This window comes from Streptomyces sp. NPDC014891, assembly GCF_043081085.1.
Lineage (GTDB): Bacteria > Actinomycetota > Actinomycetes > Streptomycetales > Streptomycetaceae > Streptomyces.
The window spans coordinates 1-50103 of record NZ_JBIBWF010000019.1 but is presented as its reverse complement, the minus strand read 5'-3'; the positions used below and the strand labels follow the sequence as shown (position 1 = coordinate 50103).

The following is a 50103-nucleotide window of genomic DNA, read 5'->3' as shown; positions in this document are numbered from 1 at the left end:
CCGAGTTCACCAGCACCTACCGCATGATCGTGTGGGGCCGGCTCGTCGAAGAACGCCCGCGCAGTCAGGGAAAGCCGAAAGCGCTCGTAGGCTGACGGGCGGCGGAATCCCACTGGACGCTTCGGCGCCACCCCGCTACCCCGAGGCCCTGCTACCCCGCCGCCCCTCAGACCGACGCCTGCGGGGCCTCCAGTTTGATGCCCGCGTTGCGGACCGTGTGCAGATAGCGCGGCTGGACCGCCGACTCGCCCAACTTCCGCCGCAACCAGGAGAGATGCACGTCCACCGTGCGCTCCCCGCGGTGCTCCTGCAGCCACACCCGGCGGAACAGCTCATGCCGGGGCACCACGACGCCTGGGCGCCAGGCCAGGAACTCCAGGAGGTCGAACTCCTTGCGGGTCAGGTCCAGGGGAGCGCCGTCGAGGACGGCCAGGCGGCGCGCCGCGTCGACCGTGAGTCCGCCGACCTGCGCGACGTCCGGGCGCAGGCTCCCGGTGCCGGACGCCGTCCGCCGCAGCACCGCGGTCATCCGGGCGACGAGGTGCTCCACGGAGAAGGGTTCGACGAGGCAGTCGTCGGCGCCGCTGCCCAGCACACGTACGGTTTCCCGCTCTTCCCGGCGAGTGGCCACGACGACCACGGGGAGGGCCGAGACGGTACGGAGCATCTTGAGCATCTCCAGACCGTCGAGATCGGGCAGTCTCAGGTCGAGCACCATCACGTCGAAGGGCTCGTTCAGGACGGCGCGGAGCGCGCCCAGGGCCGTCCCGCACTCCCGCACGGTGTACGAGGCTTCCGAGAGACCCCGGTGGAGGGCGGAGCGAACGGACGGGTCGTCGTCGACGAGGAGCACTTTCGGCATGGGCGGCACCGTACGTGACACACATATGTGTGGCGATGCCGGGGGCCGCTGTCGTACATGCGGCGCTGCATGGCATATTCTTTCGAACCGACCGGGGGTGAGACCAGACCGCCGGGCGCCGACTCGCGTATCTGCTCGCTCGGGATCGCACGCCTGCGCGGTTAAGGATCTTTAAGGCATCGGAAAGCCGACGTTAACGCCCCGCGGGCGCACGGTCTCCTACGATGTCCTGTGTGTCGACAGTGCGGCCGGGGGCTTCGTCGGCGCGAAAAGCCCTGCGGTGCCTGTCAGGACGGCTGGAAACGGCAGGGAGAGGCGGGGGAGGAACCGAGCCGCTACGACGCCGGATCGGTCGCGGTGTAGAAGACCGAGGACCCGCGCTTGGTGCGGCGTGCCTGCCCCTTGGCGACGAGGTTCTCCAAGGAGGTCCGGACGACGGTGGTCTGGATGCGACGGTCCTGGTGCTGCTCGCTGAGGACGGTCGTCACCTCGGACGCGGAACAGGGAGCACTGCTCGCGGTCAGGTGATTGCGGATGAGTTCGACGAGTGTGGTCTTGCCGGCGCCGGAACTCCTCCCGGCCTTCGCGGCCTTCTGCCGCGGGATCCGCGAGCCGGACTCGGGAGAACCCGCCTGGAGGGCCTGCTGGAGATTGAGGAGAACGCCGTGGTCGTGCATCAACTCGTCGAGTTCGGCCGTCAGCCGGGCGACCTCGGAGCGGACGCGCTCCTGCTCCGCCACATTGCGCTTGAGGTCGTCGGCGACCTTGCTGCTGTACGCGGACGTGAGTTCCGTTTCTCCCGGCATGACTCTCTCTCCGTCGAATCGGGTGCGACGTGCGTGGCGTCGTCCCGTCGTCTTCCTCTTTCACCTGGGCGGGCCCACCGACCGCCCCATGCCGAACGCATGTTGCGTCCCCCGATGTCCCGACGAGTCCCGCCTCAGTGGTGCAGGGGGACGGCCTCGTGCGGGGCTCAGCCGGGCGGCGTGGACGTGAGAGCGCGGGGCCGGGACACGTCGTCGTGTCTGCTGATGGAACGCGCTCCTTTCGCACTCGCGGTCGCGCCTCGGACGCCACGGTGAAGTGGCGGAATCCGGGTGCACCGGGCGGCGCATGGCGCATAGCCGACTGTGTAAGCCGACGCCCACTGTAAGCCATCGACCACACATACTCGGCTTTGGGTAGCGACATGGCATGGGCAATCTCTATTGGCCGAGTGACCAATTTCTGTGCAGGAATGGTGAAGTAAACAAGAGTCCCCGAATCGAACCATGAAGCGACCGCTGGCGGACCCTCTCCGCTCGCGGTGTGGAGCTCCCCGACCGTCGCCACCCGTGCGACGTCGGGAGCCCGCACCGATCATGCGCCGGCGGGTTGTAGTCCTTGAGTCGCGAGGGTGAGACGGTCACGCCCGCGCAGCGAGTGTGTCGGCTGCGCTCGGGACGGCGCGAACGTCGAGTGTCCGGCAGAGCGACATGTGAGGCGTGCCCCCGTGCGGGGATCAATCCTTCCGATCCGTGAAGACGTCGCCCCCGGCGGACGCGCCAGGGGCGACGTACAGGCCGGCTCGGTCGGAATTCGATTCCGTACCTCGAATTCGATCACCCGAAGAAATGCGCATCCGCTCCGTGCGTACGATGAATACGTGATGCATAGAGCCTCGTCTCGGCATTCTCTGAAGAGCGATGGGACTGCCGGGCGTGCCTCCCGCCACGGATCCCCGCAGCCGGGTCCGGCTTGGTGCGATGGCGTACCGAGCAACTCCCTTGAAGAACTCCTAAGCCCAGGTACGAACACATGGGACACCGTTCCGGCCGTGTTTACATGACGCAGAGGCGCAGGGCGCATGACCGGCGGTGGCCGGGCCACGGCACGGGCCGGGCGGGGTCGCGGCTCACGGGGCACGCCCCGCGGCCTCACCGCGAAGTGTGGGACCTCCTTCCCGACGCGGTGCTGATCGTCGACGACCACGGAACCGTGGTCCGGGCCAACCCGGCGGCCGCCGCACTCCTCGGACGCGAGCGGCACATGGTCGAGGGTCGGGAGTACTGGACTTCCTGCCGGCCTTCGACTGGAACCTGACCCATCCGCCGACGGGCCCCGGGGACACCGAGACCCTGTACACGGCTCGGCTCGGGACCACGGCCCGGACGGCCGACAGGGAGACCTTCGCGGTCGAGATCGGCACCGCCGACGTACTCCTCCGGCCGGCCGGTCGCCACCGTTCGGCCACGATGCAGTCGTAGGAGAGGCGCGGGGGAGCGGGAAGGAGCACGGCGCGGACGACCGGACGGGGGAGACCGTGACATCCGCGCCGTGCGGAGTGCGCGCCGGTGACGCCCTGTCCTCAAGCGGGGGACGCGGGGCAGGGCGGAGGTGTCCGGGCGGTGCCGGATGTCCTCTGGCGCGCAGCAGAAGTATGGCACATGCCTGTGGCTCATGTGCCATGTGTGACACGGGACATGACACATCGACCTGAGTTCGGCCGACACCGCGTCAGGAGCGCTGCGGCCAGGGGACGCGAGCCGGAGTCGGACGACGCGTGCGCCTCCCCGCGGAGGGGGGGCGGAGCGCCTTCGACCGGGCGTCATCCCCGCCTCATCCCCGCCTGATCATGACCTGAAGGAACCCTTAAAGATCACTGCCCGGCCTTCTCACGCGGCACAGATGCCATCACCTGATGGTTAGGTCTGCAGTGGCCCACCCCACGCGCGGCGGGCCGCACCCCCATCACCGAGCAGGTTCGGGCGTCTCGGTCGCCCGGCACCCTGACGCCCTGCCCGGTTCCAAGGCCCGGAAAGGAATCGTCCCCATGGTCCTGCCCCTTCCGCGAAGCGCTGCTCGCCTCGCGGCCGTTCTCGACGCCCTCCCCGACGGTGTCGTGCTCGTCCGGCGCGACGGCACGGTCGCCCACGCCAACGCCAGTGCCCTAGGGATGTTCGGGGCGCCGGGCACCGGGCTGGTCGGGCGCAGGCTCCCGGATCTGCTCCCCGCCCTCGACCCGCGGCTGGATCCGGGCAGGGCGTGCCGGGGGCCGGAGGCCGAACCGGTCCCGACCGTGCCGCTGCGGACGACCGCCCGGCGCACGGACGGACGCAGGATCCCCGTCGAGGTGACCGGAACGGCCCTGGAAGACGGGCACGAGATGTACGCGGAGGGGAGCGGGCGCAGCGGAGACGGGACACTCATGCTGGTCGTCCGCGACCTCACCGGCACCCTCGACACCGAAGCCGAGCTGGCCCGATCGCGACGGCAGACCGAGATGATCCTGCGGGCCGCCTCCGAGGGCGTGGTCGGCACGGACCTCGAAGGCCGAGTCGTCCTCCTGAACCCCGCCTGCGCCGAGATACTCGGCTACCGCACCGACGAACTGGACGGCGCCGAGCTGCATCCGCTGATCCTCGCCCGGCGCGCGGACGGCACGCCGTTCCCGTACGAGGAGTCCCCGCTCGCGGACACCCTCAGGTCGGGCCGGAAGCACCGGGTGCGGGGCCAGGTCCTGTGGTCCAAGGGCGGCGACCGCGTCCCCGTCGACCTCACCACCGCGCCGGTACGGGACGGGGACCGGCTCGTCGGCGCCGTCATGACGTTCACCGACCGCAGACCCTACGAGGAGCTGGTCGCGCGCCACACTGCCGAGCGCGAGGAACAGGCCGAGCGGTACGCCGCCCTCGCCTCCCGCCACGCCGAACTGACCGCCGTACTCGCCGAGGCAGGCCTGCCCTACGGCTCTCGACCGCACCCCGCCGACGCGAGCCCCGAACCCGGTGCGCGCTCCCGGATCGCGGAACTGTCGGCGACCACGGTCACCCGGCACCCCACCACCCTGGGGACCCTCGTGACCGTCGGCATCGACAAGGCCGCCACGCTCACCGGCCCGCACCGGACCCAGTTCGCCGTGCACGCCCCGCCCGTCGTCGTCACCCTCGATCCGGCACGGGCGTCGACCGCCCTGGCGCACCTGATCGCCGACGCCTCCGGGGCCACCTCCGCGGGGGCGGCCCGCCCGTCGGCCCTCGCCGCGTCCCGGGCCGACACCACCGTCATCATCACGGCCGCGCTCCGCAGCGATCACCTGCGTATCGAGATCTCCGGCCCCCGGGCCGTGAACGACCCCGCACACGTCCTCGTCGCGCGCAGGATCATCGACGCCCACGGCGGATACCTCACGTCACGGGAGCATCCCCGGGGCCCCGGTCTCACGTACGTCATCCAGATCCCGCACACCCCAACGCCCCCGACCGCACAGGCGACCCCGTATCTCGCCCTCGCCCACCCCGCAGAGACCGAGCGGGCCCCGGTGGCCGGGTCCTGGATCATCGGCGCGGCGGTCGGCGCGCACCGCGACCGCACGGCAGCCCGCACCCGCCCGTACGCCCTGCCGGCCGAGCCCGCCCCTAGCCTCCGGAACGGAGCCGACGGAGCCGACGAAGTCGAGGAACAGCGGATCGTCCGACTCCTCGACCGGATCAGACGCCAGTCGGCTTGACCCGGGTCGACGAAGGCTCGGCTGCTCGCGGGAGCGGGGCCCGCCGCTCGGCCCGCGTGACCTGCCGCCCCGTGTGGTTGTGCAGGGCGGGACTGGACTGCCAGATGGACCCCGCGGCTGAACGCGTGCGGGGTCCGCGCTATCGATGACGACGAGGGCAGACGGCTGCTGTGCACCCTCCGCCGGTTGCACCAGGACGGCGCAGAACCTGGCGGCGGGTCCAGACGGTGCGGCTGTCTGGCTGGAGCATGCCCGGAGGAGAGTTCCCATAGATCGGCCGGCGAGGCGAACACGACCCGTGGAGGATGGTGTTCCAGCAGAGTGGGCTTGGTCATCTCAGGCTCCAAGCCGACGAGCAGCATGACTGGCCGGACAGGTCCTAATGCCCCGTCGTGCCGTCGAGCAGCTCGCGCAGGATGTCCAAGTGGCCGTTGTGGCGGGCCGTTTCCTCGATGAGGTGGTGCAGGATCCACCGCAGGTCGACATGCAGCCCGTTGCGGATGGTTCCCCGGGCCTTCGTGTCGAGGTCGGTCTCGGCGACCAGTTCGCGGTAGCGGGCGCTCTGTTCGGCGTACTCGTCGAGCAGCTGCGTGAGCGGGAAGTCGACGGCGATCCGCATCTCGCGGTCGGGATCCTCGTCGGTCATGGGTGCCAGGTCTTCCTCGCCGAGGAGGATCACCTGGAACCAGTAGTACTCGACCCAGCGGAGGTGGTTGATCACCCCGCTCATCGTCATCAGCGGTGAGCCCGGAAGGAGCGCCTTGCGGGCGTTCTCCGCGGAGAGGCCTTCGCACTTGGCGAGAGCGGTGCCACGTGTGTAGTCGAGAAACGTGGTGAGCTGGGTGCGCTCGTCCCACGCGGGCGGTGTGTCGTTGATCCTTGTCATCGTGCGAAGCGTCCCTGATCACCGTCACCATGTCGAGCGATTTACCGACGACCGTTCCTCCGGCCCTCGTCCTGCTTCCGCTCATGGTCGACGACACGCCTACCGAGGTCGTGGGCGTCGGCGGGGTGGCCGTGGCCGCCGATCTCCGTGGCCGCGGCCTCGCCCGTCAGGTCGTCTCCGCGGCCCTGGACCACGCCCGCACGATGGGCCCGCGGCACGCTCTGCTGTTCTGCCGACCGGCTCTGGAAGTGCTGTACCGCCGTGCGGCGAAGACGGCCAGCCGTTGAAGGCCGGGCTGCGCGGCCAGGTCGCTGTGCTGGATCCCGTAGACGGCGTACCAATCGGCTACGAGGTCGGTCACCATGATGGCGCAGGCGAGGTCGAGCCCCCGGCGATGGCCCCTGAGCAGGAGCACGGCCGCGAGGGTGTCGAACAGCGCCAGTGACGACCAGTAGAGGTTGAGCCAGCGCGGAGCCCAGTCGTAGGGGTGCAGTCCGTGGCCGAGGAGGTCCGTGACGTGCGCGACGGCGCCGACGAGGAGCAGGACGGCCGCGATGCCGCAGGCCGATGCCACTGCCCAGCGCGGAGTGTGGTGCGTCCATCCGGTCATGTCGTGGATCGTCCCACCTGCGGGCGTCGCCCGTCGGACTCACACCTGTCCGGCTGTGCCTTGTGCGGGATGCAGCCACCACCACGTCTCGAGATCCTCGGCGTCGGCGTACGTCACCGGTGCCGCGTAGGGAGAGCGGCTCGCGAGGGACAGGGTGTCCGTGCGGCGGACGACCGCGTGCAGGTCTTTCACCGAAGGCATGGCGGCCAGCTCGTCGATGTCGAACGGGCAGCCCGCAGGGCCGCCGAGAAGGGTCTCGCAGCCGAACGAGTACCACAGGGCGACGAGGTCGCGGTCCTGCTCCTTCTCCGCGGCGACGGCGATGTCGCGGACCACGTCGATCAGGGGGACGGGACGGAGCGGGGAGGCGCCGGGCCCGCGCAGTTCACCCGTGTCGACCATGCGTCGCCACAGGTCGGTGCCGGCGTCGCAGTACAGGAGAGGCGGCTGAACGTAACCGTCCTCCAGCCACGAGTCGTAGCCGGCGAAGTCGGGAGACTCCTCGTCGAACGCGCGCAGACCGGTGAACTCCGTCAAGGCGTCGAAGTACGCGGCCCGTCTTCCGTAGTCGGGGTGCCGGTCCAGCGGAAACCGGTACGTGGACCCGCAGCGCAGCAGGATGTCCATCACGCGGAACTTGGTGAACGCGCAGTCGAAACCGCTCTCGAAGTCGTACAGGACGGCGATCTGGTCGCGGAGACGGGACGCGTCGCCCCGGTTGTGCCGGTCGAGGACCCTGACCGAGTCCGCGACCAGGTCCTCGATGACGTGCTCGGACATTCCCGGGTCCCTTCCTGAGCATCCATGGGGCGTGCTGTCCCACCGGTCGGCCGTCGAAGGGGCGGAGCGGCTGTGGGGGAGCGTTCCACCCTCCCCGGAAAGCCGAACGGCCCGCCCCACACTCTGCCAGGCGTCGAAGAGGGCCTGGGCCTGAGGGGGCGGGCGATTCGGGAGTCGGATGGGGTCTCAGGGTGTGCCGGTCGTTCGGCGCGGTTCGGGGGGTCAGCGGCTCAGGTCGAGAGTGTCGGCGACCAGGGTGGGTTCCGGCTCGTGCGCCGCCGCTTCGAGGTCCCAGGGCGCGGGCGTGATCTGGTCGGTCCACGCGGCCAGCGCCTCGCCGTCGACGCAGATGATCCCGCACGTGGCGGCGTAGTCGACGGCCGGTGCGGTGAAGGAACTCGTCGTCACCATCACCGCCACGTCGGCCTCGTGAATGGTGAAGCAGGTGCCGCCGAAGCGCTGCAGGTCCTGGGAACCCACCCGGTTGTCCGGTCCGTAGTGCTTGCACTGGAGGACGACACGGCGTCCGTCCGTGGTGACCGCGATGACGTCAGCGCCCAGATCACCGGCGCCTCCCACCACTTCCACGGGGGTGCAGCCGTCCCTGGCGCACAGAGCGGCCACCGTGTGCTCGAAGCCGTCCGCGTCGACGGCGGTGTGGTCCAGGACCTCCCCGTCGATGTCGGGAGAGGCCGGTGCGATGTCCGGAGCGTGCCGCGGATGCATGCGCTCCTGACCGCGGACCCAGAAGGACGCCAGGCTCCGCTTGGCGGCCGAGAAACCCACCGACAGCACCGCGAGGGCGCCGAGCGCCACGAGGACGGCGGCGACGACTCCCGAACCACGGCTGCCGGCGGTCTGCGCCGCCTTGAAGAACAGCATCAGACCGGCGACACATATCCCCACGAGCCCGACGGCGAGCACCAGGTCGCGCCAGACGATCCCCTGGCTCCTTCTGGCCGGATCTCTGTCCCAGCTGGTCGCGTTCATTGGAACCCCTCCCTCGATCACACGTCGACCGACCGTTTGTCCCTGCACGGGGGACCGAAACATGTGAGGTGAGGGGCAGGAGGATCGGCGGGGTCTGGGGCCCGATACAGCGGCACCGGACCCGGGGAACACTCGAAGCAGTGACGCCGCCGAGCCGCCCCGCCTCGGGCCGGAGCCCACCGCGCGTGTCAAGTACGCACGATGGTGTCGTCCGACGTGTGAGCGGGTGAGCAGGTCTCAGGGCGCGCGGCGGGCGGGCGAGGCCTTCGGATACGGCGGTCTCCCCCGCGGCGCGAGGCGTCAGCCGCGTGGCATGATCGCCGTATGACGAAGCTCCGAAAGGCCCATGCCGCGTAGACGGCCCAGCGCGCTCCGCGCGCAGAACTCGGCACTCCGGGACCTGTGGGGTCCGGACAGCCCGCGCTCGACCACCCTGGCTCGGCGCGCCCTTCGCAGGCACGGGCTCTCGGGAGCGTCGGTCGCCGCGGTCCTGCGAGCGGAGGCGAGCCGTTCACCTGACGAAGGCCTCCGCCCCGGCGACACCGCCGCCGCCCTGCTGTGCATCCGGAGGTTCCTGGCACGCCCGGGCCGCTACCTGTACCCGGAGAAGACCGTGTGTGGGTGCGCTGAGTGCGAGCGGGGATCGAACCCGGCCGCCGCACGGGACGTCCTCGGCCTCACTCTGTCGAGAGTTCCGCGCCACGTCCGCCGGGAGCTCTCGGTCCTGGTGGCCGGACTGGACGCGGAGCTACGCCGCAGAACCCTCCCCGACCCCTTCGCACACCGCCAGCCGTGGCACCGGGGCGGTGCCTGGTGGCACGCACGGATGTACCACGAGAGCCACCACCTCTGAAGCGTGTCGCAGAAGGTCGCGTCCGGCCGGGGCAGGGCCGGTCTCGGGCCGGCCTGGTCACGCTGCCAGGGGCCCGTCCTCCGGTGACGAGTCCCCCGGCGACCCGGAGGACCTCGTCGGGCGCTCCCGCGAGCGATCGCACGTGGCGGCAGGGTTGCGACGCGGGCCATCGGGGAAGTCTCCGTGCCGCGGACCATCGACCCGTCCGTCGACCGCCGTCCGTTGTCCCTCGTCCGGGAACAGCTGAAACTTCAGAGATGGAGTCGATGCACATGGAACGACGCACGTCCATGGCGACACACTGGGGCACGTACGACGCGGTCGTCGACTCCGGTCGGCTGGTGCGCATCGAGCCGCGGTCCGACGATCCCGCGCCGTCGCCCATCGGTCCCGGAATGCTCCAGGCCGCCGACGACAGCGCCCGTGTGCTGCGGCCCGCGGTGCGCAGAGGCTGGCTGAACGGTCTGCCGCGCGTCGACGACACGGCCCGCGGCGCGGACGCCTTCGTCGAGGTGAGCTGGGACGACGCGATCACCCTGGTGAGCGACGAACTGCATCGCGTGCGCACGCGGTACGGCGACAGCGCGGTGTTCGGCGGCTCCTACGGCTGGGCGAGCGCTGGCGGATTCCACAACGCGCAGGCCCAGTTACAGCGGTTCCTCGCCCTGGGCGGCGGATACACCGACTCCCGCAACACCTACAGCACCGCGGCCCTGGAGGTCGTCCTTCCCCATGTGATCGGTGGAGCTCCGTGGAGTTACCAGTCCCGGATGCCGATGTGGGACGAGATCGCCGAGCACTGCGAGCTCGTCGTGGCGTTCGGCGGGCTCGCCCTCAAGAACAGCCAGATCAATCCCGGCGGGCTGGCCCGGCATCAGACGCGGGACCTGCAGCGCCGCTGCCGGGAGGCGGGGGTCCGCTTCGTCAACGTCAGCCCCCTCCGCAGCGACGTCGCCGGCTTCCTCGACGCCGAGTGGCTGCCCGTCGTCCCCAACACCGACACCGCCGCGATGCTCGGCATCGCCCACACCCTGCTGGTGAACGGATGGCACGACGAGGACTTCCTCCGCCGGTGCTGCGTCGGCTTCGACCGCTTCGCCTCCTACCTCCGCGGCGACGCGGACGGCGTCCCCAAAGACGCCGCCTGGGCCGCGGAGATCACCGGCATCGGCCGCGACACGATCACCGACCTGGCCCATGCTCTGGCCACCCGGCGTTCGCTCGTCATGGTCAACTACGCGGTGCAGCGCGCGGACCACGGCGAACAGCCGATCTGGATGTCCGTCGTCCTGGCCGCCATGACGGGCTCGATGGGCCGCCCCGGCGGCGGCTGGGGCGCGGGGTACGCGACGATGGACGCGACCGGCGTCGCCCCGGGCCGGCCCTCCGTGGCGGCCCTGCCCAAGGTGCCCAACGCCGTCGCGGACTTCATCCCCGTCGCGCGGATCGCCGACACCCTGCTGCACCCGGGGAAGACGATCGACTACGACGGCCGGCGCCTCACCCTGCCCGAGCTCCACCTGGTCTACTGGTGCGGAGGCAACCCGTTCCACCACCACCAGGACCTGCACCGGTTGAGCCGCGCCTGGCAGACGCCTGACACGGTGGTGGTCCACGAAGCCTGGTGGAACACCACGGCCAAGTTCGCCGACATCGTCCTGCCCGTCGCCACCACCCTGGAGCGCGACGACTTCGCCGCCGGCTTCTCCGATCCGCACCTCGTCGCCATGCCGAAGGTCCGGGAGCCGGAGGGCGAGTCGCGCACCGACCACGCGATCTTCGCCGCCCTCGCCGCCCGGCTGGGCTACGGCAAGGACTTCACGCAGTCGCGCACCGAACTCGCATGGGTCCGGCACCTCTACGAGCAGACCAGGGCGGAGCTGGGCGAGGCCGCAGGCCTGCCGGACTTCGACGCCTTCTGGCGGAACTCCACCGCCGAGCTGCCGAGGCTGACCGGACCGTTCCCCGGGAGCTTCGAGGCACTCCGCTCGGATCCGCGACGCTTCCCGCTGCCGACCCCTTCGGGACGGATCGAGATCTTCTCCGAGACCATCGACTCCTTCGGCTACGACGACTGCGCCGGGCACCCGACCTGGTACGAGCCCGTGGAGTGGCTGCACGCCGGCCTGGCGGAGCGGTTCCCGCTGCACCTGATCTCGAACCAGCCCGCCGCACGCCTGCACAGTCAGTACGACAACGGGGGCCACAGCCTTCGTTCGAAGATCCGCGACCGTGAGCCCGTGACGCTCAACCCCTCGGACGCGGCGGCCCGCGGCATCGAGAACGGCATGGTGGTACGCCTCCACAACGATCGCGGCAGCTGTCTGGCGGGCGCGATCCTGTCGGACGACGTCATGCCGGGCGTCGTGCAGCTGTCCACGGGGGCGTGGTGGGACCCCGTCCGGGCGGGCCTCAGCGGAACACTGGACCGGCACGGCAATCCGAACGCCCTCACGGCGGACCGCCCCTGCTCGCGCCTGTCCCAGGGACCGAGCGCGCTCAGCGCGCTGGTCGAGGTCGAGCGCTACGACGCACCTCTCCCCGAGGTACAGGCGTTCGCACCGCCGCCCATCGAGGAGGGAACCTGCAGCGCGGCGGCCCTCCGAGGGCGGACGGGGGACGGGACGCCGCAGTGATCCGAGCGGCAGGCGCCCCCGCGCGGCACACGCCCCCGGTCGGCAGGCGCCCTTCCACGAGCGCGTTTGCGCCTGGGTGACGGCCTGAATACCGTACGTGGTCGTGACTGCACTTCAAGACCTCAAGTACGGCCAGTGGTTCAGGGGCGCCGACGTCGACGGCGACGGGTTCATCACCCACCGGGACGTGCGCATGATGAGCGAGCGCTACATCGGCGCCCGCGGCGCCGCGCCCGACTCGACGACCGCCCGGATGCTCGTCGAAAGGATGGACGGCTTCTGGACCCAGGTCATCGCCCCCATGGACCAGGACGGCGACGGGAAGGTCGACCTGCGGGAGATGACCGAGGGGTTCAAGCGGGCCCTGACCGACGCCGCCCTGTACCCGCAGCAGATCGAGCCCGTGACCGACTGCTTCTTCGACCTGGTCGACCTCGACGGCGACGGCAGGATCGACCGGGCCGAGTTCCAGCTGATGTTCGACGCGGTCGCCGGAGTCCCCGGCGAGGACAGCGCCGCGGTCTTCACCGCTCTGGACCTGGACGGATCCGGTGCGCTGGACCGGGCCGAGTTCCACCGGGCGGTCACGGAGTTCTTCTACGGCGACGATCCGCACGCTCCCGCCACCCACCTGTTCGGCAGGGTCACCGGCTGACGATCCGGCCCGCCCGCGGGGACCGTGGGCGGGCAGCGGGTCGGACGTACGGGCGGGCATGTCGGCGGGCGCGCATCTTGCACGTCGTATCGACGTACCTTCGTCGGTCGTCCCGTCGACCTGGGGAGGCCGCCGAAGCCGGGAAACCAGTCGTCCGCGCCGGGCGACGTCCCTATCCTGAGCGGCAGTGGGGCTGCGCGTGGTCCCACAGGTTGCGTGCCGTGGCAGAGCGGTCCAATGCGATCGCCGTGGGGGAGGGCCCCTCCACGGCGACTGACGGAGACGGGGCGGCCTTGCCCCTGTCTGTCTCGCGGGTTCGAATCCCGTCGGCACCGCAACCGCCCTGAGACGTGGAGGCCTCCCTTCGGGACGCCGCTCGTCCCCCAGGGGCCGCGGGCCACCCCCTGCCGGTCACAGGGCGACCGGAGGCATCCCCACGGGCAGCAGCTCCGGCCGCCGCGCGGAGCGACCGTCGCCGGAGGATCGGCCGCGCAGGCGGCGGGCCAGCCAGGGGCCCAGGAACCCCCCGGCCCAGCGCAGCTCGGCGGCCGCCGCCCGTACCCCGCCGGCCGTCGCGGCGGCGTCGGGCGCCAGGTCCAGCGTCCACGAGTCGTCGCTGCCGGGGAGGCCCAGCGCCTGGGCGAGGGCGGCGGAGATCCGGTCGTGCCCGAGCGGGCTCGCGTGCAGCCGGTCGGCGGCCCAGAAGCGCGGATCCGTGGCGGCGGAGTGCGCGGCGGCCTCGGCGACGGCGACACCGTGCCGGGCCGCGGCCACGCGTATCCGTTCGTTGAGGGCGGCGATGCGGGGTGCGACGGGGCGGGCGATGGGCACGATGCGGGTGATGTCGGGAATCGTGACGGTCGCGACGCGTGCGCCCGCGCCGGTGAGCGCGGCGAACATCGCCTCGACGTGGGCGGCCGTCTCGTCCGGGTCGAAGCGGGGCCGCAGCAGGTCGTTGACCCCGGCGAGCACCGTGGCGACGTCGGGTCGCAGGGCGAGTGCGGGGCCGAGCTGCTCCGCGCGCACCTGGCCGGCGAGCCGGCCGCGGACGGCCAGGTTGGCGTACCGGACCTCGGGGCTCACCGCTGCGATCCGCTCCGCGAGACGGTCCGCGAAGCCGCGCAGCCCGGTGACGTCGTTCCCGTCGCCGACCCCCTCCGTCTGGCTGTCGCCCAGCGCGACGTATCGCACGTACTGCCCGTCGTCCATGCTCCACCCGCTCCTCCCGCGGCGACAGCCCGCCGCACCCGCAAGCGCATGATACTCAATAAATTGAGTAGTCATTCCGGTTGCTAGGGGGCCGGGTGGAGCTGGGAGGAGCCGGAGGAGCTGGGAGGATCCCGAGGAGCCCGGCGGAGCCTTGTAAAGGTGTGGACACTTGCGGGGGCGGCAGGAGCCGACGTCACCGGTGGTCCCCGTGGATCAGACCGGGATGCGCGCGCCCGCCCCGCTGACCCGGATCCGCCGGTCACCCGCCCGCAGCTCCACCGTGAGCACCCCGGGACGTCCCATGTCCTCCCCCTGATGCAGGGTGAGGACGGTCGCCTCCGGCACGAGCCCCAGCTCGCGGAGGTACCCGCCCAGCGCGGCGGCCGCGGCCCCGGTCGCCGGGTCCTCCACCACCCCGCCCACGGGGAACGGGTCGCGCACGTGGAAGGTCTCCGCGTCGGCCCGCCAGACCAACTGCACCGTCGTCAGGTCGAGCCGGTGCATCAGGGCCTCCAGGCGTGCGAAGTCGTACGCCAGGTCGGCCAGCCGTTCCCGGGACGCGGCGGCCAGCACGAGATGACGCGCGCCGGCGAAGGCGACCCGGGGAGGGAACGCGGGATCGAGGTCGCCGGCCGGCCAGTCCAGGGCGGCGAGCGCCTCGGCCAGGTCCCCGGGCGCGATCTCCTCGACGTGCGGCTCGACGCTGGTGAGCGTGGCCCGCAGTGCGCCGTCCTGTTGTGTCACGGTGACCGGCACGATCCCGGCGCGCGTGGTGAACACCAGGTTCCCCGGACCGAGGCGCTCCCCGAGGGCGACGGCCGTCGCGACGGTGGCGTGCCCGCAGAAGGGCACCTCCGCCTTCGGGCTGAAGTAGCGGATGGTGTACGCACGCCCGGCTTCCGCCGCGTCACCGGACTCCGCGCCAGCAGCGCCCGGACCGTCGGACGGAGTAGACGGAGTGGACGGAGTGGACGGAGTGGACGGACCAGTCAGAGCAGTCGGACCGGCTGGAGACGAGGAAGCGGCCGGAGTGGACGGAGGCGAGGGGGACGACGCGGCGGCGGGCGGAGTCTGCGTCAGGAACGCGCTCTCGCTGTAACCGACGTCGGCCGCGATCGCCAGCATCTCCTCGTCGCCGAGTCCCGCGGCGTCGAGGACGATCCCGGCGGGATTCCCTCCCGCGGGATCGTCGGAGAAGGCGGTGTAGTGCAGGACCTCGGGGGTTTCCGGTACGGAGTTCACGCAGGGGCAACGGCCCGCGCGCCCGTGCGATTCCCCCTCTCCGCGTCGGCCTGGTCGTCGGCCGAAAAACACCTTCCGACCGCCGCTGATGGACCGCGGGGATCGGGGTACACGGTCGCTCATGCCGACGAAGACAGAACGCCTCAAGTCCCTGCGGGCCGTCCGTCAACTGCGCCGGGTCCGCGACTTCTACTCGGCCGGCGTGCTCCTGTGGGCGGCAGCCGCGGTCTGGACCGGATGGACCCATCCCGGCACCCGCCAGATGTGGGTCGCACTCCTCCTCCTGGGAGTGTTCGCCGGACTGCTCGTCACGGCCGCCGTCTGGCTGCGAAGCCTCCAGGCCGCCCCGGGCCGCAGGCCCGCGCACCACGCGGCGTCCGGCCGCTCACGTACGCGGCCCACCGCGGCCCTGGGGAAGGCACGCACCCATCACGCCGCCTCATGACACCCGGTCGGCCCGTGCCGGGTCGGCCCTGAGACCCGCACCACGACGAACCCCGTCTTCACCGGGCCCGGATGCCATGTCAGAGGCCTTCCGGAGCACGCCCATCACGGAGGATGAGGGAAGCACCGCGACGCTCACACTCCGTCCTACGCGAGGAGCCCCCATGACCACCTTCGTCATCACCGTTCCCGGCACCTTCACGTCGGCCATCACCGACACCGAGCGCGCCGCCCTCGAACGGCAGCTCTCCCCCCAGCACACGGACGTGAGCGAGAGCGAGGGCGTGAACCTGTTGACGGTGAACGAGGACGGCACGTTCGCCGTCCGGCTCGAAGTCGATTCCGCCGACCGGTACGAGGCGAAACTGGACGCGACGAGGATCGTCTCGGCCGCGCTCCGGGAGGTGGGCATCGCCGAGTCCGACGCCGCGCTCGCGCCTCCGGCCGTCACCGGGATGGACAGCGACCTCTGACGCGTCGAAGGACGACGGCCTGGGAAACCCCGCCAGGAAGGGCGAGCGCACGGTGACCATGCGTCAGGGGCGGCGACGGCCAGCGGACTTGTCGTGTGTCACTCATCGGATCCGCCCGTGAATCGTTGCGCGGAATCATGAAACATCCTCGGTGGGTCGGCGCGTCAAAGAGGTGAGAGCACCTACGCCATCCGACTCCCTGCGAGGAATCACCTCATGAACCTCTCCCTGCCCCGTGCGGCCACCGCCGTCGCCGTCGGCCTCGCCTCCTTCGTCGCCGTCTCCGCGGCCCCCGCCGCCGCGGAGACGCACCACTGGCGGAACGTCAGCCCCTCCGACAGCGACGGCAGCGTGCTGTTCGACGTCGAGACCGCCGGCGGCGCGACCTGGGCCGTCGGCAGCCGCAGCGACGCGACCACCCGCCCCTTCGCCCCCGTCGCGCTGCGCTGGACCGGCACCCGCTGGCAGGCGCCCCCGCAGCCCGCCGAGCACGGCCGCCTGGAGGACCTCGCGGTGGGCGCTCCCGACCAGGTGTGGGCCGTGGGCACCCGGAACGAAGAGGTCGGGGAGGACGACTGGGACCGGGGGCGCGCACTGCTCCAGCACTGGAACGGCAAGGCCTGGCGTGCCGTCGAGCTGCCCTTCCCGGAGGGAGCACAGTGGACGTCGCTGTCCGCCGTGGACGTGGACGCGCGCGGCGCGGTCTGGGTGCACGGCGGGTACACCGACGCGTCGGGCGAGTACCTCCCGGCTCTCTTCCGCGGCAGGGCCGACGGCAGCGGCGGCTGGACCATGCTGCCCGCCGACACCGGGCTCACCTGGGTCTCCCAGCTCGAGGCGGGACCCGGCGGCGTCGTCCTCGCCATCGGAGACGGCGTCTCCCGGTTCGACGGCGGGGCGTGGACGAAGCAGAAGCTGCCGAGCGAGCTCGACGGCGCGATGTACGACGGGATCGAGCGGCGGTCGGGGAACGAGATCTGGGCCGTCGGTCACATCCGGGACGAGAACCTGTGGCGCCGTCCCGTCGTCATCCGCTTCGACGGCCGGGCCTGGTCCGTCGTCCGCACGCCCGCCGAGACGGGCCAGCTGTTCGACCTCGCCTTCGACGGCTCCGGCCGCCCCGTGATCGTGGGGGAGACCTTGAACCCCGAGGTCAACCCGGCCGGGAACTACGTGCTGACGCTCGGGCCGGACGGCCTCCTGAAGCGTGCGGAGAACCCGCGCGGAGCCGGGTTCCTCTACGGTGCCGCGACCGACGAGGCAGGACGGGTCTGGACTGTCGGCGGTGCCGCGGGAGCGGACGGCGGCGTCTCCCCCTCGCCGTACGCGGGCATCCGGCGCTGACCGGACGCGGATCGGGCAGCCGGGCGGAGCCGCTTCGGGCCCGTGGACGGCGGCGACGGCGTGCGGAGGCGCCGTCTGCCGGCCGTCCACGAGCCCGAACGGCTCCCGGTCGGGGCGATCTGCGCCTGTGCGGCTGGGACGGGCAACCCTCCGGGGTACGGTCGGGTCGGCCCGTCCCGCTCGTGCTCCCGTCGGCGGTGCCCGCCCCGCGGCGATCCTGAGCCTCGGTGTGCCCGGGCGGGAGCGCATCGATCCGATCGAGGGGGAGGGCCATGACCACCGGCAGTTCCTACGGGAGTCGTCCGGACTACCTGCCCGCGTTCATGAACGACCCCCGTGACGAGGACGGGCGGCAGGTGGTGAGACTGGATCTCGCCGAGAACCGCATCCTGGCGGCCAGGACGCTGAGCAGGTTTCCGGCCGCTTCCGGCGACGTGATCGACTTCGGGTCCGTCCCGTTCGACGAGCGTCGCTGGTGGGACGACGAGGAGGGCTGGACGAGGACGGCCGCGGACCTGCTCGCCCCGTACGTACGCCGGGGTGGGCGGGTCGCCGTCGTCTGGGGCAACCACCTCATGCCGGCCGTGATCCTCCCGGCCGAGGTCGCGGTGCGGCGCGCGCGGGACATCCTGGACGCGGGGCCGCACTTCTGGATCCATCCGTGGGGCGGATCGACGCTCATCGAATGCCTCATGGACGGACAGGTGACGGTCGCGACGATCCCGTCGGGTCGAGGCGAGGACGTGTGACGGCACGCGGCCGCCGGACCTGGGCGCCGCCATCGACCTCTGCGTCGTCGGTGTGCCCTGCACGCTTCCGCCGGGGGTCGTGAGCCAGGATCTCCAGGGTGAGACCGACTCGAGCAGGGGACGACGCCCGCGGGGCGGGCAGCGGCGGGCGTGACGGCGGCGGAACCGGCCTGGCCTGGGCCGTCCTCGTCACGGGATTCACCCTGGGGGTGCTGGCACCGACCCTGCACAACGCCACCCTGCCCCGCGCCGCCGCGGACCTCGGCATCGACGTCCAGGGACAGGACCTCGCCCAGGTCCTCGTCGTCTGCGCCTCCCTGGCAGGCCTGTTCTGGGCGGGCCGGGCCGTCGACGTGCACGGCGCACGCCGCGTCGTGCTGTGGTCCCTGCCCAGTGCCTGCGGCGGCGGCCTGCTGCTGGTGACGGCGGCGAGCCCCGTCGCGTACGGCGTCGGGCTGGTCGTGGAGAGCGCCGCGATCATGGGCGTGGTGGCCGGATACGTGGCCTGGGTCCCCGTACTCCACCTGACGGGGCGCCTCGGACGGGTCGTCGGTGTCTCCTTCGCGGCCCTGGCGCTCGCGCTCGCCTCGGGCGTCGCCCTGGTGCTCGCCGCCAACGCGGCCGGGAACTGGCGCATGGCGGAGGCGCTCCCGCCCCTGATCGCGGCGGGTCTCTTCCTTCCGGCGCTCCGGAGCATGGTGGACGAACGGCTGCCGACGCGGCCCCCGCCGCGGGTCTCCACCGCCTTCAAGGTCGGCTGCCCCGTCGTCGTACTCCTCGGAGGGCTCCTCCAGGCCGCCCCGCTGCGCAGCTGGCTGGACGCCGGGGTCGTGACCTTCCTCGCCGCGACACTGGCGGTCCTCGTGCTCTGCTGCTCGCCCGGCCGAGGTCTCTTCCGGGACGGGCGGCGCCCGGGGCACGACGAGGGGCGCGCACGCGCGGAGTCGGGCTCCCGCGTCGCCGCGGCCGTGCTGGCGGGAGGCGTCTGGGGGTTCGGGCAGTCGGCGCTCGCGACGGTGCTGCTGGTGCTGCTGACGGACCGGGGCGGTGCCCAGGGGGAGGCCCTGGTGGCGTGGGCGGGCTTCGGCGTCGGGTTCGCCGCCGCCGGCGTGTACGCGGCCCGCAGCGGGATCGCGGTGCGACCGGCGGCGGCCCTGGGACTCACCCTCGCGGCCGTCGGCGTGGCCGTCCTGCCGGTCCTCCCGCACGGGCACAGCACGGTCGCCACCGTGCTCGCGGCCCTGCTCTCGGTGCTGGTCGGATTCGGGGTCATCCTGCCCCAGGTCCCCGTCGTCACCCGCTACCTCGTGGGGCTGCCCTCGTCGGGGCGCGGCGTGACGGCCACGGCCTATCCGGCCTCCGTGGTCCTCGGCGGGGCCGCCGTCACCGGGATCCCCTACGAGGCGGTGATCTCGCCCGCGACCCGCGACGGCATCCTGGAGCTGCTGTGGATCACGGTCACCGTCCTCGCGCTGGGCGCCGTGCTGCTGGGGAGGTCCGCCCTCGCCATCGCCGTGGCGGGCGGGGCCGTGGCCCAGTACGTGCTGGTGACGGTGGTCAGCGAGGAACGGTACGCGCAACGCCCGATCTCCCTGGCCGCGTTCGCCGGGACCGGGGTCATCGTGGGGCTCGCCGTCTGGACCCGCGGTCGCCAGAACGAACGCCTGGCCCGGGCGCTGGCCGCCGCGACCGCCCTGCAGCAGGCGGTCCTGCGGCCCCTGCCGGACCGGACCGGAGAGCTGGAGACGGCCGGCCTGTACCGGCCCGCCACCGCCGACACCGGCATCGGGGGAGACTTCTACGACGTGGCGCGGACCCCGTTCGGCACGCGCATCCTGATCGGCGACGTCCGCGGCAAGGGGCTCCAGGCGGTGCAGACGGTCGCCGACGTCCTGGGCTGCTTCCGCAGCCAGGCCCACGAGACGAGCGGCCTCACCGAACTCGCGGCACGTCTCGACAGGCACCTGGCCCGCGCCGCGTCCTCCCGGCAGGACGGCGAACTCTTCGCCACCGCGCTCCTGCTGGAACACCGCGACGGCAGCGACCACCTCGACGTACTGAACTGCGGCCACCTGCCACCCCTGAGCGTGGGCCCCGACCACGAGGTCCGCGAAGTACGGCTGCCCGCCCTCCTCCCGCTGGGCTTCGGCGCCCTCGACCCGCACACCGTCCCGTCCCCCGTACGCCTGGACCTCGCCGACGACACGGTCCTGCTCCTGCACACCGACGGCCTCAGCGAGGCCCGCAACGCCGCCGGCGCGTTCTATCCCGTCATCCCGCGCCTGCTCACGGCCCCGACGAGCCGGCCGCGCGACCTGATCGCGCACCTGATGAGCGGCCTCGCGCAGTGGACGCACGACACCGGCGACGACATCGCCCTCATCGCCCTGACCCGCAGGACCGATCCCCGGGGACGGTGACAGGGGCCTCGAACGAATCCCCGCGCGCCGCCGTCGTCCCGTCCGGACTGCCGCCCCCCGTCGATCCGCCAGGTCCGCGGCCGCCCGTCATGCCTACGGAGCCCCGTGCCGGCCTTCGGGACCCGCCGACGAGGGGACCTCGCGGACCGTGACGAGGCCCGTGAGGCCGGAGATCTCCAGGACGGGCAACAGGAGATCGGTCGCCAGGAGTTCGACATGCCCGGCGTGCGCGAAGAAGACGCTCAGGGCCGCACTGTCGAGGTACGCGACCTCGGTGAGGTCGACCACGACCCGGTCCGGGAGGGCGTCCAGGGCGGACGCCAGGGCATCGGAGTTGCTCATGTCGATCTCACCGACCGCTTTCAGCACGGCGGTGGCGTCCGGCCGCTGTCTCGACGTGAGGCTGAGGGGCGTGGTCATGAGGTGATCCTCGTATACATCTCGGCTCTGGTCCCGGTCGGCCCCGGGACGATGGTGACCTGGTGCATCAGGGCCCGCATGAGCTTCACGCCCCGGCCGCGCAGCGGATGCGCCTCGGGCGCCGGAGTCTTCCAGCGGCCGGTGTCGGTGACCGTCAGCCGCAGTGTGCTCGCCGTGGCCTCCGCGCGCAGGTGCACGGCGTCACCGGGTGCGTCGCGGTGGCCGTGCTCGATCGCGTTCGCGCATGCCTCGCCCGCCGCCACCAGTACGTTCTGCGCGGTCTCCGTGGGCAGATCGCACTCCTGGAGCCAGCTGCGCAGCGCCTGCCGCACCGGCGCGAGCTGCGCGGACTCGGCGGGGAACGTCATGCTCAGCGGGACGGGACGGCGGTAGAGCAGCAGGGCGACGTCGTCGTCGTAGCCGTCCCGCGGTGCCAGACGCCGCATCAGGCCGCCCGCCAGCAGGTCGAGGTTCTCGTCCCGGCCGTCCCGCAGGGTCCGTCCGGCCCGGTCGATGCCCCGGGTCAGCGGGGTGCCGCGGCGTTCGACGAGGCCGTCGGTGTACAACAGCAGGGTGGAGCGGGCCGGGATCGCGCACACGGCCGACGGGCGGGGTCGGCCCACCGTGACGCCGACCGGGCGGCAGCGGCCCTGGTCCAGCAGGCGCGTGGTGCCGTCGGGGAGGGTCAGGAGGCCCGGAGGGTGGCCGGCACTGGAGTAGGTCAGGTTTCCCGCACGGTCCAGGACGCCGCAGAACACGGTGCTGCAGAAGGCCCCCGGGATGCCGACCGAGAACTCGTCCAGAGCCGACAACGCCCGGGCGGGCTCAGCGCTCTGCATGAGCAGCGCGCGGCACGCGCTGCGCAGCTGCCCCATCACCGTGGCGGCTTCGAGACCCCGCCCGACGCAGTCCCCGACGACGATGCCCGTCCGGCCGTCCCGCAGCGGGAAGGTGTCGTACCAGTCGCCGCCGACCTTGAGCGGCCGGCTCGCCGGCTCGTAGCGGACCGCGAAGCCCTCGGGTACGCGTGAGGGGCCCAGGATGGCCTGCTGCAGGGCGATCGCGGTCCGGCGCTCCTGGTCGATCTGGTGGGCGCGCGTCAGCGACTGGGCGAGGTGTCCGCCCAGGAGGGACAGGGTCAGCTCGTCCTCGCCGGTGAAGGGACGGCCCGGAGCGGGTGCGACACGCAGGAGCAGCAGGCCTTCGGGGTGCTCCAGCAGGATGCCCGCCCCCGCATCGGTCGTGAGCGGGGTCAGGGGCGGCTGGTCGCGCAGGTCGAGCAGGAGGCGGCGCGACTCGGCGGTGGGCTCCGCCGCGTCGCCCTCCTCGTGGTCCTTCTCCTCCATGACGACCGTGGGCACGCCCTCGTCGGTGAACACGACGGCCGTGACGCGGCGCGCCCGCCACAGATCCCTGAGTCCGCCGAGTGCGCGGCTCAGGACGTCGGTCGGGCTGACGGCCTCCGCCGTGCGGGCGGCGACGGCGGCCAGGGCGCGCTCGCGCCGGGCGGCGTGGTGGTCCGCCGTGACGTCGCGGAAGGTGCCCACGAAGACGCGGCGACCGCTGTCGGGGTCCTGGAGCCGCGTGCCCGCGACGCTCACCCAGACCCGGTGCCCGTCGCGGTGGGTGAGGGGCAGGGTCGAAGGACCCGGGGGACGGTCCGGTGCCGTCGTCAGGTGGGCGAAGGCGGTCTCGACCTCGCGCCGTTCTTCCGGGGCCGCCTGCGCGTCGGGCCACCACGGGGGAGCGGAGGGGTAGGGGAGCCCCTCCGGCCCGAACCCGAGGATGTCGGTGAAGGCGGCGTTGAGCTCCACGACCGCGCCGGTCTCGTCGCAGACGAAGAACGCCTCCTGGAGGGAGTCGACGAGCGCGGTACGCCAGCGGGCGTGCTGGTTGCGCAGCCGTCCGAGCTCCACGTGGGCGTGCACGCGGGCCAGCAGCTCCCCCGCGGCGAAGGGCTTCACGAGGTAGTCGTCGGCGCCCGCTCCGAGCCCCTCGACGGACGCCTCCTGGCCGGCGCGGGCGGACAGGAGCAGGACGGGGACCGCCGCGGTGCGCGGGTCGGCACGCAGGGCGCCGACGAGTCCCAGCCCGTCCAGGCGGGGCATCATCACGTCGCTGACGACCAGGTCGGGCGTGCGGGTGCGGATCGCCGCGAGCGCCGCCAGGCCGTCGTTCGCCGTCCGGACCTCGTAGCCGGCGCCGGACAGCAGCCGCACGAGGTACTCGCGCATGTCGGCGTTGTCGTCGGCGACGAGGACGTTCGGGACGACAGGCGCCGCCGGGCCCGCCGTCTCCGCCCGCCGGTAGGGCGATCCGGCAGCCCCGCGCAGAGCCGGCGCGGTCGCCGGCGTCTCGTCGAGCCAGCGCAGGGCCTCCTGGACGTACGGCTCCGCCGCACTCCTGGTCGCTTCGGTCCGGAGCTGCCCCGGCGGCCGTACGCCTGCCGGGACCGGTGCGCCCGCCGAGTCCTCCGAAGGCCGTGCGGACGCGTCGGGGAGGACGACCGCGTCCGCGGGCAGGTGGCCGCTGCCGAGGGGGAGGCGGATCGTGAAACTGCTGCCGCGTCCCTCGACGGACCGCGCGTCGAGCGAACCGCCGTGCAGGGTCACCAGTTCCCGGGCGAGCGCGAGCCCGATGCCACTGCCCTCGCCGGAGCGCGCGCGGCTGTTCTCGACGCGGTGGAAGCGCTCGAAGAGGCGGGGCAGTTCATGGGCGGGCACACCCACGCCGGTGTCCGTGACGCTCACCACCGCCTCCTCGCCGTCGGCCCGTACGCTCACGTCGATCGTCCCCTCGAAGGTGAACTTCAACGCGTTGGACAGCAGGTTGAGCACCACCTTCTCCCACATGTCCCGGTCGATGTACACCGCGGCGTCCAGCGGGCGGCAGTCGACGCGGAGGCCGAGCCCGGCCCGCTCGACGGCGGAGCGGAACACGCTGGCGAGGTCGGCCGTGACCGCCCCCAGATCCACCGGCTCGTAGCGGGCCTGCATGCGGCCCGCCTCGATGCGGGAGAAGTCCAGCAGGGTGTTGACGAGCCTGCCCAGGCGCAAGCCGTTGCGGTGGACCATGTCGAGTTCGGCGCTCATGGCGGTCCCGGCATCGTGGGCGAGGGCGCGCAGCTCCTCGACGGGGCCCATGATCAGGGTCAGCGGGGTCCGGAACTCGTGGCTGATGTTGGCGAAGAAGGCCGTCTTGGCGCGGTCGAGTTCGGCGAGCTGCTCCGCCCGCTGCCGCTCGGCGCGGTAGCTCCGGGCGTGGGAGATTCCGGCGGCGAGGTATCCCGCGACGAGTTCGAGGAAGGCCCGGTAGGTGTCGTCGAGCGGCCGGTAGCGGTTCAGGCCGACGACCAGGAAGCCGTACGGAGCGGTGCCCTGCCCGAGCAGGGGGAGGAGCAGGGCCTGAATCGGCGGGGCGGACCACGCTCCGGCGGGCAGGTCCGTGTGCGTCGGACCGTCCAGCGCGACCAGGTCGGGAGCGTGCCGCCCGGGCCCGTGGGGCGGCCACGGCGCCGACGCGTCGCCGGTGTCCAGCAGCGGGGGAGCGGCGGGGTGCCCGGCCGCGATGCCGGTGGCCGCCGCCAGCCGGGCCGAGCCGTCCTCCTCGAAGAGGTACGTGAGGGTGAAGGGCAGGTCCTTGTCGTTCAGTTCCAGTTGCCGCCCGGCGAAGGCGACCATCTCGCGCTCGGTCAGCAGTGCGCGGGGGTCCGAGCCGAGGTCGCGCAGCGTGCTCATGCGGCGCTCGGCGATGATCCGGTCGGTCTCCTCGCTGACCACGCAGAGCACGCCCGCGACCCGGGCCTCGTCGTCGCGGAGCGGGCTGTACGAGAAGGTGTGGTAGCTCTCCTCGGCGAACCCGGAGCGCTCCAGGAACAGCAGCAGCCCCTCGTCCCACGTGGCCTCGCCGCCGGCGAGGACGTGCTCGACCCGGTGGCGGACGTCCTGCCACACCTCGGCCCACACCTCGCTCACCGGGCGGCCCAGCGCCCAGGGGTACTTGCCGCCCAGCGTGTCGCGACGGTAGGCCGCATTGCAGAAGAACGTCAGCTGCGGCCCCCAGGCCATCCACATCGCGAAGCGCGACGACAGCAGGATGCTCACCGCGGTCCGCAGACTCTGCGGCCAGGTCTCCGGCGCGCCCAGGGGCGTGGCCTCCCAGTCCACCGCCGACAGGTCCCGGCCGATCACCTCGTCGGCCGCGAACACCTCGTGCACGGGTCCCCTCGGGGTCCGTGCCTCGTCGCTGTCACCGCTCACGGGTGGCCGACCTCCTGGGTGCCGACAGGCACGCTCCTGCTTCTCGGACCGCGGCGATCACGGCTGCGGACCGGTGGTCTGCCGGGCCGTGCCGCACCGCGTGCTGACGCGATGCCCCGGTGCGGCGTGCCGCCGAGGCCCGGCGCCCCGGGACGTTCGCGTGATCCGTAGGATAAGTCTGCAATTGCACAGACCGGGGCGGGTACACGGTTCGCGTGGCAGAGTTCCTCCTGCCGACGCGCAGGCGGTGCCGCACCCGCGCCATCCGTACGCCCCGAGCCGCACAGGAGATCCGGTGACCGACCACGCCCTCACCGTCAGCCCGCAGGACGACGCTTCGGGTGCCCGCGTCCTCGTCGTGAGCGGGGATCTCGACTACCACTCGGCTTCCGTCCTCTCCGGCGCCTTCGAGGAGCAGGGGTTCGCTCCCGGAACGCGGTACGTACTCGATCTGACCCGGCTGATGTACTGCGACTCCACGGGGATCACCGTCATGCTCAGCGCCTACCAGCGGGCGCGGGCCGCCGGGTGCGGGATCGAACTCGCCGGGGTGAACGAAGACCTGTCGCGCGTCTTCCGGATCATGGGCCTGGACCAGGTCTTCACGCTCGTGCCGACCCTGGACGAGGCTCTCGGCAGGCCCACCTCCTGACGACACCTGCTCATCGGGCCGGCTCCGTGGCACACGGGTGCCCTGTGCCACGCCGTTCGCAGTCGGTTCGCCGGTCACCGCGGCCGACCCGTCAGCAGGGCGGGCCCGTCACGCGCGCCGCCATGAGGGCGACGTCGTCCTCGCCGTCCGGAGGGAAGGCGGCCAGCAGCCCCTCGCAGATCTTCTCGACGTCGGTGGGCAGGTCGCCGAGGGCGCCGGCCAGACGCTTCAGGGACTCCTCGATGTCCTCGTGACGGCGCTCGATCAGCCCGTCCGTGGTCATGACGAGCACGGATCCCGGCTCGACCGCCACCTGGACCGGGGGCGGCTGCGGAAGCCCCAGGCCCAGGAGCGGGCCGTGGTCCTCGACGAAGCGCACGCCTCCGTCCGGGGAGCGCAGGAGCGGCGGCAGGTGGCCGGCGTTGGAGATGTGGAGCGTCCCGGTGCTCTCGTCGATGAAGACGATGCAGAGGGTGAGCGTGAGGCGGGCCTCCACCGCGCCGAGCAGGTTCTCCACCCGTTCGAGGATCGCCTGCGGCGAGTGGCCCTCGATGGCGTAGGCGCGCAGGGCGTGCCGGACCTGCCCCATCAGCATGGCCGCGTCCAGGGAGTGCCCCGCGACGTCGCCGACGGCCAGCAGCAGCCCGCCCCGGGTGGGAAGGGCCTCGTAGAAGTCGCCGCCGATCTCCGCGTGTTCACTGGCGGGCAGATAGCGCACCGCGAGTTCGGCCAGGGCGGACCGCGGCAGCGAGTCGGGAAGGAAGCTCCGCTGGAGGGTCAGGGCCAGGTCGTGTTCCTGGGTGTAGCTGCGCAGGGCCTCCAGGGCGAGCGCGCAGGCCTGCGCCAGCTGGGTCAGCAGCTGCGAGTCGTCGGGGGTCGTGACCGCGTCGGCGGGCACCACGAGGCAGACCGGCGGCCGACCGGGCTTCGCCCGCGCCGCGGCCACGACGAGCCCGCTTCCCGCGAGTCCGGCGGGCAACCCCGGCCAGGCGTCACCCTCCATCGAGAAGAGGTGCGAGCCGGCGCGGTCGCCGAGCGCCTTCGACAGGGCCGGCTTCCGTACGTCGACGAGGACATCGCCCTCCGGGGCCGAACCCCCGTCGAGGTCGACGGACGGAACGACCGCCGCGGCCCGACCCGGAGCGCCCTTCCCGGTCGCCGAGATCGGGTCGCCGTGCGGGGAGACGAGCGCCGCGACGGCGGTGGTGCCCAGCACGACCGCCGCCCCCTGGGCCGCCGCCCGCGCGACCTCCGCGGCGTCCTCCGCGCTGTAGAGCTGGAGCGTGGCCTTGTTGAGGTGCAGCAGACGGTCGGCGAGGCGCTCGGCCCGGCGACGGGCGCGGGCGTAGCGCAGGGTGGCCCCGACCGTCGCGAGGAGTTCGTCGGGCGCTATCGGCTCGGTCAGGTAGGCGTCCGCGCCGCGGTTGAGGCCCTGGGTCCGGTCGGTGGTGGTGATCGCGGACGCCGAGACGTGGATGACGGGCAGCGCCGCGGTCGCCGGGTCGCCCTTGATCCGCTCGCACACGTCGAAGCCGGTCATGTCGGGCAGGCGGACGTCGACGATGGTCACCTCCGGCAGGGACGCGCCGGTGCGGAGCATCGCGAGCGCCTGGGTGCCGTCCTCGGCCTCGACGACCTCGTGTCCCGCGCGGGACAGGGTCGTACGCAGCACGTAGCGGTTCGTCGGGTTGTCGTCGACGACGAGCACGGTCGCGGTCGAGTTGTCCGAGTAGTCCGGACTGGACGGATCGGGGATCACGCGGTGGTCTTTCATCTCTCGGGGGCGGCGTCGGTCACCGGGGCCGGGTGGCCGGTGGGGGACGGGTCGAGGCCCAGGGCGAGCAGGATGCGCTCACGGGTCAGGTGCGTCTTGCTCAGGACGGACCGCGCGTGCGTGAGCCGCGTCCGGTCGACCTCGCTGGGATCGCTGGAGGTCAGCACCACGACGGGGATCCGGGCGGTCAGCGGGTCCCGGGCGAGGGCCGTGAGCAGCGCGTACCCGTCGGGAGGGGGCATCACGAGGTCGACGAGGATCGCGTCGGGCGGGGAGCCGCGGACGACGTCGAGCACGCGGGAACTCTCCGTGAGCTCGGTGACGTCGTCGGCCAGGCTCGCCAGGGTCGGGCGCAGCAGGTCGAGGAAGGTCGCGTCGTCGTCGACGACCAGCAGCGAGCCCAGGGTCGCGGGCGCTCCGGCCGTGCCGCTCTGACGTCCCGCCGCCTCCACGCTCTGGGCGTCGAGCCGGGCGGGGATCTCCACCCGGACGACGGTCCCCTCGCCTGGTGCGCTGCTGAGCGTGAGCGTTCCGCCGAGGATCGCGGTGAGCTTGCGCGCGTAGGGCAGTCCCAGCCCGGTGCCCGACTGCCCGCGCTGATGCGTCCCGCGGACCTGGTAGAACTCCTCGAACACCTGCTCCTGCTGATCCAGCGGAATGCCGATGCCGGTGTCCGTGGTGGTGAAGGCCAGCCAGCTCCCCCCGTCCCGCTCCTCGCACTCGACGGTGAGGCGGACCTCGCCCGAGGTGGTGAACTTGAGGCCGTTGGACAGCACGTTGCGCAGGACGCGGGTCAGCATCACGTCGTCGGTGACCAGACACGGGGGATCGGTGAGATCGGGGATGTCGAGACGGACACCCTCGTGCGCCATCCCTCCCAGCGTTCCCCGGAGCTGGTGCAGCATCGTCCGCAGATCCGTGTCCACGGCCGACGGCTCAAGGCGCCCCGACTCGGCCTTGGCCACGTCCAGCAGCTCCTCGACGAGAGCCAGGAGCGTGCTCCCGGAGCTGGCGACCAGGGAGAGCTGCTGACGCTGCTCCTCGGTCGTGGGATCGGCGTCGGGCGCCAGGAGCAGCCGGGCCAGCGCGATGACGGAGTTCACCGGGGCACGCAGCTCGTGGCTCACGTTCGCCCAGAACCGCGTCTTCGCCTCGCTGGCCAGCCGCAGCTGACGCGACTTGTCCTCCAGCTCGGCGTAGAGCGCCACGACGCCCGTGTTGGTCTCCTCCAGCTCCGCCGACAGCTCGCTGTAGAGGGCGACCACACCCTTGTTGGTCTCCTCCAGCTCGGCGTTGAGCCGCTGCAGCTCCTCCTTCTGCGCCCTGGACTCCTCCAGGGCCTGCAGGAGCTGCCGGTTCTGCGACCGCAGCTCCTCGGTCATGCTGAACTCGGCCGGACCGTTGAGCTGCTCGCGGATCCGGTCCAGACGCTCGCGCGTGAGGTCCTCTGAGGAAGGCAGTCGCTGTCCCACCGTCAGCGTGTCTCCTTCCTCCGAGGTGGTGTACGTGCACTGGTCGAGCAGCCGCTCGGCCGCTCGTAGCGTCGAGGCGTCGGGCCGGCGCCCGCCGGTCCAGGTGAAACGGGCGAGCAGGTGCGGGGCCTGCCGGGGGCCGGGCGCCGCTCGCAGGAGGACCCGGAACTCCGGGGATCCCAGCAGATCACGTGCCACCTCGCTCAGTACCGTCACCACGCGGACTCGTTCGTGCCCCTCCAGTCCCAGGGCTCTGCTCAGCAGCTGTCCCTGACGCCGGAGTTCAAACACGTCTCTGTCGACGGACAGCGCGCACGCGCCCAAGTCGTATGGTTCGACCGGTCTCACGGGGTGGCCGCCCTCGCGACCAGGATTCCGGCGTCGTCCCGCCGTACGCCTGCCTGGCCCAGGACATGCCCGGCGATGACCGAGGGACGTCTCCGGAACACGCCGGGGAAGTCGGCGGGCGACCAGCGGTCGCTCAACCCGTCCGAGTGGAGGACGAGCACGGCACCGGGATCGAGGCGCCCCTGGAAGCTCCGCAGGGCGGTCGGCATCTGGTGACCGACGATGCCCGGCAGGGACAACAGGCCCTGCCGCTTGTCGCCGTTCACCACGCAGACGGTGATGTTCCCCACGCCGCAGTTCTCGACGGTGCCACGGGCGAAGTCGGCCCGGGCCACCGAGACCGCCGCGCCCCGCGTCCCCTTCAACTGCAGGTGCACGGCCCGCAGGATCTCTTCCGGCGACCGGTGGGCATGGGCCCGGAACGCGGCCCGAGCCCGCTCGCTGGCCAGGGCCGCCAGCGGACCGTGCCCGAGGCCGTCGGAGAGCATCGCGGTGACGACGGGTCCGCCCTCACCCGGATCGGTACGCGCGGACCAGCTGTCCCCGCAGACCGTCTCCCCGCTGATCGGCCGCGTCAGCCCGGCCACCACGGGCTCGGGCCCGGCCGACCCGTCGTCCTCACGCACCGACCAGAAGCGGGCCAGCAGCGTCGTCCCCCTGCCCGGCACCGAGTACACGTCGAACGCGTCGGCGGACCGCGCGATCGCCCCCATGCCGACCCCGAGGGTGCCGCTGCTCGACATGCCGTCGAGCAGGGCGCTCCGCAGGTCGGATATCCCGGGACCGCTGTCGAGGGACAGCAGTTCGACGGCGGCGCGGTCGGGAAGGGTGACCACCCGCAGCGCGAGCGCCCCGTCCCGGGCGTGCTTCTGCAGGTTGGTGGCCGCCTCCGTCACCGCCAGCTCGACCTCCGCGACGCGATCGGCGGACATGCCGACGCGGTGCGCCAGGCGAGCGGCCTCCCGTCGTGCCACGGCCCCCAGGGCGGTGTCGAGACGCAGCCACACCACGTCCTCCGCCTCGATGGTCGCGCCGACGGCAGGCGGGTTCACCGTGCCCACTTGAGCACGGTCACCGTCGTACCGACACCCGGCACCGAGACCAGCTCGAACTCGTCGACCAGGCGACGCGCCCCGCTGAGCCCCAGGCCCATCCCGCTGCCCGAGGTCCAGCCGTCGGTCAGCGCCAGTTCCACGTCGTCGATGCCTGGGCCGGTGTCGACGAACCGCACCCACACCCCGACCCGCGCCATGTCGCGGACGACGGCCGCGTGCGCCTGCCCGCCGCCGCCGTAGATCAGCGTGTTGCGGCCGAGTTCACTTGCCGCGGTGACCAGCTTGGTCTGGTTGACGAGCGACAGGCCGGCCTGCTGCGCCAGCAGCCGGACGGCCTGACGCGCCTTGACCACGTCACCGCTGGCCTGGATCAGGACTTCTTCCCGGGAGGCCGCGTCGGCCGGATACTCCCTCACCGGCGTTCCGGCCGTGACGCCTGGGACCGCCGCAGGTACCCCAGGCCCAGTTCGAGGTTGAGAGCGGTCCGGACGCCCTTGAGGGACAGCCCGAGCTCCACCAGGGTCATGGCCACCGCCGGGCGCATGCCGACGACGACCGTCTCCGCGCCCAGGACCCGGGAGATCGCCGCGGTGGTGGCCAGCATGCGGCCGACGAAGGAGTCGACGATCTCCAGTGCGGAGATGTCGATGATCACTCCGCGCGCGGAGTGGGTGACGATCTGCTGGGACAGGTCGTCCTGCAGGTCCAGGACCATCTGGTCCTCGAGGTCGAGCTGGATCGAGACGAGGAGGACGTCCCCGATCTTCAGGACCGGTACGCGATCGCTCACAGCAGGCCTTCCGAGCGGGTCGCGGCGGCCTTGTCGATCTCCACGAGGGCGTGACGCAGGGCGTCGGCCAGGGTGGCCTTGGTGGGAATGTCGCCGAACTCGATGCCGAGGCCCACGATGGTCTGCGCGATCTGCGGCCGGATGCCGGAGATGACGCACTCCGCGCCCATCATCCGCGCGGCCACGACGGTCTTCAGGAGGTGCTGCGCGACCTGGGTGTCCACGGCGGGGACGCCGGTGATGTCGATGATCGCGTGAGCGGAGTTGGAGTCGAGGAGTGCCTGGAGCAGCTTCTCCATCACCACCTGGGTACGGGCCGAGTCCAGGGTTCCGACGAGCGGCACGCCCACCACCCCGTCCCACAGCTTCACCACGGGGGTGGACAGCTCCAGCAGCTGCTGGGACTGTCCGGAGATGATCTCCTCGCGCGTCCGCGCGTACTCCTCCATGGTGAACAGACCGAGGTCGTCCATCAGGCGCGCGAACTCGAGGTAGCCGCGGACCTCGTCGGCGGAACCGTCGACGAGGAGGGACTCCACGACCCGCTTGAGGGCGAAGACGCTCACCGCGGTCTCGGAGGGCGTGAAGCCCTGGCGGGCACGGTTGCGCGACAGCTCGACGAGCAGGCTGCGGACGACCGTGTAGCCCTCGCCCCGGCCGGAGAACCCGCCGGTCGCCAGGGCGTCGGTGATCGCGTCGTACAGCTCGCCCAGCTCGCGGCCCAGCTCGACGGTGCTCAGCCGGCCGTGCAGGGAGCGCCCGACGTGCTCCTCCCACTGCGCGAGCAGTTCGGCACGACGTGACGACATCAGGTCCAGCAGTCGCTTTGCATCCGCGCTGTCCATTCCAGTACCCCTCCGCATCCACAAAGCATCAAATATCCCGGCTGACAATACGGCACCGAAAGCCCAGCTGAGGCTACGCGTCCGCCCCCGCCCTCCCCGGCCCGCGGAGCCGTCGGCACCCGGCCGGGAGGCCGACGCGCCAGGCGCCGCCCCACCGGCCGACCGCGTCCCTACCCGGGATCGCCGCGGTGATGTCACGCCGTGGGGAGAAGTCCCGGCCGCGTCCCCGCGTCCCCGCGGCCCACGTCCGCGACCCGCCGGAGGCGTCCCGCGGGCCCGCCGTGGAGACCGAGATCTTCAGCACACCGGCCGGGAGCCACTCCGGCTCCGGCAGGGGCCGCCACGCTCGGTGACCGGTGGCCGCACAGGTGGGCGCCCGTCTTCCGTAGGCTGGGATCACACGACCGGGCGACGGCCGCATCCGGGCGATCGCCCGGACGGCGGTGGTCGGCACGAGGGCAGTGGAGCGGGATGCGGCAGGGTGGCGAGGACCCGGGTGACGAGCCCGACGGTCTGTTCAGCATGGGTGACCTCGCGGCCGCCGCCGCGCCGGAGGAAGCCGCCACCGGGCGCCGGTTCCGCGAGGAACCGCAGGCGCGGAGGCTGCTCGACGTGGAGCGGATCTACGCCGAGCCGGCCGCCGCGGACTCCCTGCGGGGGCGGCAGATCATGGCACGGTTCCCCTCGGCCCGAGTCGTGGAGACGGAGTCCCACTGGCGCATTCCGCACCTGCACGGAAACGAGGGCCAGGTCGAGCGGTGGGTGAGGGTCAAGCGGGAGACCCTGGTCCTGGGCGAGCGGAAGTCCTTCGGGGTCCGCCCCAACGGGCGCTCCGCCGACTGGATCGCCCCGGGCCTCTCCAACGGCTGCGCGATGGCGTGTGCGTACTGCTACGTCCCCCGGCGCAAGGGGTTCGCCAACCCGATCACCGTGTTCACCAACGTCGACCGCGTGCTGGCCGCCGTCGGCCGTCACATCGCGAAGGCGGGCCGCAAGGACACCCCGAACCAGTGCGACGACCACGCCTGGGTCTACGACGTCGGGGAGAACGGCGACTGCTCCGTCGACGATCTCATCAGCGACAACACCGCGGACCTCATCCGTGCGTTCCGGCGGTGGCCCACGGCCAAGGCGTCCTTCGCCACCAAGTTCGTCAACCCGGACCTGCTGCGGCTCGACCCGCAGGGCCGCACCCGGATCCGGTTCTCCGTGATGCCGCCCGACGACTCCCGCCTCCTCGACATCCGGACCAGTCCCGTCGCGGACCGCCTCGCCGCCGCCGCGGACTTCCTGGACGCCGGGTACGAGGTCCACTTCAACCTCTCCCCGGTGGTCATCCGGCCCGGCTGGGAACAGGCCTGGGCCGAGCTGCTGACGACCATGGACGACGTGCTCGCGCGGCGGGTGAAGGACCAGGCGGCGGCGGAGATCATCCTGCTCACCCACAACCAGGACCTGCACCAGGTCAACCTCGGCTGGCACCCGCGCGCGGAGGACGTCCTGTGGCGGCAGGACATCCAGCAGCCCAAACGCTCCGAGAACGGCAGCTGGAACGTCCGCTACCGCACCGCCGCCAAGGCCGAGGCCGTCGACACGCTGATCCGGCTGATCCAGGAGCACGCACCGTGGCTGCGGGTCCGCTACGCCTTCTGAGCCCCGGCCCCGCCCGGGTGCGTCAGCTGTCCAGGGCCTCTTCCACGGTGGGGTGACAGGGGATGACGGCGTCGATGCCGACGAGCTCGATCACACGGTTCACGGCCGGAGTCGCCGCGGCGACCCGCAGCCATCCGCCCAGGTCCGACAGATGCTGGTTCACGTAGATCAGGACGTTGATGCCGCTGGAGTCCAGGAAGGTCACGCGCGCCAGATCCGCCACGACACGCGACGTCTCCTGCTGCGCCTGAAGAGCGTCCCGGACGACGTCCTTGGTGGTGTGGTCGATCTCCCCCGTCAGACTGACCACACGGACCCCATCGGCCACACGGTGCTGCACGGACAGCCGGCCGGTCCGGTCCGCTTGCTCGTTGCTGGTCATCATCTCCCTCACAGCGCCTACTCTTACCCTCCGGGACGTGGGCCCGCCGGTGATTCTGCCCCACAGGCGCGGGCCGCGTACACCGGGACGGTCCCCCGAGAAGCGGGCCGCCCCCTGGCGGCCGGACCGACGGGCGGCGGCGGCGCTCCCGGACGGGAAAGAGGACGGAGAAGGCGAGTGGAACCCCTCGACGGCACGGAGGACACCGTGCAGCTCAAGCACGAGGACAGACGTGTCCCGTTCGCCTCCCACGCGCTCGACGGGAACGACGCGGGATGCATCTCCGAGGCCCGCCGCCACGCGGCGGCCTTCCTCGGCGAGGACCGCACCGGGCACCGTCCGCCGATCACGCAGCGCGTGCGCGACCTCACCGCCCTGGTCGTGAGCGAACTCGTCACCAACGCCCACAAGTACGCCCCCGGCCCCGTCCGCATGGAGCTCCGGATCCACGCCGGCAGCCTGGAGGTGAGCGTGTGCGACAGCCGGTCCGCGGTCCCCGCGGTGCGGGGTGTCGACCCGGGCCGGATCGGTCAGCACGGGATGGAGATCATCCAGGCCCTCGCCGACCACCTGTCCATAGAGCCGGGACCGGACGGCAAGCGCATCACCGTCCGCCTGTCCCTGACCGGCGCCCCCTAGCGGCGGCGCTCCCGCCCGTCAGCCGCGGCACCGCAGCCGAGCGTGGCGAGGACTGGACAACGGCTGCCCGTATCCCTTTGTGGATCACTTTCGTTGGCGCTGCATGAACGTCCCCAGCGTCACCCGCGTGCCCACACGGCACCGCCGCTCCGCAGAGGCCGCCGCATCCTGGGAACCGACCGACCGCCTCCACGCGCCGGCCGCCGTCACCGCCGTACCGCTCGTCCCCGGGGAGGCCCGGTGAGCGAGGAGACCCTACGGCTGGAGCACGAGGGCTTCCGCTACTCCTGCCGAGTCAACCGGGCGCCCGACCCCGCCGCCCCGCCCGTCTTCCTCTTCGGCGGCGCGCTGCACCGCAACCACGGCTGGGCCCGGAGACTGGAGAAGGCCCTCCCATCCCGCACCACGGTCGTCACCGTGGACCTGCCGGGCTTCGGCGCGGCCGACCCGCTGCCCCCGGCCTACGACGCCTCCTTCCTCGCAGGAGCGGCCTGGCGCGCCGTGGACCGTCTCGGCTTCGCGCAGTACGACCTGGTGGGACAGTGCCTCGGCGGCTTCGTCGTCCAGCACATGCTGCGACAGGCCAGGCCGGAGGTCCGCCGGGTCGTCCTCTCCGGAGTGTGCGCGGGCCCCTGGCCCGGCCCGCAGCTGAAGGCTCAGCTCCAGAGCGCCGAGGTCGCCAGCGACCGCGGCGACCGCGCCACGCTCCTCGACGTGGCGACCCGGCTGTTCTTCGGCTCGGCGGCGAACGCCGGCGCGACGACGGACCAGGGCCCCGTACCCCAGTTCCGGGACAGGATCGGATCACTCGACCCCGCCGTCCTGGAGGACCTCAGGAGCCACCTCTACCGCCAGTGGTTCCCGACGGACCTCGGAACACCGTCCCCGCCCGAGGGGCCGGTCCTGGTCTTCACCGGGGTCGCCGACATCCTGACGCCGCCCGGCGACGCCCACCGGCTGGCCATGAGCTACCCGCGGGGCAGGTTCGCCGTCGTCGAGGACGCGGGCCACATGATCCACGTGGAACGCCCCGACCTGTACGGGGAGATCGTGGCCTCCCACCTGAGCGACCGCGACGAGGCCGTCCCGCACTGCCGCCCGCTCGACGCGTCCGAACGGCGGGAGCAGCTCACATGACGCCACTCCCGTGCCTCCGCGGGCCGGCTGCCCGTGGGTAGGGCGGCCGTGCACCGGCGCGGACGGTTCGTCGTACTCCGGGAGTTGGCGCAGGACGACCTGGACCGTGCGGCGGAGATGTGGGGCGACCCCGACGCCACCCGCTTCCTCACCGCGGCCCCCATGACCAGGCAGCAGGCCGCGGAAGCCCTCCGCCGGGCCCGGCTCTCGGCCGTCGCGCCCGACCGCAGGATCTACCACCTGGCGATCGCCCAGCACGACGGCGTCCTCGTCGGCAGCGTGGCCGTGAATCTGGAGGGCATGAGCAGCGCGTACGTCCATTCGCTGGTCCTGCATCCACGGGCACGCAACCTGGCCCTCGCCGGTGCGGACGCGGCCCGGCTCACGGCGGCCTTCTGCTTCGAGGACCTCGGGCGGCACCGGTTCTGGTGCATGTGCCGGGAGGACAACACGAGCGCCAGACGCCTCTACGTCAGTCTCGGCATGAGCCAGCAGGGCCTCTTCCGCGAGGTCGACTGCAAGGAGGGCCGTCGGCACAACCACCTGGTCTTCGACTGGCTGGCACCGGAATGGGAAGCCCGCCGCAAGCCTCCGCCACAGCGCCGGCCCCCGGACGTCGTCATCGCGCGGCCCGAGGAGGCGGACGCGGCCCACCGCCGTTGAGGGCCTTCGGCGGCGGGCGCCGGGGGCGCCCGCCGTGGGAGGGCGTGGCGCCGCCGGCCCGCGGTCGACGGGGAGGGGTTGAAGCGCAGAGACCGTGCTGCGCTGGGGCTCGTACGCCGCTGCCTGCTCCCGCTGACCGCCCTACCCGGTCGGCCCGTTAGCATCGGCGCATGCCCGACGATCACCGTCCCGACTCTGCCACGCCACCGCCCGGCCTGTTCGTGCGCGAGCTGGATCTGAGCGATGAGGCGATCGCGGCGATGGTGCGGGACGTGGGCCGACGGGCCTACGCCGTCGAGGCCGACCTCATCGGCTTCGACGGGATCCCCGCCCTCCACGAGTCCCTCTCGGAGATGCGGGCCCAGCCGTCACGCTGGCTGGCTGCGATGACGGGTGACGGTCGGGTGGTCGCCTTCGTCGCCTGGCAGACCTTCTCCGACACCAGCCCGCGGGTGACCGACATCGACCGGGTCTGCGTGGACCCCGCCTGGTTCCGCCGCGGGCTGGCGTCCCGGCTGCTGAACCACCTGCTCACCGAGATCGTCGACAGCGGCGAGGTGCGGGTCAGTACCGGGGCGGACAACCGGCCCGCGCTGACGCTCTACCGAAGGCTCGGCTTCGACCGCGGCGCCGACTACGAACCCGTACCGGGGCTCCGCATGGCCGGCCTCGTACTGCGCCGCCGGTAGTCGACGACGAGTGGCGTGCGCACCAGGATCCACACCCGAGTGAGCCGCCCGTGAAACACCGGCCCACCCCTGCATCCGGACCGGGCCACGGGGCGGAAGTACCCGTGAGCGCCCGCCTTACATCCCCCCGAGAGGCGGGCGCTCACCTTCGAGGGCGGGTGCCGGCCGGCCCGCCCCTGGTTGTCCCGCCGGGTCGCTACAGGTCTCGTACGGCGGGCTCGGGGAGTGTGGGGTCCGTGCCCTGGTCGTGCGTGGTGATGTGCGTCAGGGCCGTCCTCAGGTGACGAACCGCGTTCTCCGCGTCCGCGAACTCCTCAGACGTCGGGACGACGGTGCCGAAGGCCTGCCGGTCCTCGGCGATCAGGGCGCGCCACCGGAGCACGGGGGTCAGGGCGACGGTGGCGCTGGAGAGGAACCAGGCGAGTTGCCCATGGGTGTGGGCCGTACCGATCGTCAGGACGGCGAGGGCCTCCCGCAGGCGTTCCAGACGTTCGATGCCCGGCAGCGCCTCCTGTACCCCGGCCGGGCCGACGGTCTCGCCGAGCTGGGTGGCCGTCGCGCGGGCCAGGGCCGCGCCGGCTGCGGAGAGATCCCATTGGTCCGCGCGGGTCTGCAGCTCGGCCTGCGCGGAGAGGGCAGCCGCCTGCGCGCCCATGCCCGTCCCGGTGGGCGCGGTCGCCTGCGGTGGAACGGGAACGGGAACGGAGGGCGGCCTCGGGGCCGCGACGGGCGGCTTCGGGGCGGCCACGGGCGGTGCCTCGGACAGGATCTCGAACACGGTGTCGGTGCCGGTGAGGTCGAGGAGGCGGGCGACCTGCGGAGTGAGGGCCGCGAGCGCCAGGCGGATCTCGGCGCGGACTGCGGAGAGGCGGGTTCGGAGGAACTCGTTGAGTCCGGCGCACGCGCAGAACTGGAGGCCGGAGCAGTCGACGACGAGGACGTCCGGGGCGGGCGGCTCGTTGAGGGCCGCGTCCAGGGCGCGGGCGAGCACCGGCGCGGTGTCGCTGTCGGCCTCGCCTGTCAGGACCAGGACGCGGGTGCCCGGGGGCCCGGAAAGCCGCTGGACGCTGAGCCCCGGCGCTGCCGGGTCCGGCGTCTGAACGGCGCTGTCCTCAGCAGGGGTTGCAGACGTGTGGTGGAGTTCCATGGGTGCCCGTCCTGGGGGTCGGAGCCCTCCGCCACTCCGGTACGAGGGAGTGGAAGTGCGCGGCCAGAGGGGCCGCGCGTCGAGGAGGTCCGTACCCGAAGCGCCCCCTCCACGGGGGACGCGGCGGCGCGGGAATCGCCAACGGCTACCACCAAGGTACCCCTTGAGCCACCGGATGGGTGCCGGCCCGTCGCGGTCCACCGTCTGCCCGGGGGCCCGGACGATGCGGCTGGAGACTCGGCAGGTGGACGAGTCCGCAGGTCGCGCGGGGTTGCCGGATGACGGCATCGACCATGAGGGGCTGTCAGTGGGCCTGGCTAGGGTCCGCCTGTGTCGAACTCATTTACGGTGATGGGATCGGCGCGGGCGACCACGGCCTGTCCCTGAGGGACACGCCGTATCTGGTGGGGGAGTGGGGCGCCCCGAGCGCCCTGTCGGTCTGGGGCGGCGGGGCCTCGGTGCGGTGTGCGGGCTGTCCTGCCGACCCCGGGAGTTCTGATACCGCTCGGTTTGATCGATCAAAAGGCCGTATCGGCGAGGTTTCCAGCCCCCTTCCCGAAGCCTCGCCGCAATAGTTGTGCAGACTGGAATTAATGCAGCGTGCATCCTGTTATGTGAATAAGCGGAATGGCTTCTTCTTTACCCTTCCTTGGGGTGCTCTGGAGGCTTCATTTTCGGCTCATTTGCTTCGGTCAAAACGCCCACCGAGGCTCATAGTGGCGTGGAGTGCTGAATTCCGCCGACTGAATGTCGACCCTCCTGCATTACCTCCCCGTGGTGCACGCTTGACCTGGATCTACCCCTTGCATAGCCTCCGTTTCGCGCTCGCGTTCTGACCAGGCCGAGCTTCAGGCCGTTAAGTCGACCATGCAGGGGGAATCTATGTATGACGTCATCGTTGTGGGCGGCCGGTGCGCAGGATCGCCGCTCGCCATGCAGCTGGCGCGCCAGGGCCACCGGGTCCTCGTGGTAGACCGGGCCTCCTTCCCCAGCGACACGGTCTCCACCCACTACATCCACCAGGCCGGCCTGCTGCGCCTCAAGGAGTGGGGTCTGCTCGACGAGATCATCGCGGCCAAGACGCCCGCCCTCCGCAAGATGCACTACTCCTACCGGGGCATCGAGCTCAACGGCTTCGCGGAGCCCGTCGACGGCGTCGACGCCGTCTACTGCCCCCGCCGCACCGTGCTGGACGAGATACTCGTCAACGCCGCCCGCCGCGCCGGCGCCGAGGTCATCGAGGGATTCACCGTGACCGACGTGGTCGTCTCCGAGGGACGCGTCACGGGCATCCGCGGCCGCGAAGGAGACGGCCCGGAGAACGAGTTCAGCGCGACGATCGTCGTCGGAGCCGACGGCTTCCACTCCACCGTGGCCAAGAAGGTCGGCGCGGAGCTGTACAACGTGCGCCCCGCCGCCGGGTTCGTCTACTACTCGTACTACAGCGGCCTCGAGTCGTGGGGCCTGCACCACAAGAACGGTTTCAACGAGAAGTGGTTCGGCACCTGGCCGACCAACGGCGACGTCAGCATGGTCGCCATCATCGGTGCCAAGCGCCACCTCAAGGAGTTCCGCCAGGACGTCGAGGCCAACTTCCAGGCCGTCATCGACGACGTCTCCCCGGAGATGGGCGAGCAGCTGCGCGACCTGGGCACCCGCGTCGAGGACTTCCGCCCCATGCGCTACCCGGACAACTACTACCGCCGCGCGTACGGCCCGGGCTGGGCGCTGGTCGGTGACGCCGGCTACCACAAGGACCCCTACACCGGCTGGGGCATCACGGACTCCTTCCTGCACGGCGAGCTCCTCGCCGAGCGCATCCACCAGGGCCTCGCGGGCGAGCGGCCCATGGAGGAGGCACTGGCCGAGTACAACAAGCTCCGCGACGAGGAGAGCGCCGGCGTCTACGACTTCACGACGACGCTTGGTGAACTCACCGAACTGCCGCCGTTCTTCCAGGCGACGATGAGCGCGATGAGCAAGTCCCAGGAGTGGACGAACAAGATGCTGGGCCTGATCGGCGGCATCGTCCCGGACTACGAGATCTACGCGCCGGACGCCCTGGAGCGGCTCTACGACGCCGCCGGCGTGCCGGAGTCCGAGCGGATCTACGACCCCGCCGCCGGCTGACCGCGACCCTCCGCCGGTCACCGGACCCGGCGCCACACCACCCCGGGGCTCGCCCGACGCCGGGCGCCCACGGATGACCGGTCACGGGCCGCGGAGCAGTGCCTCACCGTCGAGCGCCGGGCGCGGCTCCGTGCCGCCCCCGCGCCGGCGACGTGCGCGGCCCCGCCCGCCGGCCCCGTCGCGCACCGATCCCTCCGGACCGGTGACCGCCGCCCTTCGGCAGCGGTGTCCCGCGACCGCTCCGCCCCCTCCGGCGCCCCGTGCCGGAGGGTTCCTCCGGCGTCGGTGCCTCCCGCGGACCACGGGGGCACCGACGACCGGCCCGTCTCCTCGCCCCCGTGCGCCGGACGGGCGATCCCGGCCACGCCCGGACGACCACCGCCTTTCCCGTTCTCCAGCAGCACCCACGTCACCCGCCGTCCAGGCGCGCGCGGCCCGGTGCGGCCCGTCCTCACGGGCCCCGGACCACGGCTGCGCCGGCACGGCACCACTCCATGCGCTTTGCCTTCGAGGGAGTCCCGCAGATGACGCGTGCGTCCAGCATGTTCGACCTCATCAGTGACCAGGATGAGGACAGGCCCTACTTCGAGACCGGCGGCATCGGCAGGTCGCACGAGTTCTACACGGGCGAGGAGCAGTTCCGCCGGGAGATGTCCCGCATCTACGGCCGACGCTGGCTCCCGGTCGACCACGTCTCCCGGCTGAAGGAGAAGGGTGCCTACAGCACCCTCAACATCGGCTCCGGATCGATCCTGCTCATCCACGGCGACAACGGGATCCAGGGCTACCACAACTACTGCCGGCACCGCGGCTACAAGCTCGTCGAGGAGGCGACCGGCAAGCGCCAGAGCCTCGTCTGCCTGTACCACTGCTGGGTCTACGACCGGAACGGCAAGCTGAAGAGCCTCAACGGCACGTACATGGACCACTTCTTCGACAAGGAGAAGAACGGTCTGCTGCCCGTGCGGACCGAGGTCCGCTTCGGCGTGGTCTTCGTGGCGCTCTCCGACGACGCCCCGGACCTCGACGAGTCGCTCGGCGAGTTCGGGGAGTTCGCCAAGGTCTACGACCTCGCCGACCTGGAGTGCGTCGAGGCCAAGGACTACCCGGTCGCCTCGAACTGGAAGCTCGTCGCGCACAACGTCAACGAGAGCCTCCACTTCCCGACCGCCCACAAGGACCTGCACCGCATCACCGACTTCGACGACGCGGGCACCTACGGCCTCCGGGGCGACATCGTCGGTGCCTGGCAGTCGATCCGTACCGGCTACAACTCCGTCTCCGTCACGGGACGCAGCGGGCGTACGCCGATGCCGAACGTCCCGGAGGGCGACCTCCAGAAGATCAACTGGATCACCATCCTGCCCAACCTGCTCTTCGGTTTCACCGCCGACTACGTGATGATGCAGTGGGTCTGGCCGGAGAGTCCCGGCACCTGCTTCGTCCGCCACTTCTGGCTGTTCCACCCCAGCGAGACCGCGAAGAGCGACTTCTCGCACGAGGACGTCTTCGCGCTGTGGGACAAGGCCAACTACGAGGACTGGGAGATGTGCGAGCGGACCCACCGCGGCCTCTCCAACCCGCTGTGGACGCCCGGCCAGCTCTCGTACGACGAGGAGGTCGTGGCCCAGATCGACGCCTGGGTCGTGCGCGAGACCGCCGACGCCCCCGAGGCCGGGAGCGCCGGCGGCGAGGAGAACGCCGGGGACGCCGCGACCGCCTCGGCCGACCCCTCCGCCGCCGGGAACGACGAGGCCGCCGCATCCGGAAAGGCGGAGCGGTGAGCACGACAGCCAACTGCTACCTGATCGGCGGCACCCGCGTCCTCACCCAGTGCGGCACCCGGCTCCTCGACGCCGGCGTGACGATCGAGGGCGTCCTCAGCCGCGATCCCGCCGTCGTCGCCTGGGCCGACGCCCACGACGTCCCCGTGCACGACCCGGCCGGCGACCTCACGGCGCTCCTGTCGGAGCGGCCGTTCGACTACCTGTTCAGCATGGTCAACTTCCGGATCCTGCCCGGAGCCGTCCTCGGCCTGCCGAAGATCGCCGCGATCAACTTCCACGACGGCCCGCTGCCCCGGTACTCCGGCAGCCACGTCCCCGCCTGGGCCCTGTACGAGGGAGCCCCGCGGCACGCGGCCACCTGGCACCTGATGACCGAGGCCGTCGACGCCGGCGGCGTGCTCCTGGAGCGCTGGTTCCCTGTCCGCGACCACGCCACCGCCCTCTCCCTCACGTACGAGGCGGCCGAGACGGGCATCGAGCTGTTCGCCGACCTCGTCCCGCACATCGCGCGCCGCACCCTCCCCGAGACCCTCGACACGAGCGGCCGCGAGCGCCGCTTCTACCGCCGGTCCGCGCGCATGGCGGGGGGCGGCGTCATCCACGCCGGCACCACCGCCGCCGAGGCCGTACGCCTCGTCAGGGCCCTGGACCACGGCTCCTTCCCCAACCCGCTCGGCGTGCCCGCCCTCGTCACCGAACTCGGCGCGGTCTACACCCGGCAGGCCCGGCTGATCCCCCGCGACGAACCGCGCACCGCGACCACCGTCCTGTCCGTCACCACCACGGCCATCACCCTGGCCGCACCCGACGCCGACCTCGTCCTCAGCGACTGGCGGGCCGTCGACGGCAGCACGCTCAGCGGACAGGCCGCCGCCCAGCGCCTCGGCATCGCCGCCGGCGCCGCCCTCCCGGCCGTCTCGGAAGAGCGCCTGGCCGACATCGCCGAGGCCCAGAAGCGCCTGCGCCCCCACGAGCCGTGGTGGCGCGCCCGCCTGGAGGACGTGCGCCCGGTCCCGCTGGCGGCCGACGACTTCTCCGCGGCCACCGCCCACTACGGGCACTACGAGCTGGCGTACGTCCCCGCCTCGCGGGACGAGAGCGTCGCCGTCCTCCGCGCCTTCCTCGCCGCCGTCGCCGAACGCGCCGGCGACGAGGTCTTCGACTTCGCCTGGTCCCCGTCGACCGCCCGCGTCCTCGCTGACCGCACGCACGGCCTGACGGCCGCCCGATTCCCCGTCCGCTACGACGGCGGGACCGCCCGCTCACTGCGGCAGAGGCTCGACGAGGCCGCCGCCCGCCAGGGCTACGCCGGGGACCTCGAAGTCCGCCTCGGGCTCGCCGGACGGCCCCTTGGCACAGACGAGCCGAGCTTCACGCGCGTCATGGTGCTGGAACGCGACTCCGGCGAAGAGGCCTCCGCCGACCCCCACACCGAGATCGCCCTGCTGTGCCTGAACGACGGCCCGCCCACGATCTTCGTGCGGGAGACCGCCATGGACGAGGACGAGGCGCTGGACTTCGTGGAGCGCGTCGAGGACCTGGCCATGGCCGCGCTGCTCCAGGGCGACGAGCCGCCGACCGAGTCCACCGACTCCACACGGTCCGCCGGCTCCGGCACCGCAGCGCCCTCCTCCGTCCCTGCGGGGGAGTCCACCGGGGACGGCGCGGAAGCCGACGCCGGGGAGCCCGGCGAGCAGGCCGGCGGCCCGACCGTCCTCGACCTCTTCGCCGCAGCGGCCGCGGAGCGGCCCGGAGCCGTCGCCGTCCGCGCCGGGAAGCGCACGCTCGACTACGCCGGTCTCGACGGCTGGGCGGACGCCGTCGCGGCCCGCCTGCACGACGAGGGCATCGAGCAGGGCGCCGTGGTCGGCGTCCTCCTGGAGCGCGACACCGCGCTGCTCCCCGCCATGCTCGGCATCCTGCGGGCCGGCGCGTCCTTCCTGCCCCTGGACCCGGGCTACCCCGAGGACCGGCTGCGGCGGTACGTGGACGTCTCGCGCTGCGAACTCATCCTCACCGACGCCCGCACCCACGCGCTGGGCGCGTCCCTGGGCCCCGCGCGACAGGTGCCCGACGCGGACGGAGCGGCCCAGGCCGTACCCCCGCGGGTGACCGCCGACGACCTCGCGTACACCCTCTTCACCAGCGGCTCGACCGGCGACCCCAAGGGCGTCGAGATCGGCCACGGAGCCCTCGCCGACTTCCTCACCGGCATCGGCGGACGCCTCGGCGTCACCGCGGACGACACCGTCCTCGCCCACACCACGGTCGCCTTCGACATCTCCCTCCTGGAGCTGCTGCTGCCGCTCACGGTCGGCGCGACGGTCGTCCTCGCCTCCCGCGAGACCGCGGCCGACCCGTACCGGCTGGCCGAGGTGGCGAGCGGCGTCTCCGTCGCCCAGGCCACCCCCAGCCTCTGGCGCCTGCTGCTGGGGACCGACTGGACCCCGCACGCCGGGCTGACCGTGCTCTCCGGCGGCGAGGCCCTGTCGCCCGCCACCGCCGAGCGCCTCCACGAGCCCGCCCGCGCCCTGTGGAACCTGTACGGCCCCACCGAGGCGACGATCTGGGCCGCGGCCCACCGGGTCGAGTCCGTCGGCACGTTCCTCCCGCTCGGCGAACCGCTGCCGCACATGGAACTGCACGTCCTGGACACGGACCTGAACCCGAGCACGCCCGGGACGACCGGCGAGCTGTACCTCTCCGGCACCGGACTGGCCCGCGGATACGCAGGGCGCCCGGACCTGACGCGGGAGGTCTTCGTCGAGCACCCCGTCACCGGCACGCGGCTCTACCGCACCGGCGACGAGGTCCGCCTGCACGAGACGGGCGCGGTCGAATGGCTCGGCCGGTCCGACGCCCAGGTCAAGGTGCGGGGCCACCGCATCGAGCCCGCCGAGATCGAGCGGATCCTGGAGAGGATCGACGGCATCACGGCCGCCGTCGTCGTCGCGGCGCGCTTCGAGGGCCGCGGCGAACTGCGGCTCACCGCCTACCTGGTGGGCGACGCCATGCCCGGAAAGGCGCGGCTCGACGCACTGGTCGCCGCCGCCCTGCCCGCCTACATGGTGCCGGACGCCTATGTGAACCTCGACGTCCTGCCGCTCACCGACAACGGCAAGGTGGCCCGCGCCGCGCTCCCGCTGCCCACACGCGACACCATCCTGCGCTCCGGCGAGGAGCAGGAGCCCGCCGAGCCGACGACGAGCCCCGAGGCCGAGACCCGTACGGCGGCCACCGAGCCCGCGACCCTCGCGGCGGCCGCGGAGCCGGCGATCCTGGCGGCGGCCGCGGATTCGGCTCCGGAGGCGACGGCCGAGCGCACCGCCGTGCCCGCCGGGTCCGGCGCGACTGCCGAGGCCGGCATGACCGAGGACGAGCTGGCGCGGTCCATCGCACGCGTCTTCGCCACCACCCTGGACCAGCCCGACTTCGACGTCCACGCCAACTACTTCGACCTGGGCGGCGACTCGGTGAACGTCACCGTCGCCGCAGCGCGCCTGGGCGGCGAGCTGGGCGCCTCCGTGACCGCCCCCGCCCTCTTCGCCTCGGGCACCCCGGTCAAGCTGGCCCGCCTTCTGGGCGCCGAGGGCGTCGTCACCCTGCGGGACCAGGACACGCCCACGGCCCCCGTCGCCGGGACCGTACCGGCACCGGCGGACGCGGCGCCCGACGCCGCGCCCGCGCACGGCACCGCGCCCGCCGCCGCGGTCACTCCCGGCCCCGCGGCCCCGCCGGCCGCCGCGGCCGCGACCGTACCCGCCGCCACCCCGTCCGCCGCCTCCTCGGCGCGGCCCGTGGACGACGGCGCCCTCGCCGTCATCGGCATGGCGTGCCGGTTCCCCGGGGCCGGCACCCCGGACGAGCTCTGGCAGAACCTCGTCGCCGGCGTGTCCAGCATCGGCGCCGCCCCCGAGGGCAAGCGCGGCTGGGCCCACCTGTGGTCCGAGGCGGCCGCCGACGACGTGCGGATGGGCTGGGTCGACGGCGTCGAGTACTTCGACGCCGCCCGCTTCGGGCTCACCGACCGCGAGGCGCGCCGCATGGACCCGCTCCAGCGGATGCTGCTCAGCGTCACCTCCGAGGCCATGGAGAGCGCCGGACGCGACCACCACTCGCTCGGAGCCGACACCGGCGTCTTCGTCGGCGCCATCGCCAGCGACTTCCCGGAGATCGTCGCCCGGAGCATCGGTCACTCCGACCCGCACGTGGCCACCGGCACCGCCCCCTCCATGGTGGCCAACCGCCTCTCCCACGTCTTCGACTGGTCCGGCCCGAGCTTCGCCGTCGACACGGCCTGCTCGTCGTCCCTCGTCGCCCTCCACGAGGCCGCCATGCACCTGCGGGCCGGCGAGATCGACGCCGCCGTCGTGGCCGCCGCCAACCTGGTCCTCACCCCGGCCAAGACCCGCTCCTTCACCCGCAACGGCATGCTCTCCCCGCAGGGCGCCTGCCGCGCCTTCGACGACGCCGCCGACGGCTACGTGCGCGGCGAGGGCGCAGGCGCCCTCATCCTCAAGCGACTGTCCGACGCCGAACGCGACGGGGACCCGGTCCTCGCCGTCGTCCGCGGCACCGCCGTGAACCACACCGGCGGCAGCGCCGGCTTCCTCACCGCGCCCAGCCGGCCCGCCCAGGAAGCCGTACTGCGCCGGGCGCTGGCCCGCTCCGGGCGCACCGCCGCCGACATCGGCTACGTCGAGGCGCACGGCACCGGGACGCAGCTCGGCGACCTCATCGAGCTGGAGGCCCTCCACGCGGTCCTCGGCGCGCCCGCCGGCCGCACCCCGGTCGCGGTGGGCTCCGTCAAGACCAACCTCGGCCACCTGGAGCCCGCCGCGGGCATCGCCGGCCTCATCAAGACGGTGCTGGCGCTCCAGGCGGCCCACATCCCGCCGTCCCTGAACTACGAGACCCCGAACAGGTCGTTCGACTTCGACGGCTCCCCCCTGTACGTGGCCGACCGTCTCCTGCCGTGGGGCCCCGGCCCGCGCGTCGCGGGCGTCAGCAGCTTCGGCTTCGGCGGCGCGAACGCCCACGTCGTGGTCGAGGCCGCACCCGGCACGGAGCAGGACGGCACGGACTCCGGTCCCCAGCTGCTGGTCCTCTCGGCCGGCTCCGACGACGCCTTGCGCACCCTCGCCCGCCGGCTGGTGCTCATGCTGCGCTCCGCCTACTGCCCCTCCCTGGAGGCCCTGGCCGAGGCGAGCCGGCTGCGCCCGGCCGGCGTGCACCGACTGGCGTGCGTCGCCGACAGCGCCGAACAACTCCAGGACAAGCTCCAGCTGTTCCTGGCCGGCGTCGAGGAGGTGCGCTCCCTCCACGTGGGCGTCGCGGCCACCGCGGCGAGTCCCCACCGGCTGCCCACCGCAGCGCCCGCGAGCCGCGGCGAACTCGCCGCCGCTGCCCAGGCGTTCGTCGCGGGAACCGACCTCGCCGCCGGGCCGCGCCGCCGGGCGGGGGTCCGCTTCCCGACCGCCCCGCACGCCGAGAAGTACCTGTGGCTCGAACCCGCGCAGAAGCAGACGCCCCCGCCCGCTCCCACGCGCACCCGCAGCACGTGGACGGAGCACCCGGAGGCGGCCGAGCACCTCGTCCTCGGCCGGCCCACCCTGCCGGGTGCCGGTTACCCGGCCAAGGTCGCCGACTTCCTCGGCCGGGACCGCTTCGGTCTGCGCGACCTCACCTTCCGGGCGGCCGTCGAGGCCCCCGCGACGCTCACGGCCGCACGCGACGGCGACGCCCTCGCCTTCCGCGACGGCTCCGGCGCCCTGGTGTGCACCACGACGCTGACGGCGCCCGAGCAGCCTGCCCTCACCGTCCCGCAGGACTCGCACCGCTTCAGCGAGGTCGGACTGGACGCGATGTACGCGGCGTTCGCCCGCGCCGGGCTGGACTACGGCACCGGCTTCCGCACCGTGGCGTCCCTGGCGGTCGCCCCCGGGGAGGCCCTGGGAGTCCTGCGCGGCGACACCGCCGGGACCGTGGACGCCCGTCTCCTGGACGGCGCCTTCCAGATCGCGCTCGCGGCCTGCGGCGCGCAGGGGCTGTACGTCCCCTTCACCGTCGAACGGCTCACGGTCCTCGGCCGGCTCCCCGCCACCGCCCGTGTGTACGCCCGGCGTGACCGGGACGCGGGGCCGGACGCCGGCCTGCTGACCGCCAGCCTGGTCGTCCTCGACGGCGACGAGCCCGTGCTGGAGGCGCGGGGCATCACCTGGAAGCGGCTGTCCTCGGCGCCGTCCGGTCCGGGCGCCGCCGGTGACACGGGCCACGGCCACCGCCCGGCCCCGACCGCGCCCCCGGCCCCCGTTCCCGCACCGGCTCCGGTGCGCGCCCCGGCGGCCGTGCCCGCCTCCAACGGTCACCTGCCCGGGGGCCTCCCGGGCCGCTCGCTCGAGGCGGCGCTGGCCGACTGGGTGGCCGAGGCCCTGGAGCTGGACGCCGCCGAACTGGAAACCGACCGCCCGCTCCAGGAGCAGGGCCTCGACTCGATGCTCGCGGTCTCCCTGGCCCAGGACATCCGGTCCCGGCTCGGAGTCGACATCCCTGTGACCCTCGTCCTGGAGGTCGGCACGGTCGACCGCCTCGCGGAGGAACTGCGGGAGGAGTACGGCGTCACGGCCCCGCCCGCCGACGCGACCGGCCTCCCGGCCGGCGCGGGGTCGGGCGGCTCGCAAGGCCCGGCCGGAACGGGCGAAGAGCCGGCACACCCGCCGGCCCCGGCCCCCGTGCCGAACGGGACCGTCCCGCCGGCCCCTGTGGTGCCCGCGGCGGCCCCCACCGCGCCCGTGCCCGCGGCTCTCTCGCCCGTGCCCGCGGCTCCCGTCGCCGTCGCATCCGCCGCGGACGACGACACGCACGACGACACGCACGACATCGCCGTCATCGGCATCGACGGCGTGTTCCCCAACGCCGCGAACCTGGACGAGCTGTGGCGAGTCCTGGTGGAGGGCGAGGACTGCCTGACCGAGGTCCCGGCCTCCCGCTGGGACATCGACGCCTACTACGGGACGGACGGCGCCCCCGGCACCGTCTACCTGCGGCGTGCCGGCTTCGTCGACGGCCTCACCGACTTCGACCCGGGCTTCTTCCGGCTCTCGCCCGCCGAGGCCGAGTGGATCGACCCGCAGCAGCGCCACCTCGTCCAGTCCGCCTGGCGCGCCCTGGAGGACGCGGGCATCGCGGGCAGGACACAGCCGACCACCGGCGTGTTCGTCGGCGCCAGCTACCAGCACTACCGCGACACCGTCGTCGGGGACGTCGTCCAGACACCCGCCGGCCTGGGCAACCACAACGCGATCCTGGCGAACCGGGTGAGTTTCTTCCTGGATCTGCACGGTCCGAGCATGACGATCGACACGCTGTGCTCGTCGTCCCTGGTGGCGCTGCACACCGCGGTGCGGAGCATCCGCTCGGGAGAGTGCGAGCAGGCCGTCGTCGCCGGCGTGCACCTGGGCATGTCCCCCCAGTACTTCCAGCTCGGCTCCCGCCTCCGCTCCTTCTCCCCGTCCAACGCCCTGAGGCCGTTCGATGCGGGTGCGGATGGGTTCGTGCCGGGGGAGGGGGTGGTGACGGTGGTGTTGAAGCCGTTGCGTGCGGCGTTGCGTGATGGTGAT

The 50103-nt window shown here is 72.6% G+C and carries 36 protein-coding genes, 1 tRNA gene and 2 pseudogenes; 22 read left to right on the top strand and 17 right to left on the bottom strand.

What is annotated here, in order from left to right:
• Positions 1-95, top strand: a pseudogene (locus tag ACF09E_RS35155) (class E sortase); the annotation flags it as partial.
• Positions 96-166: 71 nt separating this feature from the next.
• Here the strand turns inward: ACF09E_RS35155 and ACF09E_RS35150 are convergent.
• A complete protein-coding gene (locus tag ACF09E_RS35150) occupies positions 167-862 on the bottom strand; it encodes a response regulator transcription factor (RefSeq protein ID WP_392210327.1) in 696 nt (231 codons plus the stop codon).
• Between the two features lie 335 nt (positions 863-1197).
• Complete coding sequence (locus tag ACF09E_RS35145; RefSeq protein WP_392210325.1) at positions 1198-1668, bottom strand: hypothetical protein; 471 nt, start codon at positions 1666-1668, stop codon at positions 1198-1200.
• 991 nt (positions 1669-2659) lie between these two features.
• On the opposite strand from ACF09E_RS35145, the gene ACF09E_RS35140 reads away from it, so the two are divergent.
• Both ACF09E_RS35140 and ACF09E_RS35135 read left to right on the top strand, forming a co-directional pair.
• Positions 2660-2944, top strand: coding sequence for a PAS domain-containing protein (locus tag ACF09E_RS35140; protein ID WP_392210323.1), 285 nt, complete (start codon positions 2660-2662; stop codon positions 2942-2944).
• Positions 2945-3674: 730 nt separating this feature from the next.
• Complete coding sequence (locus tag ACF09E_RS35135) at positions 3675-5351, top strand: PAS domain-containing protein (RefSeq protein WP_392210321.1); 1677 nt, start codon at positions 3675-3677, stop codon at positions 5349-5351.
• Between the two features lie 379 nt (positions 5352-5730).
• Here the strand turns inward: ACF09E_RS35135 and ACF09E_RS35130 are convergent, their stop codons facing one another.
• A complete protein-coding gene (locus ACF09E_RS35130) occupies positions 5731-6237 on the bottom strand; it encodes a DinB family protein (RefSeq protein WP_392210319.1) in 507 nt (168 codons plus the stop codon).
• 92 nt (positions 6238-6329) lie between these two features.
• Here ACF09E_RS35130 and ACF09E_RS35125 point away from each other — a divergent pair.
• Positions 6330-6500, top strand: a pseudogene (locus tag ACF09E_RS35125) (GNAT family N-acetyltransferase); the annotation flags it as partial.
• Positions 6501-6886: 386 nt separating this feature from the next.
• Here ACF09E_RS35125 and ACF09E_RS35120 read toward each other — a convergent pair.
• Positions 6887-7627, bottom strand: coding sequence for a hypothetical protein (locus ACF09E_RS35120; protein WP_392210317.1), 741 nt, complete (start codon positions 7625-7627; stop codon positions 6887-6889).
• 222 nt (positions 7628-7849) lie between these two features.
• The gene (locus ACF09E_RS35115) at positions 7850-8617 is read right to left on the bottom strand and encodes a restriction endonuclease (protein WP_392210315.1); all 768 of its coding nucleotides are present in this window, start codon (positions 8615-8617) and stop codon (positions 7850-7852) included.
• Between the two features lie 1125 nt (positions 8618-9742).
• Here ACF09E_RS35115 and ACF09E_RS35110 point away from each other — a divergent pair.
• The 3 genes from ACF09E_RS35110 (at position 9743) to ACF09E_RS35100 (ending at position 13096) form a co-directional block, all read left to right on the top strand.
• Positions 9743-12106, top strand: a complete 2364-nt coding sequence (locus ACF09E_RS35110) for a molybdopterin-dependent oxidoreductase (protein WP_392210314.1) — start codon at positions 9743-9745, stop codon at positions 12104-12106.
• Positions 12107-12209: 103 nt separating this feature from the next.
• Positions 12210-12761: an EF-hand domain-containing protein gene (locus tag ACF09E_RS35105; protein WP_392210312.1), complete on the top strand. Its 552-nt coding sequence runs from the start codon at positions 12210-12212 to the stop codon at positions 12759-12761.
• A gap of 216 nt (positions 12762-12977) precedes the next feature.
• Positions 12978-13096 (top strand) — tRNA-Arg (locus tag ACF09E_RS35100).
• Between the two features lie 76 nt (positions 13097-13172).
• Here ACF09E_RS35100 and ACF09E_RS35095 read toward each other — a convergent pair.
• Together ACF09E_RS35095 and ACF09E_RS35090 are read right to left on the bottom strand one after the other, a co-directional pair.
• Complete coding sequence (locus ACF09E_RS35095; RefSeq protein WP_392210311.1) at positions 13173-13970, bottom strand: SGNH/GDSL hydrolase family protein; 798 nt, start codon at positions 13968-13970, stop codon at positions 13173-13175.
• Between the two features lie 213 nt (positions 13971-14183).
• Entirely contained in the window at positions 14184-15212 is a 1029-nt protein-coding gene (locus ACF09E_RS35090) for a PhzF family phenazine biosynthesis protein (RefSeq protein ID WP_392210309.1), read from the bottom strand.
• A gap of 121 nt (positions 15213-15333) precedes the next feature.
• Here ACF09E_RS35090 and ACF09E_RS35085 point away from each other — a divergent pair, with 121 nt between their 5' ends.
• The 5 genes from ACF09E_RS35085 (at position 15334) to ACF09E_RS35065 (ending at position 20642) form a co-directional block, all read left to right on the top strand.
• Positions 15334-15657 carry a hypothetical protein gene (locus ACF09E_RS35085; RefSeq protein WP_392210307.1) on the top strand — a complete coding sequence of 108 codons (324 nt, stop codon included), beginning with the start codon at positions 15334-15336 and terminating at the stop codon, positions 15655-15657.
• A gap of 163 nt (positions 15658-15820) precedes the next feature.
• Positions 15821-16129 carry a hypothetical protein gene (locus tag ACF09E_RS35080; protein ID WP_392210305.1) on the top strand — a complete coding sequence of 103 codons (309 nt, stop codon included), beginning with the start codon at positions 15821-15823 and terminating at the stop codon, positions 16127-16129.
• Between the two features lie 216 nt (positions 16130-16345).
• Complete coding sequence (locus tag ACF09E_RS35075) at positions 16346-17473, top strand: hypothetical protein (protein ID WP_392210303.1); 1128 nt, start codon at positions 16346-16348, stop codon at positions 17471-17473.
• A 272-nt stretch (positions 17474-17745) separates the two neighbouring features.
• Positions 17746-18222, top strand: a complete 477-nt coding sequence (locus tag ACF09E_RS35070; protein ID WP_392210302.1) for a hypothetical protein — start codon at positions 17746-17748, stop codon at positions 18220-18222.
• Between the two features lie 98 nt (positions 18223-18320).
• Positions 18321-20642 (top strand): SpoIIE family protein phosphatase, encoded by a 2322-nt coding sequence (locus tag ACF09E_RS35065; RefSeq protein ID WP_392210300.1) that lies wholly within the window; start codon positions 18321-18323, stop codon positions 20640-20642.
• Positions 20643-20735: 93 nt separating this feature from the next.
• Here ACF09E_RS35065 and ACF09E_RS35060 read toward each other — a convergent pair whose 3' ends face one another.
• Both ACF09E_RS35060 and ACF09E_RS35055 read right to left on the bottom strand, forming a co-directional pair.
• Entirely contained in the window at positions 20736-21062 is a 327-nt protein-coding gene (locus tag ACF09E_RS35060; protein ID WP_392210298.1) for an STAS domain-containing protein, read from the bottom strand.
• Positions 21059-25135, bottom strand: a complete 4077-nt coding sequence (locus tag ACF09E_RS35055) for a SpoIIE family protein phosphatase (RefSeq protein ID WP_392210329.1) — start codon at positions 25133-25135, stop codon at positions 21059-21061. Before ACF09E_RS35055 ends, ACF09E_RS35060 begins: the two co-directional genes overlap by 4 nt.
• A 481-nt stretch (positions 25136-25616) precedes the next feature.
• Here ACF09E_RS35055 and ACF09E_RS35050 point away from each other — a divergent pair, with 481 nt between their 5' ends.
• Positions 25617-25973 (top strand): STAS domain-containing protein, encoded by a 357-nt coding sequence (locus ACF09E_RS35050; protein WP_361846837.1) that lies wholly within the window; start codon positions 25617-25619, stop codon positions 25971-25973.
• Positions 25974-26064: 91 nt separating this feature from the next.
• On the opposite strand, the gene ACF09E_RS35045 is transcribed toward ACF09E_RS35050, so the two are convergent.
• From ACF09E_RS35045 to ACF09E_RS35020, 6 genes are all read right to left on the bottom strand, one after another.
• On the bottom strand, positions 26065-27732 hold the full coding sequence (locus tag ACF09E_RS35045) for a SpoIIE family protein phosphatase (RefSeq protein WP_392210296.1): 1668 nt from the start codon (positions 27730-27732) through the stop codon (positions 26065-26067).
• An 11-nt stretch (positions 27733-27743) separates the two neighbouring features.
• A complete protein-coding gene (locus tag ACF09E_RS35040) occupies positions 27744-29438 on the bottom strand; it encodes an ATP-binding protein (RefSeq protein ID WP_392210294.1) in 1695 nt (564 codons plus the stop codon).
• Between the two features lie 125 nt (positions 29439-29563).
• Positions 29564-30628: an ATP-binding SpoIIE family protein phosphatase gene (locus ACF09E_RS35035; protein ID WP_392210292.1), complete on the bottom strand. Its 1065-nt coding sequence runs from the start codon at positions 30626-30628 to the stop codon at positions 29564-29566.
• Positions 30616-31038 carry an ATP-binding protein gene (locus ACF09E_RS35030; RefSeq protein WP_388804086.1) on the bottom strand — a complete coding sequence of 141 codons (423 nt, stop codon included), beginning with the start codon at positions 31036-31038 and terminating at the stop codon, positions 30616-30618. Before ACF09E_RS35030 ends, ACF09E_RS35035 begins: the two co-directional genes overlap by 13 nt.
• Complete coding sequence (locus tag ACF09E_RS35025) at positions 31035-31412, bottom strand: STAS domain-containing protein (protein ID WP_361846850.1); 378 nt, start codon at positions 31410-31412, stop codon at positions 31035-31037. Before ACF09E_RS35025 ends, ACF09E_RS35030 begins: the two co-directional genes overlap by 4 nt.
• Positions 31409-32257, bottom strand: a complete 849-nt coding sequence (locus ACF09E_RS35020) for an STAS domain-containing protein (protein WP_392210290.1) — start codon at positions 32255-32257, stop codon at positions 31409-31411. The genes ACF09E_RS35025 and ACF09E_RS35020 overlap by 4 nt, the downstream gene beginning before the upstream one ends.
• A gap of 471 nt (positions 32258-32728) precedes the next feature.
• On the opposite strand from ACF09E_RS35020, the gene ACF09E_RS35015 reads away from it, so the two are divergent.
• Positions 32729-33910, top strand: coding sequence for a spore photoproduct lyase family protein (locus ACF09E_RS35015; RefSeq protein WP_392210288.1), 1182 nt, complete (start codon positions 32729-32731; stop codon positions 33908-33910).
• Positions 33911-33932: 22 nt separating this feature from the next.
• Here the strand turns inward: ACF09E_RS35015 and ACF09E_RS35010 are convergent, their stop codons facing one another.
• A complete protein-coding gene (locus tag ACF09E_RS35010) occupies positions 33933-34292 on the bottom strand; it encodes an STAS domain-containing protein (protein ID WP_388804077.1) in 360 nt (119 codons plus the stop codon).
• A gap of 177 nt (positions 34293-34469) precedes the next feature.
• Here ACF09E_RS35010 and ACF09E_RS35005 point away from each other — a divergent pair, with 177 nt between their 5' ends.
• The 5 genes from ACF09E_RS35005 to ACF09E_RS34985 all read left to right on the top strand — a co-directional run bounded on the left by ACF09E_RS35005 (position 34470) and on the right by ACF09E_RS34985 (position 37420).
• Complete coding sequence (locus ACF09E_RS35005) at positions 34470-34931, top strand: ATP-binding protein (protein WP_392210286.1); 462 nt, start codon at positions 34470-34472, stop codon at positions 34929-34931.
• 103 nt (positions 34932-35034) lie between these two features.
• Positions 35035-35175 (top strand): hypothetical protein, encoded by a 141-nt coding sequence (locus tag ACF09E_RS35000; protein WP_392210284.1) that lies wholly within the window; start codon positions 35035-35037, stop codon positions 35173-35175.
• A complete protein-coding gene (locus ACF09E_RS34995; protein WP_392210282.1) occupies positions 35172-36068 on the top strand; it encodes an alpha/beta fold hydrolase in 897 nt (298 codons plus the stop codon). Before ACF09E_RS35000 ends, ACF09E_RS34995 begins: the two co-directional genes overlap by 4 nt.
• A gap of 84 nt (positions 36069-36152) precedes the next feature.
• Complete coding sequence (locus ACF09E_RS34990; protein ID WP_392210280.1) at positions 36153-36731, top strand: GNAT family N-acetyltransferase; 579 nt, start codon at positions 36153-36155, stop codon at positions 36729-36731.
• A gap of 170 nt (positions 36732-36901) precedes the next feature.
• Positions 36902-37420, top strand: coding sequence for a GNAT family N-acetyltransferase (locus tag ACF09E_RS34985; RefSeq protein WP_392210278.1), 519 nt, complete (start codon positions 36902-36904; stop codon positions 37418-37420).
• 196 nt (positions 37421-37616) lie between these two features.
• Here the strand turns inward: ACF09E_RS34985 and ACF09E_RS34980 are convergent, their stop codons facing one another.
• Positions 37617-38567 carry an STAS domain-containing protein gene (locus ACF09E_RS34980; RefSeq protein WP_392210276.1) on the bottom strand — a complete coding sequence of 317 codons (951 nt, stop codon included), beginning with the start codon at positions 38565-38567 and terminating at the stop codon, positions 37617-37619.
• Between the two features lie 867 nt (positions 38568-39434).
• Here ACF09E_RS34980 and ACF09E_RS34975 point away from each other — a divergent pair.
• From ACF09E_RS34975 to ACF09E_RS34965, 3 genes are all read left to right on the top strand, one after another.
• Complete coding sequence (locus tag ACF09E_RS34975; protein ID WP_392210274.1) at positions 39435-40697, top strand: NAD(P)/FAD-dependent oxidoreductase; 1263 nt, start codon at positions 39435-39437, stop codon at positions 40695-40697.
• A gap of 524 nt (positions 40698-41221) precedes the next feature.
• Positions 41222-42481 carry an SRPBCC family protein gene (locus tag ACF09E_RS34970; RefSeq protein WP_392210272.1) on the top strand — a complete coding sequence of 420 codons (1260 nt, stop codon included), beginning with the start codon at positions 41222-41224 and terminating at the stop codon, positions 42479-42481.
• A partial coding sequence (locus tag ACF09E_RS34965; RefSeq protein WP_392210270.1) for an amino acid adenylation domain-containing protein occupies positions 42478-50103 on the top strand: 7626 nt, incomplete at its 3' end. The genes ACF09E_RS34970 and ACF09E_RS34965, both read left to right, overlap by 4 nt.

Excerpts from the sequence above, each read along its gene's own strand:
- ACF09E_RS34985 (WP_392210278.1), top strand. The coding sequence starts at position 36,902 with ATGCCCGACGATCACCGTCCCGACTCTGCCACGCCACCGCCCGGCCTG.
- ACF09E_RS35020 (WP_392210290.1), bottom strand. The coding sequence starts at position 32,257 with ATGGACAGCGCGGATGCAAAGCGACTGCTGGACCTGATGTCGTCACGT.
- ACF09E_RS35140 (WP_392210323.1), top strand. The coding sequence starts at position 2,660 with ATGGGACACCGTTCCGGCCGTGTTTACATGACGCAGAGGCGCAGGGCG.
- ACF09E_RS35110 (WP_392210314.1), top strand. The coding sequence starts at position 9,743 with ATGGAACGACGCACGTCCATGGCGACACACTGGGGCACGTACGACGCG.
- ACF09E_RS34980 (WP_392210276.1), bottom strand. The coding sequence starts at position 38,567 with ATGGAACTCCACCACACGTCTGCAACCCCTGCTGAGGACAGCGCCGTT.
- ACF09E_RS35085 (WP_392210307.1), top strand. The coding sequence starts at position 15,334 with ATGCCGACGAAGACAGAACGCCTCAAGTCCCTGCGGGCCGTCCGTCAA.
- ACF09E_RS35015 (WP_392210288.1), top strand. The coding sequence starts at position 32,729 with ATGCGGCAGGGTGGCGAGGACCCGGGTGACGAGCCCGACGGTCTGTTC.
- ACF09E_RS34975 (WP_392210274.1), top strand. The coding sequence starts at position 39,435 with ATGCAGGGGGAATCTATGTATGACGTCATCGTTGTGGGCGGCCGGTGC.
- ACF09E_RS35000 (WP_392210284.1), top strand. The coding sequence starts at position 35,035 with ATGAACGTCCCCAGCGTCACCCGCGTGCCCACACGGCACCGCCGCTCC.
- ACF09E_RS35145 (WP_392210325.1), bottom strand. The coding sequence starts at position 1,668 with ATGCCGGGAGAAACGGAACTCACGTCCGCGTACAGCAGCAAGGTCGCC.
- ACF09E_RS35115 (WP_392210315.1), bottom strand. The coding sequence starts at position 8,617 with ATGAACGCGACCAGCTGGGACAGAGATCCGGCCAGAAGGAGCCAGGGG.
- ACF09E_RS35070 (WP_392210302.1), top strand. The coding sequence starts at position 17,746 with ATGACCACCGGCAGTTCCTACGGGAGTCGTCCGGACTACCTGCCCGCG.
- ACF09E_RS35060 (WP_392210298.1), bottom strand. The coding sequence starts at position 21,062 with ATGACCACGCCCCTCAGCCTCACGTCGAGACAGCGGCCGGACGCCACC.
- ACF09E_RS35130 (WP_392210319.1), bottom strand. The coding sequence starts at position 6,237 with ATGACAAGGATCAACGACACACCGCCCGCGTGGGACGAGCGCACCCAG.
- ACF09E_RS35120 (WP_392210317.1), bottom strand. The coding sequence starts at position 7,627 with ATGTCCGAGCACGTCATCGAGGACCTGGTCGCGGACTCGGTCAGGGTC.
- ACF09E_RS35150 (WP_392210327.1), bottom strand. The coding sequence starts at position 862 with ATGCCGAAAGTGCTCCTCGTCGACGACGACCCGTCCGTTCGCTCCGCC.
- ACF09E_RS35075 (WP_392210303.1), top strand. The coding sequence starts at position 16,346 with ATGAACCTCTCCCTGCCCCGTGCGGCCACCGCCGTCGCCGTCGGCCTC.
- ACF09E_RS35135 (WP_392210321.1), top strand. The coding sequence starts at position 3,675 with ATGGTCCTGCCCCTTCCGCGAAGCGCTGCTCGCCTCGCGGCCGTTCTC.
- ACF09E_RS35055 (WP_392210329.1), bottom strand. The coding sequence starts at position 25,135 with ATGTGGATGGCCTGGGGGCCGCAGCTGACGTTCTTCTGCAATGCGGCC.
- ACF09E_RS34970 (WP_392210272.1), top strand. The coding sequence starts at position 41,222 with ATGACGCGTGCGTCCAGCATGTTCGACCTCATCAGTGACCAGGATGAG.
- ACF09E_RS35010 (WP_388804077.1), bottom strand. The coding sequence starts at position 34,292 with ATGACCAGCAACGAGCAAGCGGACCGGACCGGCCGGCTGTCCGTGCAG.
- ACF09E_RS35080 (WP_392210305.1), top strand. The coding sequence starts at position 15,821 with ATGACCACCTTCGTCATCACCGTTCCCGGCACCTTCACGTCGGCCATC.
- ACF09E_RS35095 (WP_392210311.1), bottom strand. The coding sequence starts at position 13,970 with ATGGACGACGGGCAGTACGTGCGATACGTCGCGCTGGGCGACAGCCAG.